The following is a 57671-nucleotide window of genomic DNA, read 5'->3' on the forward strand; positions in this document are numbered from 1 at the left end:
CCATACCGGCTTCTTTTTCGATGTCTTCATATAACTCATGACTAAAAACAGCAATATCTCTGATTACAGGGATGGACCTTTTGACATGTTCCTTCGTACAACTTTTATTAAAAGCCCAGGCCCATCGCAGGAAATCATTATCCAATCTTGGTTTTACATAAAAAGGGCTTGCCGGGTCGAACATCCATTGTATGCCCTTCTTGACAACCCCGGGAGCGGACAAGGGTACGATATGACTGGGAGAAATATATCCTGCATTCACATATGATGCCCCTTCATCCATATTCGATTGGTCGATAACGATTACCTGATGTCCTTCTTTTTGAAGGTAATAAGCAGTGCACAAACCGATAATGCCTCCGCCTATGACAATACATTTTTTCATGATTCCATGGTTACATTTTTACAATACCTGAAACCCATACGCATATGGATCATCTTCTTCATCTATAATAAGGGTATTATATCCGGTTACTTTGGCCCAGCCCTGTATACTGGGTACTATGGCCGGGATACCTTTGATATTTGTTTCTTCTTCTACCTTGCCAATAAAAGTTGAACCAATATAGCTTTCGTGTATAAAGGCTTCTCCTTTTTTGATTTTTCCCTTGGCATGCAGCTGGGCAAGCCTTGCTGAAGTTCCCGTGCCACATGGTGATCTGTCTATAGCTTTATCTCCGTAAAAAACGGCGTTTCTCCCCGATGATTTTGGATCCAAAGGCTTACCTGTCCAAAGCATATGGCTTGCCCCGCTTATTGAATCATTTTCAGGATGTACAAAAAAATCAGGATATTTTTCATTGATCCGCTTTCTCACAACTTGCGAATATTTAATAATCTCCCCAGCGGTAAATTCTTCCAAGCCCCTGTAATTATTTTGAGGATCAACAATGGCATAAAAATTTCCTCCATAAGCCACGTCAAAGACCAACTCCCCCAGATCAGGACAATCTACGGTAAGCCCTTCGGCTGCCAGATAACTTTTTACATTTTTTAACCTCACCCATAACACCTTGCCATCCCTTTCCTTATAATCGATCTCAACCAATCCGGCAGGTGCTTCCATTTTAATTTTTCCCGGTGCCTTTGGGTTGATCAGTCCTTCCTGAATCCCAAAAGTGATGGTACCAATGGTCCCATGTCCGCACATAGGAAGACAGCCGGAGGTTTCAACAAACAAAATGGAAAAATCATTGTCAGGATCATGCGGCTCGTAAATAATACTTCCGCTCATCATATCATGACCTCGCGGTTCGTACATCAATCCTCTTCTGATCCAATCGTATTGCCTCATAAAATGAAGCCTTTTTTCGTTCATATCCTTCCCCACAAGATCAGGTCCTCCGCTTGTAATAAGCCTGACCGGATTACCACACGTATGTCCGTCAATACATTTAAAAATACTCAGTGCCATCTTTATATATCGTCCCTATATTGATTGATTCCATTTTACCAATTCGGCAGGGTCATCATTTTTACCCAAAAACAAGTTGTTTTATGTTTATAAAACTAGAGGGCCTCAGTACTTAGCTGGTTATTGACCAATCTGATGATTCCCAATGGATTTTCATTTTTCAAGGCGTCAGGTAACAAATTATTCGGCCAGTCCTGATAACTAAAAGGCCTTACCCATCTCTTGATCGAATCGATCCCAACTGCAGTAAACCTGCTATCGGTTGAAGCCGGGTATGGGCCTCCATGAACCATAGAAGGGCAAACCTCAACTCCGGTAGGAACCCCATTAAAGATGATCCTTCCCACCCTGTTCCTAAGGGCATCAACTACACCCGAAAACGTATTCACTTCATTTCCTTCTGCAATTAGTGTTCCTGTTAACTGTCCTTCCAATTTTAAAATAATAGCTTCAAGCTGCTCTTTGTCCTTACATTGAACAACCATGGTAAATGGGCCAAATACCTCCTGATGCAAAGCCGGATTCTGTAAAAATGTAGTTCCTTCAACCGTAGTTACGGCTTGTCGCGCAACGTTATGACCTATTGCCTGCTCATACTCAGTAACCAATTTTAAACCTGGTTGTGATAAGGCCTTTTTCTTATTCGCCTCATAATTTCCGATGATATTAGGGTGCAACATACAACCGGGTTCTATCAAAACGATCTCTTCTGAAAGTCTTGAAATAAACTGGTCAAGAGCATCTCCTTTGATTCCGAACAGAAGTCCCGGATTGGTGCAAAACTGACCGGTTCCCAAAGTAACCGAACCTGCATATGTTTTAGCTAATGAATCTCCTCTTTTCATCAATGCTTCAGGCAGAAACACAACGGGATTTACACTTCCCATTTCGGCAAATACCGGAATGGGTTCCTCCCTTTTCGCCGCCAGATCATATAAGGCCCTTCCTCCTCTGATACTTCCTGTAAAACCTACGGCCTTCACCTGAGGATGCTGCACAAGCTGAACGCCAACTTCTATACCACTGCTGTTAAGGTTAGAGAAAACGCCTTGTGGCATACCTGTTTTTCTGGCTGCCTTAATGATTGCTGAGGCCACTAATTCACCGGTACCTGCATGCATGGGGTGCGATTTTACAATTACCGGGCAACCTGCAGCCAAAGCCGCAGCCGTATCGCCTCCTGCAGTAGAATATGCCAAAGGAAAATTGCTCGCTCCAAAAACCACGACCGGTCCAAGGGCGGTCATCATTTTTCTGATATCGGGTTTTGGTATGGGTGCCCGATCCGGAAGGGCGGTATCTATGTGCGCTTCTACCCAATCTCCTTTTTTTATGAGTTCGGCAAAGCTTCTTAACTGGAATACCGTTCGACCTCTTTCACCCATGGCTCTCCCGGCCGGTAAACCGGATTCTGCACAATACATATCAATCAAATCATCTCCCAAAGACTCAATTTCATCCGCTATTGCGTTTAAAAACTCGCTTTTCCGCTCTCCTGAAAAATCCTGATAGTATAAAAAAGCCTCCCAGGCCAGGTCAACTGCCTCCTTGATTTCTTGAGTTGAAGCTTCGTAAAAAGTTTGTTCGTTCTCTTTATTGCTAATTGGGTTAAACGTTTTAAAAATTTTACTTCCGAGGGAGCTTGTCCGGCTTCCTATATAATTCTTTCCTGTAATCATCTAAATTTAATTTTTTTAATGAGCTTCTGTATATACCAAATGAATTTCCCGTTTTTTTTTAAACAGGATGCTTATGAAAAAGGCCGGTAACTGACTTACGAACGCGCCAAAATAAACCGGGCTCTTGTAAAGCGAATTCACAGGCTCCTATAAATTTTTATAATCCGGCAACAATGGCCTGTTTTTTATGGCCTGATCAATAATACCCAACACCTTTTTACGCTCTTCCCCGGCCAAAGGCAATCTGGGTTCCCTAACATTTTCAGTTCCGATTCTTGTCGCTACTTCAGCCAATTTGATATTCTGTACTAATTTAGTGTTTATATCCAATTCCAACAACGGTAAAAACCATCGATAAATATCAATCGCTTCCTTGATTTTTCCTGCTTTAGACAACTCATAAATAGCAACTGTTTCAGCCGGAAATGCACATACCAAACCTGCTACCCACCCGTCGGCTCCTATTAACAGGCTTTCGAGAGCCAAAGTATCCACGCCGCACAATATGGCAAGACGGTCACCAAATCTGTTTCTTATCCGGTTGATATTCGAAATATCTCGTGTAGATTCCTTCACGGCCTGAATATTGGGACAGTCATTTAGCAACTCTTCAAACATATCCAGCGTTACTTCAATGCCATAATCAACAGGATTGTTATAGATCATGATTGGCAGTGGCGTACTTTGTGCCACTTTCCTGAAATAGGTTACCGTTTCCCTGTCATCGGCTTTATAGCGCATAGGAGGTAACATCATCAGGCCACTTGCTCCGTCTTCCTCAGCCATACGGGCCAAGTCAATGGCTGCTTTTGTAGATTGCTCCGCAATGTTTATGATTACGGGAACCGCTCCTTTTACAAAGGATACAGTTTCCCTGACAAGCGTCCTTTTTTCTAATTCTGATAAGGTACTTGCTTCTCCTAAGGTGCCTCCGAGAATGATACCGTGCACACCTGCATCCAGTTGCGCCTGAATATTTACTTTAAACGCCTCCAGATCCAATTCATCCTGGTCGTTAAATTTAGTGGTTACGGCAGGCATAACCCCTTTCCATTGTACTGTCATAATTATGTTTGTTTTTATGCAAAATTATAAGAAGAATCACTTATGCTGTTCATATAAATTAGCTATTTATAGTACTATATTAACTCAATTTATGAATAATTATATATTTTTGATTAATATTTATCTAAGTTACTTATGAAAGTACTTCCTTTTAAAATTCCGAAGCCCGAAAATGCCACTCTTGTTGTACAGGAAGATCTGGTGCCGAAGCTCTATGACAAACTACATCAGCATCAGGAAATTCAGATCAGCCTGATCAAAAAAGGAGAGGGAAGTTTTATCATTGGAGATTGTGTTGGTGAATTCAAAGAGGGAGAAATTTTTATTATTGGAGAGAACCTGCCGCATGTTTTTCGAAACGACCCTTTGGAAGGACCTGTTCATATGGTTTCATTGTTTTTTATGAAATCCACTTATGGGGATCAATTTTTTAACCTGCCTGAATTCAAAGGTATTCAGCATGTTTTTGAATCTTCTTCATCAGGTATAAGACTTGAGGGACATCAAAAAAAATTAATCCATTTGATAGAAATGCTTTCAGGGCAATCAAAACTTCATAGGTTTATTTCATTTTTGGAGATATTGGATACAATCTCAAAAGAGGACTGTACAAACTTATCGTCTGCTATTTACACAAAATCTTATGGAGAAGAAGAAGGAAAAAGAATGAGGGATATCTTCGAATTCACCCTGAATCATTTTGACAGTAACGTCAGCCTGGGTCAAGTGGCAGGTGTCGCCAATATGTCACCCAATGCTTTTTGTCGTTATTTTAAGCAACGAACAAACAAAACCTATATCAATTTCCTGCTGGATATCAGGGTTGGTCATGCCTGCAAATTACTTTCAAAAAAAACAGACCTGAGCATTGCCGAGATCTCCTTTAAATCAGGATTTAACAACCTGACAAATTTTAATCGAAAATTTAAATCCATAAAAGGGATGACTCCTTCTGAGTTTAGAAACAAATCTTAAATAATATTCACCAGGCAAGTGTACCTGCCCGGTGAACAATTACTTAACAAAAACAAATTACTTGGATAATCCTGATATATAGGTATAGATATAATCACCATGTATACCGGTATAATATTTACCCATCTTTTTACCCATTTCTTCACGGGCTGCTTCATCTGGCCAGGCTTCATTGGCAAGTGTTCCCATATTGTCGAGCATTTTATCAAGATCCGTCAGAGAATCTACATAAAAGGCTTCAAGGAATTCAGTTCTGTCTGATCCGTAATAATGTGCATTTGGATAGTATGCCTTGATATACTCATTCTTATGTATAACGTTTTCCAAATATTTTTTATTCAATTCTTCCCATTCCTCATTGGAGCCGTCCTCGGGAAAAGCAAAATGTCTTATCTGTAAATAAAGCGTCATGTCTTTTGTTGGCATTTCCGACATATGCTTCGCCCCATCCATGGTGGCGTAAATTTCATCCGAATGATCTGCTGAATAAAGTTTATTCCTTTTTTGGAAGAAAGCTTTTCTGGCCTCATCATCCGGCCAGGCTTCTTTGGCAAGTTCGGCACTTCTTTGGGCGGCGGCGTGAATGTCATTCCAGTTTTTAAATGTCTGTACGTAGAGTAATTCAGAATTGTCTTCGGTGAATTGATGCATAAAAAATGATGCTCCGACGATCAGTTCATTTTTCATAACGACTTTGTCAAGGTATTCTTTTTCGATAGCCTTAAAGTCATCATAATCGTATTCATCCTGTTCCATGTTCCAATGCATGGTAGTTGCTACAACAAATTCAGGCCTTTCTTCCTCCTGAGCCATAAGGTTTGCCGTGCACATGATAAACACAGCCATTAAAAAGTAATTTTTCATTGTTTTCATAAAAGGGGTTTTTATTATTAATATATGGCTGAAAATAGTCTTATTCCAAGACATGAAAAAACCTGCAAGGACGAATGACCCTTTTTACCTTTCAAACTAGCACTTTTCTTTATCGAAGGAATTCACACAAGAGTGTACAGGCATAAAACTGTAATCCATTTCTTCAGTTTCAGTAATTTTATTCTTGTCAAAGACATGTTTATTCTCTATGAAGTTGCTTTTTCACATAAAGTATGGTCCATGCGATAAGTTGTCATCATAACAACTGATCCCTGAGTTTTTTTGGCAAGCCTTTTACCACCAGGTCATACGAATGATCGATAAGATCCTTAAAAAAGTCATCCGAAAAAGAACCGTCAACCTCTACCGTATTCCAATGTTTTTTATTCATATGAAATCCCGCAGTGATGCTTTTATAGTGTTCTCTTAATGAAATGGCCTTCTCCGGATCACATTTCAAATTCACTTTTAAATCAGGTTCTTCCAGCCCCGTGAGTGCGAACATCTTTCCATAGACTTTAAACACAAGGGTGTTTTCATCAAAGGGAAATTCCTCCGTCACCCTGTTTTTACTTAAACAATATGCTCTGAATTCTTCTATATGCATAAATCATATCAGGTATAACTAGATAAAAACCAAAGCCATTTTGATCTGATCGTAACTTAGCTCTCCTTTGAGGATATCAAATATGGGTTTTAAGCTGATCCTCTCTCCCGGCTCAATTTCTTTCAAAAGCTTGTTTCTGGCCTTTTTTACCTTGTTTATTACCTTGGCTTCCGGTTTAAACCTGCTCAGGTCTGTTTTTGGATATAGTTCGGCAATTCTTATAAGATGGGTAGAAACTGTGCCAAGGGTAAGGTCTCTTTCAATGACAATATCTTCCAATGAATGTCCATTATCTATCATTTGCTTTGTGATAAGGTAAGTAGACTTCTTGCTTACTTTTTTGCCCTTTTCAAGATTCTTACGGTTCTCACTGATTTCATCCTTATCCGAAATCCCACCACTTTTTTTAACAAAATTTCGGGCTTTGACCTCCAGGACTTCTTCTTCAAAAATCTCTTCTACCTCCCTTGATAATTCCTGAAACCTGAGGTCGGCCTTGAGCGCGAGCCCATCAACTTCGAGGGCAGTATTGTTGAAACCGTTTAATTGCAGCCCGTCGAGCCCTTTTACCCTTGACAAGGCCACATATCCCTGACCTTTTTCAAAGGTTTTGCTCAGGTCCATCACTGCACTGTCAAGCGTCATTCCCTGGCTCTTATGCACCGTTATGGCCCAGGCTAGTCTAAGCGGTACCTGGACGTAGCTCACAAGAAGTTTTCCGGTTTCATCCTCAATTCTCCAGTCTTCAGGCTCGGCGGTTATCTCAAACCCATTGGTCAATCGAATCACGGGATATCCCTCATCATTATACCTGATGACTTTACCCAACGAACCATTTAAGTACCCCTTTTCATAGTTGTTCTTAACGAACATTACTTTTGCATCCTTTTTCAGTTCCAGGGTTTCAGGAGCCATTATAGATCTTTTGATCGTTTCGGCTAGTTTTAGATTTCCTTTGACTTTTGCCTTGAATATCTTTTTTCGGCCCTTGATCTCAGCAATATGGGCCGTATTGATTCTGTCGACATCCAAATTATGGGTGTACAGCCTTGTGGGTTCTTCGGTTTCAACAAGGTCTTTTGTTGCCTGCAACAAAGAAACAGATTTATCCGAAACCCTTCCTTGCCTGATTTCATTGAGAATATCATTGAGGGCGCTATCGGTTTGTCTGTATTGATCTGTTAAGTAACAAATGGAGAGATTGGCACTTAGCCAGGACTGAGACATAAAGCAAAATTTATCCCTGTTGGTTTCCCCTGAAACACCAATAGGCGGTAACTGAAAAAAATCCCCGCAGAGCACCACTTGAATGCCACCAAATGGTTTGTCGTTTTCCCTAAAGAATTGCAATACTTCATTGACCAGGTCAAATTGCTTTTTATGCAGCATTGAGATCTCATCGATGATCAGCACTTTTGTTTTTTCTATATGTTTCTTCAGGTATTTTTTCTCCCTTAGATCCCTGAGGTTTCTCAGGCTCAGGGAATCCTTTATTCCAATTCCCGACCAGGCATGTATTGTTGTTCCTTGTAGATGAGTTGCGGCAATACCCGTTGATGCCGTAATGGATACCGGAATTTTTCTCGCTTTAAGGTATTGGATATACTTGTTTAAAACATAGGTTTTCCCGGTTCCTGCCGAACCGGTTAAAAATACATTGTCTCCTGATTTTAATATGGCCAGAGCCTGTTCCTGATTCACGTTTAAATTTTAGTTCTATTGAGGTAAATTAGGCTTCCAATTTCTTTACCAGATTTTCTTTAAGCATTATTCCTTTGTTGTTTTTTGACAGGAGCAGGTCCTCATAATCTAAAGTCCAACCAATAGTCTCTACTATATTTTGAATTAAAAGGACTGCTTCCAAGGCCTCACTTTTTGCAGTATCGAACAAACCACTTTCAGGAATCTTTAACAACACATGTTCTTTGGCTTTCGAATTAACCTCAGTCAGATCGGTTGAATCGAATTTATTGAACAAACCCTCCTTTTTATCATAATACCTTAAATCGGTCTCAAGACTTAAGATCTGGGGGTCGGGAAAATCAGTAAGCCTGATCACTTTTTTATCATTGTTCGCCTCCATCTTTATTTTTGAAAGGTCGTAGCCCACATGAGCCTTGGCATTGATCAGCAATATAGCCTTCTTTTTACTCGAAACCATACTCATAAACCGCTCCTTGGTGTTTTCATAGTGGTAGATCTCTGCGAACTCGCCTTCAACAGTAATCAATTTCCAAACCTTTCTGATCTTTTCCATAATCACCATGGACTGAGAATTGGTAATATCCTTCCTTTTTTGAATTTTAATATATTTTAAAACCCAATAAGTAATGATGGCACCGAGAAATAAACCTAATAATCCTTCCATATAAATGATTGATGATTTAAAATTACTAAATATATCATACTTTCAATAAAAATAAATCGGCAGAGATCCCATCGGCGAGAAAATAACTTTCAGGCCTCAGAAATAAGCGCTCCTGCTTCACATACAGGATTCCGTTTTCGATATATTTTGCCGCCTGCTTAAGTATCTCTTTTTTGTAAGCCTTGCCGTGATTTTGGTCAATAGCTGCAAGAGACACTCCCCATATTGTCCTCAGTCCGGTCATGATCGATTCGTTGATCATATCCTCTGTAGTCAAAAGCTCCGTTTCGCTTGCCAGGCGGTTCTTTTGGATTCCCGCAATATATTTAGCATTATTTGCAATGTTCCAACTGCGGTATCGACCATCATATGAATGCGCTGAAGGACCAATTCCAAGATAGGGTATTCCCTTCCAATAAGAGGTATTGTGCTTTGAAAAAAAACCATCCTTTCCAAAATTTGAAATTTCATACTGCAGATACTGCTGTTTTTTTGTCTCTGCCTGCAGTATATTGAAATGTTTCCCGGTCAAAGAGTCAACAGGAGCCTGGTATTTTCCGCTTTTGATAAAATGATCCAGCGCAGTTCTGGGCTCTACGGTAAGGGCATAACTTGAAATATGCTGTATTCCCATTTCAAACGTATAGTCAAGGTTTTCTTTCCAATCTGATTCAGAGAGATGGGGCAATCCATAAATCAAGTCGATGCTGATATTATCAAAATACCTTGTTGCCTGTTCCAGTGATTTTTTTGCTTCAAAAGCACTATGGGCCCTGTTCATATACTTCAGGTCCTTGTCAAAAAATGACTGAATTCCGATACTCAATCTGTTCACTTCAGAAACAGCAAGTTCCTTTATTTTTATGTTGGAGAGATCATCGGGATTGGTTTCCAGCGTAATCTCAGGATCAGTACCAAGGTCATAATGTTCTTTTATCAGATCGAGTAATCCGTTTATTTCTTCAGTGCTCAATAAGGAAGGTGTTCCTCCTCCAAAATAAACAGTATCTACCTGACCCGCCATTTCATTCTTTCGCAACACCAATTCCATTTCGATAGCTTTCAACATATCATCCCGCCTTTTATCGGAAGTAGAAAAATGAAAATCACAGTAGTAGCAGGCCTGTTTACAAAAGGGTATATGAATATAAATACCAGACATATCAGCTTCAAAATATTTGGAACGCAAGATACAAAGTAAGTGGGAGTATCTATGATTTATTGAACGTTTAGACCGAAGTCAACAATACTTTAAAAAAATTACTTGTTCAGGTAGGTGTAGGTCAGGGTAATTTTCCCTTTACCTGCTCCTCCTTGTCCCGAAATGGATTTGTCGCTTGCTCGCTACCTATAAATTTTAAAGGAAGCTTTGACAACAATACACTTACAAATTCAAAAACCAGATTTTCACTTTTTTATGACGCCTACAAAAATGAACCTCGAGTGCGTTTAGGTGCGGTAAGTATACATTGGATCAATGAATCATGCAATCAATTTCAATCTATTTTTAACAATGTGGGTGCTATTAAAACACTGTCTCTAATATTTTCGGCTGAAGAAGAAGAAGAAGAAGAAGAGATTGTTGACCCAAACGCCCACTTGAAATTTTGCTGTCTAGATATTCGTTATACCTTTTGGAAGTGTTAAAAAATAACATTTCGCACGATTAAAAACACCATTTAAACGCATGAATAAGCTCAGGTTATTGGGTTTTTTCAATACTTCTATATTCTAATGCAAGTCTAATTTTTCCTGTTTTCTGATCGGCTTCCCGAATCTCTTTGCGGTCAATAGAGACATCGCTGCCCGCAAAATTAAGTGGAATCCTGATGCGGTCCATTTCAAATGAAACGTCCAATTTGGTTGGAAGTATAGCCTGGCTATCTGGGTATGTGAGCCTCAGTGTATAAGCACCGTCTTTTTTAGTGTTGATTTCGGCCCAAGTGATGCGTTGCTTCTGGGTATCTATATGCAAATTGGCCACACTAAAATCTGCCTTATTATCTGATGGTAAAATAGAAATTGCCAATAGCGATGTTGACTGTCCTTCTACTTCACCTCTGTCTACTACCATAAATGGATACTCAAACAGCTCACTAAACGACAAGTCTAATCCGCGTTTGGGAATTAGCACAAAATCTTCAGAATTGATGGCCAAATCTTCACCCTTTTTAAAAACTGCCAGTGCTTCCTTATCTGGCATTTTAATGAATGAAATATCCACATGTAACTTTATATCTGCTTGAAAGGTTTCAATACTATCCAGTCTAGATTTAACGAAAAGCACCTGTTCTTCAGCTGTTTGAGAAAAGCCATTAACAGCATATAAAAACAGTAAAAGTATTCCATGTAGTTTCATCCAATGTCTTTTTTCTGAAATAAAAATAGCCCCACAAGCATCGTCACTAAAATATAAAGACCCATTAAGACCGAATTGATTATAATCGTATCCCATTCAATGTCATGGTTAAAAAAATATTGCCAGGTATTGTTCAATTTAAAAAAGGCTATCTGGTTCAATACATCATTACCTAAGTCTATTTTCAATAATAATGTAGAAACGATCAAAAACAACGCAGCCACAATCCAAGTTTTAAAACTTTCTTTCAGCAACACGGCAAGGGTTAAACTTACCACAGAAAAGAATACCAAAGAAAGGGTTCCGAATAAAAAAGCATACACCAACCTGTAGAAGGCATCATCGTGTTCAAAAAAAGTGAGTCCGTTGGTATAGACCACTAAGTCTCCTTTTCCAAAAATTCCGTACGACAATATAAAGGATGTTAAGGCCAATAGTAGCACTAAAAAAATGGTAAATAAACTGGCAACGATATATTTCGCAAATAGATATTTCCACTTCACAACAGGTTGCATAAGCACCGTTTGTAAAGTTTTTTCTTGATATTCGGTTGTTAGCATGCCAGATATAATTATCATGCAGAGTAAGGGTACATGAAACCAAAAGGAGTTGAGTATAAAGTATATGATCAAGTTCCCGTTAAGCAGCTTGCCTTGAAAGTAGAATGTATCCTTCAAATTGGCCAACACAATATCAATAATTCCTGTACCTTGATAATAAGCACTTAACAGTACAACCGCTTCAATAAAAAAGAGGGCCAAAATTGCATAATAGGTGCGGCTTTGACGAAACAATTTATAGGTTTCAATATAAAGTAGTCGCATCATTTCTCCTTCGTATTAAATAGTTGTTGCAAGTCAAGTACAGGCCTACAAGAAGTGATTGCTATTTGCTGCTGTGATAATTTAAATATGATTTCAGAGATTTCGGTAGCCGATGCCGAAATAGTCATGCAATCTCCATTCGAAACCGTATCATAGTCACTTAAAAAAGATGCTTTTTTAATATCGCTTCCACATAAGGTATAACTTTTAGTACAGGCAGAAAGGATTGTGCTCGTCTCGCCGGTTTGAATAATTTCTCCATTATGAATTATTGATAACTTCGTACAAACCGTACTTAAAACATCAATGATATGAGAAGAGATTAATATAGACATTTGAGTTTGCTGTTTAAGGTCAAAAATGAGCTGTTTTAAGGCTTCTATACCCAGAGGATCTAAACCTGAAAAAGGCTCATCCAACAACAAACAAGAAGGATTATTAAGAAGGGCAACAGCAATACCCAAGCGTTGTTTCATTCCCATAGAAAAATTACGAACCGGGTCTGTTCTATTTAAAGGTAAACCAACTTGTTCTAGGGAAGCTTCTATAGCGATTTTTGAGAAGTCTGCCCCTTGCATTTTTGCAAATAATCGCAAGTTTTCATGTGCATTTAAGTAAGGATAAAGTGCTGGCTTTTCGATAATCCCTCCAATCTTTTTTGCGCCGTCGCCAGATATTTCAACTTTACCATGATCAGCAGTTACTAATCCGAGTAAAATTTTGAACAAGGTAGTTTTACCAGCTCCATTGGCACCAACCAAACCTAAAATTTCTCCCTTTCCGCAGGAAATGCTAGTGCTATTAAGGGCTCTTACTTTACCATACTTTTTATGCACTCGTTCGCAGTAAATCATGCTATTTGCGATTTGACGATAGCCCGGTAATCAAATTTAGGTTTGTAGAATTCTTCCAGAAAAGTACGGGACCAAAACATTTTTTTGAACAGAAATAAGGGCTCCTTTACCATAAAATAAGGCAGGTAATGGTACCATTTTACACCAAAATCACGATAACATTGTCGCACCTGATCCTTTATCCCCAATTCTTCTGCAGCTGTTTCTGCAGCCATACGCTGACATTTGGAACCTATATAAATGAGTGAAATTTTCTTATTAAAACCATGGATAAAAAATTGATCCTTTATACGTTTATAATTCTGGTAACGTGACCAGCCATCCATGATAACCAAATATATATGAACAAACGAAAACAGAAAAAATAAGGTCCAAAACATAATCCAAAACACTGATCCAGAACTAATTGATTTCATGAGCTGCACACCATAGATCCATGATTCTATTATAAATAGTATCAGTGAAGCATACAATAACCTACCCACCCTTAAATAGGAAATGATTGGGCTAGGCTGTATGGGTAAAATTATCTTATTCAAGTAAACAAATATATAATTTCATGAATAAAAATTAAAAAAATGCGTTTATAAAAAGAGCGATTAAGTTGCAATGTTATAATAAAACAGGGCAATTCCAAATAAGCCCATGATATGTAAAAAAGCCCCAATCCTTACATAACGAATAAATTGATTATATCTAATGCTCAGGCCTGAATGTGTTGCTAATGACGAAGGGGACTTTAACATACTCAAATATAGAAAAAAAAACTTTTTTAGGGCAACTCTATTCTAAGTAATCACATGAAGAAATCAATCAAAATGGTTGCCTCCGCCAATTTACCCAATCCTTTTCTCATTTTGTTTCACAAACGAGCCCCATCCTGAATAACCTTTATCAGATTGCTCCTTGCCTTCATTATAAAAATGACAAACAGCAGCAGCAAGACCATCAGTAGCGTCAAGATTTTTTGGGATCTCCTTCAACCCAAGGACACTTTGTAACATTTTAGCCACCTGTTCTTTAGAAGCATTTCCATTTCCGGTTATCGCCATTTTTATCTTTTTTGGAGAATATTCGGTTATGGAAACTTCCCTCGACAAACCGGCCGCCATAGCTACCCCCTGAGCACGTCCCAATTTTAACATAGACTGAACATTTTTACCAAAAAATGGTGCCTCAATGGCTATTTCATCGGGATGATAGGTGTCGATTAACTCTATCGTTCTTTCAAAGATCAATTTGAGTTTTGTATAATGATCGCTGTACTTTTTTAACATGAGTTCATTGAGTTGCATAAAGTACATTTTGTTATTGACAACCTTGATCAGTCCATAACCCATGACTGTGGTCCCGGGATCAATTCCCAATATGATTTTCTCTTTTGGCAATTTTTAATTCTTTTGATTGTTGAAGGTTAATATCAGAATGATATTTTGTTTCTTTGCGTAAATGTACAATAACTTGCAAAAATACTTTTCGAGTTTAGTGTTTTTAACTAAAATACTGATCATTGCCGGTGCTTATTATATGATTTCGGATAGGCTGCTCAATGACATCAGTTTTAATCGTTTTTTGTGGCTTGAAGAGATTGAATCAAAGGGCTATATGGGACTTTTACTCATTTTGTTGTTGCTTTTCTTCACTTTGATTAACTGGTTATTTGAGATATTAAAATGGCAATCTCTGGTATTCTCATCTACCGAAATATCCTTCTTCGAAGCCGCCAGGCAAAGCTTAACTTCCCTGACTGCTTCACTGATTACACCCAACAGGATAGGCGAATATGGAGCCAAGGCCTTATATTTTTCCAAACCTCAACGACCAAAAATCATGATGCTTAACTTTGTAGGCAACATAAGTCAAATGCTTGTCACTACATTTTTTGGGCTCTTCGGGTTGTTTATTCTCAAAAATGAATTTTCTTATAAAATAATTGATTCCTCCCCATTCTTTGGAATCGTAATTGTTTTGGTCCTTCTTGTTTTGCTGATCGTCTTTTTTCAAAAAAAATGGCTGGCTCGAATCCGCAATGCGTTCAAAGATCTTTTGAAAATCCCTGTCCCGGTTCTTAAAAGAACTTTTTTATATTCGATCCTCAGGTATCTGGTCTTTTCACATCAGTTCTACCTGATTCTTGTTTTCTTTGGAATTGATCTTGAATACAACATCGCAATGCCTGTTATTTTTTCCATGTATTTAATTTCGTCTGTGATACCTGGATTCGTGCTCTTCGACTGGCTCGTAAAAGGATCTGTTGCAGTAAGCCTGTTTAGCTTATTCGGTGTTGATGAGATGATCGTGCTTAGCATAACGGCCACCATGTGGATTCTCAATTTTGCGCTTCCTGCTGCTATCGGAAGTTTTTATGTATTGACTTTTAAGACTGATTCTTTGGTATTAAGTGAAAGCAAAATTCTAAAATGATATTCGCCTCCCTGTTAATTTTCGTGTCTTATGCCATGCTGATCCTGTATTTTTACAGGGGTATTGAACGTCTGAAAAGCCCTGTAAATGACAATAAAGATCCTGAAGCCAGTTTTTCTATACTGGTTCCCTTTAGAAACGAAGCTTTAAATTTACCAGCACTACTGCAAAGTATAACCGAACTTGATTATCCTGCTCATAAATTCGAGCTTATTTTGATCAATGATGATTCTTCAGATGAATCGGTTTCTATTGTAAGTACCTTCAGGGAAGAACATCCAAAGCTGAAAATCATACAGGCCGACCTTATAAAACAGAGCAACTCACCCAAAAAAGAAGCTATTAACTATGGGGTGGCATTAGCTTCACACCCATGGATTTTAACAACTGACGCTGATTGTATAGTTCCTCAATCCTGGTTAAAAACCTTTGATTTAATGATTCGGCAAGAACCTGTTCATATGGTTGTTGCTCCCGTTGCCTATGCACCCGGACCGGGTTTTTTACACAATTTCCAGGCCCTCGATTTTTTAAGTCTTCAGGGGATTACAATGGGTAGTTTTGGCATGAATGATAAGGGCCTGGGCCAACCTTTTTTGTGCAATGGGGCGAATCTTTGCTATCAAAAAGAAAGTTTTACAAAAGTGAATGGTTTTCGCGGCAATGAGCATCTGGCAAGCGGGGACGATGTGTTTCTCCTTGAAAAAATGAACCGGGCATTTCCTGGCAAAATTAAATTTCTCAAATCAAAGGCAGCCATTGTCCTGACTTCATCCAAAGATTCTCTGCGAGGACTGCTTCGTCAAAGGGTAAGGTGGGCAGCCAAGATCACTGGCTTTGATTCTGTTTTCGCCAAACTCGTGGGGTTATTGGTTTTTGTGACCAATCTACTTGTCATAGTGACAATTATCCTGGGGGTTCTCGGCCAGATGTCCTGGGCACATGTGGGCCTTCTCTATTTAGTTAAATTCAACATAGATTTTATCTTTCTGCACCGGACCTCTCAATTTTTTGAACAGCAGGACGTGATGAAATCATATTTCATTTCCAGCTTGCTTTACCCCTTTTATACTATTTTAATTGTGAGCTTATCCTTCAAAAAAGCATATACCTGGAAAGAAAGGGTTTTACGATAAGACTTCTATTCCTTTGGGGAAATTACTATGGGTAATTTAAACATGGAATTTACGGGAATTCCCCTTTTTAAAGATGGCTGAACCGTTGCCGGAAGTGATGCAATGCTCTTGAACAACAAACTGTCAAGCTCAGGGATCTGACGTTGCGTTTCAGGATTTTGATGAATGTCAACGATCGATATTTTACCTTCAGTATTTACAAGTATATCGACCATAACGGTGTCGCTAACCCGGACCGATGAACCCAGGTGGCTTTTTTTGGCATAAGATTGCAAGCGCCTGAGAAGTTCCATTTCAAAACAAAGATTTTGCTTTTCACTGCTGTCGCAATTATTACAATCCAAAAACAGAGGGTATACATCTACTTCATTATAATCAATAAGGGTGTCAAGAAGTTCAGCGTTTCTTAGAGTCGTCTTTTTAGGTGATATAAAATCACAGGAATACGTAACCACTATAATAGATATGAGGATAACCCGCCTAAAAAACATTGTATTCGCTTATACTACGTGAATGTACAAATATTTTTGAAAATCACTCTGTATTGTACAAAACTTAAACGAATTGTTAATACTATGACCTATCCGTTAAAAACAGGCAGTAATTTCAAGAAATTTTCTATCCCAACTTATAAAAAACTATCCGGAAAATGGTATTCAGCTTATTAAAAAACTTTTGGGAGATCTGTATTCTTGGCTACAAAATTGAGTGTGTCTATTCATTATTCACATCTTTCTCTTACATTCGCTTATGGATTTGTTTTTAGTACTTCTTGGATTTATACTGGTGATCCTTGGGATAGTTGGATCAGTACTTCCTGTTTTACCCGGCCCTATTACAGGTTGGTTAGGGCTGCTGCTGCTCTTTTTGACCAGCACTATACCCATAAACTACTATTTATTGGGGATCACACTTTTTGTAGCCGTGGCTATTTTTATTCTTGACTATCTGATTCCCGGGCTTGGAGCCAGAAAATTTGGTGGTTCAAAAAAAGGAGCGACAGGAGCTACTATAGGGCTGATTATCGGACTTGTGCTTCCCATTCCTCTTGGGTTTGTTATCGGTGCCTTTGCCGGTGCGCTTATAGGTGAACTCATTCATGACCCAAAAGACCTGAAAAGAGCTTTTAAATCGGCTTTAGGCTCATTCGCAGGGTTTCTTGCTTCTACAACCATGAAATTGTTTACCAGCCTTATTTTCCTGGTGATCTTTAGCTATACCTTAATCGAGTACTGGACCGAATTCTTTTGAGTTTTTCGCCCTGTGACTGACTGATTCCCGGCAGTAGTCTATCCATTTTCACAATGCCAAGAATTGTACTAAAAAATTACATCTCATCCATCACTTATGATTTGGTGCAAATCTTTTATTTTCATGCTTAATGAGAGGTGTTTTCTTCATATTTTATATGTAAATTTGATCGTATAAAATCTCCCTCGAATCGTAAATAATTCTTGAATTCAAGCCTGATGTTCCTTATGACTTTTCCTTTTTTTGCCGGTTTGATCGCTTCAATGCTTCATGTAATCATGGGGCCCGACCATGTGGCTGCCGTGCTGCCTTTTGTGATTGAATCCAAACGAAAGGCATGGAAGATTGGCCTTTTCTGGGGGATCGGTCATATTTTTGGCATGTTGATCATAGGAATGTTGTTCCTCCTCTTTAAGGAATTGATCCCTGTTGAACAAATATCTCATTATAGCGAACAGCTTGTGGGAATTGTTTTAGTGTTTATTGGAATCTGGGCATTTGTTAAAATCTTCAAATCAGATCAGCACCATAAGCATCTTCATGTGCACAGTAAAAATCAAGCTATTATCCATAAGCATTCCCATGAACACAGTCACAACACGGGCCATGAACATACTCATCCTCCACAGGATAAACAAGGATTTTTAGCTTCTTTCTGGATAGGGGTGCTCCACGGTCTTGCCGGAGTGGCCCATTTTATATTGTTCCTTCCTGTTCTGGGCTTTGAAAACAATTTTTCGGCAGGAATTTATATTGCCGGCTTTATTCTGGGGATCTTGTTAGCCATGACCACTTTTGCGCTGATCGTTGGAAAGGTTTCAGGTTTTGCCAGGAATGAACACAACCAGAATCTCTACAGGGGTATCCGGCTCACCGGTGGTGTTTTTGCCATCATTATTGGCGTCTATTGGATGCTGGGGCAATAAAATCCTGTGGCGTTTAACAAATTCTTGGCAGCTGTTCCCCAATTAAAGGGCTTACCATTCTGGTTCCTCCAATAAAACTTTGCATGACAACTTTATGCGGATGCTCCTTCGTTATATAGCCCACACATTTTGCATTTTCCCCTTTGGGGTCCTTTTGCATGAAGCTGAGAAAGTCATCGGCTATCTTTTCGTCAACGATACTGATAAAAACACCCTCATTCGCTACATAAAGAGGATCAAGGCCCAATATTTCGCAGGCGGCTGCAACCTGTTTCTCCAAGGGAAAATCCTTTTCAAAGATCTTAATTCCCAATCCGATATCACTGGCTATTTCAGACAGCACACTAGCCATGCCCCCCCGGGTTGGGTCTCTGAAAAGATGTATGTCTTCACCAAAGGTATCGAGCAATTTTGATACCAAATGATTGATATTGGTCGTATCACTTTTAATGGCAGACTCAAATTCCAGCCCTTCTCTTTCAGACATGATGGCCATTCCATGTTGTGCTATATTTCCATTTATAATAATGCGATCGCCGGCTTTGATGTTATCTGCATCTATTTTTGCCCTGGGATGTACTGCTCCAATCCCTGTTGTATTGATAAATATTTTATCTCCTTTTCCTCTTTCCACCACCTTGGTGTCTCCTGTAATGATTTGAACACCGCTTTCATCTGCAGCCCGTTTTACCGAATGTACGATCCTGATAAATTCATCCATTTTAAGCCCTTCTTCAACGATAAAAGCAAGCGACAGGTATTTTGGGACGGCGCCACACATGGCCACATCATTTACAGTACCATTGACAGCCAGTTCTCCTATGTTTCCGCCTTTAAAAAATATTGGAGATACCACAAAACTATCTGTGGAAATCGCGATCTCAGTTTCAAACTTGACGATAGAACCATCGTGCTTCTTGTTCAATAATGGATTGTCAAAAGTTGAAAAAATAACCTTGTCGAGAAGGTCTCTGGTCATAATACCCCCGCTTCCGTGTCCTAAATTAATGGTAAGCTCTTTGCGTTCTTTGTCATCCATATCTTTATCTTATTGAATGTTCTGAAAAATTATAATAGGCGCTGCAGGCACCTTCAGAAGAAACCATTGGCGCTCCCAGAGGGTTGGCAGGGGAGCAAGTTTTCCCGAATTCGGGGCAATCAACCGGTTTCTTTATTCCTTTAAGAACATCACCGGCCATGCAATTGGGATGCTCACTTACTTTGATCCCCTCTATACCAAATTTTCTTTCGGCATCATAAAGGGCAAAATCTTTGGTCAATTTGTAACCACTGTCGGGAATCATTCCAATACCCCTCCATTCCCTGTCGCCTACTTCAAAAACCTGATTAATTATTCTAATCGCATTAAGGTTTCCTTCTTCTTTGACCACCCTGGCATATTGATTCTCAACCTTGTATATTCCGGCTTCCAATTGATTTACTGCCATTTGGATACCTTGAACAAGATCCAAAGGCTCAAAACCTGTAATAATAATTGGGATTTGATATTTGTCGACCAGGGCGTGGTATTCATTATAACCCATGATGGCACAGACATGGCCCGCACCCAAAAAAGCATCTATGTTGCTGAATTCATCATCCAAGATCGCTTCCATTGCGGGAGGCACCAACACATGAGACACCAATATGGAATAATTGCTTAACCCTTCCTTTTGTGCGTGAAGAACAGACAGTGCGTTAGCCGGTGCGGTCGTTTCAAACCCAACGGCAAAGAACACAACTTCTTTATCAGGATTATTTTTGGCAATTTTAACAGCTTCAAGAGGGGAATACAGAATCCGAAGATCACCTCCCTTTGCCTTTGCTTCCAAAAGACTTTGTTTGCTGCCCGGAACCCTGATCATATCCCCAAAGGAACACAGAATCACACCTTGTTCCAACAGCTCAATGGCCTTGTCAATCAGATGAAGGGGCGTGACACAAACCGGACAACCCGGGCCATGAATCATTCTAATCTTTTCGGGTAATAAGTCTAAAATTCCATTCCTGACGAGCCCATGGGTTTGACCTCCACAGATTTCCATGATGTTCCAGGGTTTTGAAACCGTTTTTTTAAGGTTGTCGAGCACCGCTTTTGTAGCTTCAATATTTCTGTATTCGCTTAAATACTTCATCTGTTCTATAAATTGACATCATTTTTTTGACTGGAAAAATCTTTTTTATACTCCCTTTTTGCTCATACAATGAACAAAATACATCAACTGACCGTAGGATATATTTTCATCATTAGGAGCTAAGTTACGGTTAAAAAATAGCTCAAACCTGTTTTTAGATAATTCCTTGAGCATATCGATTAATACAGTATTTTGAAAAACCCCACCGCTCATTGCAATTTTTTGAGATCCACTGAGTACAGCCATTTCTGTGATCACGGTTGCCAGCGTATACAGAAAATTTAGAATGATTTTCTCCTTTTCAACTCCATTGTTAAAATCCTTGTAAAGGTTCTCCCATAAAATATGAGTATGTATTTTACAATCCTCTCCGGCATGAACATATACCTTTAATTGGCTAAGCTCGTAATCATTTACTGCATTCTCCAGCAAAATGGCTCCTTCTCCTTCATACGAATTTACGTCACAATAGTTTAACAAAGACGCCACAGCATCAAATATCCTTCCTACCGAAGACGTTTTCAGGATATTGGATCTCTTTACAGAATCATAGATAGCAAGCTCTTTAGCCGAAAATTTATCCTTGAAAAACGTTGCCTTCTCGTCTTTATGTAAAGAAAACAATGAAAGCCGGGGTTCTTTCGACATTTTATCTCCGGCAAGCCATTCAAAGTAGTCAAAATAAGCTGACCTTTTCATTTCACCTGATCGATACGTAAAGAATTCTCCTCCCCAAATTTGACCATCATCACCATATCCGGTTCCGTCCCAGATGACCCCCAAAATCGCATCTGACGATGCAAACAAATTATTTTCTCCCAAAACCGAGGCAAAATGTGCCCTGTGGTGCTGGATTCTATACAACGGAACCTTGAGATTTTTAGACAATTCCTCTCCATATTGGCTGCTTAGATAACCTGGGTGTTTATCTGTCAGGATACAATGGGGTTCTTCTTGAAAAATCCTCCTAAAAACAGTCGTTGTCTCGGTAAACCTTTTGTATACCTCAAAATGATCCAAATTACCAAGGTATTGACTAATGTATAAATAATCATTTGGAGTGTATGCAATGGTACTTTTCAAATGACCTCCCAGTGCCAGAATCTTCCCCATATTCTTTTTAACATGATCAAAGTAGTTTGGAGCAAATCCTCTTGATCTTCTAAAGGTGATTTTCTGACCATGCTTAAAGCTGTATTTTACAACGGAATCATCCTGAGCATTTACAATGTTGAGGTTGTGGTGTAAAAAATAATCGGCCACGTCTGAAATCAGTGCCATTGACTGTTCCTTGCCGCTAATAATAGGGCTGCCATGTATGTTCCCGCTGGTTGCCACTATGGGCTGTTTTAATCCTTTAGACAATAACACAAGAATACCTGAATAAGGCAACATAACACCTAACTGACTGAGGCCGGGAGCCAAATCATCAACAGCGAGCCCGCTTTTTAAACCCTTACTTGAAAGTATGACTATGGGTCTCTCGGTACTCATTAATTCTTGACTTTGCAAGTCATTAACCACGAGCTGTTCCTTTAACAAATCGAGAGAAGGATACAAAATGGCAAAGGGTTTTTTCGGCCTTCTTTTTAATCGTCTCAATCTTTGAATGACCTCCGGGTTTGCTGCATCACAACAAAGCAAATAACCTCCGGTATTTTTGATGGCAATAATTTTGCCTATGGATATCAAATCGCTTAGTTCCTCAAACAAGAGATCCGTGTCGAGGTTTATCACGGCTCCTTTATTATCGGTCAACTCCAGTTGCACACCGCAATTTGGGCAACTATTGGTCTGAGAATGGAATCTTCTGTCTTTTGGATCCTCATATTCAGATTGACATGCCGGGCACATCAAAAAACCGGCCATACTTGTATGAGCCCGTTCAAATGGAAAGGTATTTGTGAGTGACCATCTCGGGCCACAATTTACACAGGTTGTAAAAGGGTAATTATACCTTCTGTTATCCGGGTTTGAGATTTCTTCACTGCAAGACGGACAGATTCCAAAATCAGGGGTCAGGGCCAGGTTCAATTTACCTTTTGCGGAGCTTGGAACAATATCAAAAGTATCAAATGCAACGCTTTTAACTTTCATTATTTCATGGCCATTAATTCGTGCTGCCGGTGGTGGGTTTTTGACAAGTTTATGATAAAATTCAAGGACCTTATCAGCTACTCCCGAGGCCATTAGAATGACTCCCTCTTCATTGTTGGACACCGTTCCTGTAATGTTCATTTTTCTTGCCAGCTTACTAACATGCGGACGAAATCCTACCCCTTGAACCTGTCCATTAAACAATATCTTATACGTATCTGGCATGTGGAATCTTCTGTAAAGAATACGGCTATACTAAATTACAATTTTTAGTATGTATTTCTTTAGCTATTTGAAGAATAAGATCAACCGCCTTTGGAATCGATTCGGCGACAGGATCGGAAAGGTCCAACGTCATGGGCTTCATTTCCTTTATTGAAATGGTTAATAATCTGATTTCAGGTCGTTTCTCCATCAAATAAACGGCTTCTACCATGTCTTTTAAACCCACGTCATGTACGCTCAAAGCGGAGGGGAAATCAGAGGCATATTTAGGCTTGATCAATGAGATACTCCCTGCTTTCTTGCCATCCATGGTTGCATCAACAAAGATAATATGTCCGTATGCTTCAATGCAACTCAACAGTAAAAACCCTCCGGTGCCGCCATCGAGGATATCCATATAGGTTGGAAGTTCCAAGGTATCCATTCTCTGTATCAGCTGGACCCCAACCCCTTCATCACCCATCAGGTAATTTCCTATTCCCAGAACAAGTATGCTTTCGGATTTGTCCTTTTCAAAAAAATAAGCGTCACTGCTTATGGCTACAGGAGTTCTATTTTTATCTTTCATTTTATCCTTTTTAAATCATTAGGCTTGCCATATCGTTTGCCTTGATACTGTGCTCATACAGGAATCTGGCCCTAAACGCTGTGGCAAGCCTAAAAAACAATTTAATACAACTAAATTTGGATGAACATATTAACTTATGCGTTTTTAAATATGATCACCACTTTCTAAACGCTCTTTTCTCACAAATTTATAACCACTGATCATGGCAGAAGATTCTCCCCTGCCCTCGAGCCAGTCATGGTAAAAAACCAGATATACATGTATCAGTGTAAAAATGATAAACAACCAGGTGGCTGAATGATGCACAAAACGTGTCGTCATTTCATCACCCAGAAAAGTCGGTACCCAGGCAAATAATTTGGGTAACCACCAACCTGAAGTTGGTGCATAAAGCCCAAATCCCGTAAATATTTGCACCAATACCAAAAGGAAGAGCATGACATAAGAAAGTGAGGCTAAATAATTATGCCCTACACTAATATTCTTAAGTACCTCTTTTTCCTCATTTTGCAATAGTACATCAATCTTTAGCACGTGTTTGATATTCTCCCATTGTTTTCTTTTTAAGGGAATAAAGGCCCTCCATGAAGAATAGTAATTCCCCCTAAATGCCCAGTAAATTCTGGCAATGGCATTTAAAAAAAATATGTATGCCGTAATAAAATGAATCACTCTTACCGTTCCAAACCAATAGGAATCTATAGCTTCAGCGGTTGACATTAAGGCTGGCGGGTCAGCAATAATAAAACCTGTTATTGCCAGCACAGTTATACAAAGGGCATTCAACCAATGAAAAATTCTAACAGGAAGCTCCCAAACCCTAACTCGTTTAAAGTCGTTTGTTTTGTTCAAAATAGTGTCCATCATTCTTCATCTTAAAATTATACGTCACAACTACCTACATTCGTCACTCTTGAGATGTGATTGCCATGTTCGTCATACAAATGAACTGCACATGCCAGACAAGGGTCAAATGAATGAACCGTGCGAATGATCTCTAAAGGAAGGTTCGGGTCTGCAACAGGTGTACCCAGGAGCGCTGATTCATAGGGAGAACGCTGCCCTTTCGGATCTCTTGGTGAAGCATTCCATGTTGTTGGTACCACCTGCTGGTAATTCTCCGTTTTTCCATCTTTTATCTTGATCCAATGTGCCAAACCTCCTCTTGGAGCCTCAGTAAAGCCGACTCCTTTTGCCTCAGCGGGCCATTTTGCAGGATCCCACATTTCCATATTGGCCATGCGTGTATCTCCATTTTTAATATTCAGCAATAATTGGTCATAAAATTCCATGGTCCAGTTCGCCACCAGTTGAGATTCGATACCTCTTGCAGCTGTTCTTCCCAAAGTGGAAAATAGTGCCTCTACAGGAACATCTAAATGTTTTAAAGCCCCATTGACTGCATCCTGAATTTCCTTATTACCTCTTCCATAGCCTACCAGCAACCTGGCCAAAGGACCTACTTCCATAGCTTGGCCTTTCCAACGCGGGGTTTTTACAAAGCTGTACTTTTGCTCTACATCCAGATGCTCATACGGCGGTTGTGGGCCAGAATAATTAATATTGGTTTCTCCTTCCCATGGATGTCTTCCGGTTTCTGCACCCTCCTTGTAATTATCATACCATGAATTATTGACAAATTCCTCAATATCTCCATTTCGATGATCCACATCGTGCACTTTCGAAAGGTCTCTGTTGAGAATCACACCCTGCGGAAATTTAAAATTTGACGGATCCCCGTAACCGTTTACCGGGAAGTCTCCGTATGACATGTAATTTCCAACTCCTTTACCAATGCCGCCCCAGTCTTTGTAAAAAGAAGCGATAGCCAATAGATCTGGGATATAAACTTGTTCAATAAAATTCTTTCCTTCTTTTAGTAATTTCCCCACATGTGCAAGTCGTTCTGCGTTCAAACCACCTGTGCTGTTTTCATTAATGGCGCAAGCCATTCCACCAACCAAATAATTAGGATGAGGGTTTTTACCTCCAAGGATGGTATGCACTTTAACAATTTCTTTTTGCCATTCCAATGCTTCCAGATAATGTGCTACTCCTAAAAGATTTACGGCAGCAGGTAATTTCATTTGAGGATGCCCCCAATACCCGTTGGCAAAAATACCCAGCTGACCACTATCAACAAATTTTTGAATTCGTTTTTGGATATCACTGAAATATCCTGGTGAACTTTTAGGCCAATTGGAAATGCTTTGGGCAATTTTAGAAGTTTCATTAGGATCGGCGCTTAAGGCATTGACTACATCCACCCAGTCAAGTGCGTGCAGATGATAAAAATGAACCGCATGATCATGCATGTATAATGCACCTTCCATAATATTTCGCACCATTTCTGCATTTGGCGGTACGGCTATTCCTAAAGCATCTTCAACCGCACGAACCGAACTGATCGCATGCACAGTGGTACATACACCACAGGTCCTTTGAACAAAGGCCCAGACATCTCTGGGGTCCCTGCCTTTAACGATATTCTCAAGTCCGCGTACCATGGTACTGGAACTAAAGGCATCTACTATTTTGCCGTCTTTTATTTCGGCTTCTATTCTTAAATGTCCTTCGATCCGGGTGATGGGATCCACAACTATTCTGTTTGCCATGATCGTTTATTTTTCTTCGTTCTTTTTCAGTTTCTCTTCATTGATTATTCCTCTTGTATACCTACCTTTCAGTTCCTTATATTTGGAAACATTGGCCACAATTGAGTGTAGCGTCAAACCTGCTGCTACTGCCCCGGTGGCAATCATACCAACTTTATCTGCTGAACTTTCTATTCCAAAACCTGGCGTATTGGTCAATCGTTTATAAAATGGTCCGTTATCCCAGAAGTTTTCTTCACTGCAACCAATACAACCATGACCCGATTCAATTGGGAAACTGGTGCCGTTATTCCATTTCATACTTGCGCAGGCATTGTAGGTAGAAGGTCCCTTGCATCCGAGTTTGTATAAACAATATCCTTCCTTGGCATTCACATCATCAAAAGATTCCGCAAAAAGTCCTGCATCGAAATAAGGACGTCGGTAACAGGTATCATGTACACGTTTCCCGTAAAAGGCTTTCGGGCGACCTATTCTATCCAGTTCCGGTAACCTTTCAAAGGTAACATAGTGCACAATCAATGCCGCCATGGCTTCTCCAATCGGTGGACAACCAGGCATTTGTATGATAGGCTTGTTTTTAATAATCTTGTTAATCGGAGTAGCCCCGGTAGGATTGGGATTTGCCCCCTGCACACAACCATTTGTTGCGCAACTACCCCAGGCAATGATGGCTTTTGCCCCTTCTGCAGCTTCCTTTAAATGCTCCAGTGCGGTTTTACCCGCGATGGTGCAGTACACTCCATTAGCCCCGATTGGCACTGAACCTTCAACACATAAAATATACTCGCCGTGGTACTTTTTCATGGTGTCATGCTTAGCGGCTTCGGCTTGATGCCCTGAAGCTGCCATAAGTGTTTCTGTATAGTCTAAAGACACATTATCAAGAATAATATCTGCCACCATCGGGTGATCAGACCTTATAAATGATTCACTGCAGCAGGTGCATTCCTGGTAATGCTCCCAAATGATTGGAAGCCTGGGTTTGGTTTCAAGAGAATTTGCTACCTGCCCTATAAGGGAGTTTTCCAAGCCCATATAGGCCGAAATAAATGCAGCAAATTTCATAAAATCCCGTCGATTGTAACCCTTTCTTATTGCACTTTCATAATAGGTTTCTCGAAACCCGTCTTTTGTAGCCATATCAGTAGTTTTAAGAGAAATTGGTTGGTGTAAACAAAAATCAGGGACTAAAATAGAATATTTAAATACCTGATAATATGATAATTATCATATTATTTGAGTTTATTTATATTACCTTTAGAAGTTGATTTCAAAAAAAAAATGATCAAATGCATGAATTATCCATAGTCATGGGGATCCTGAAAATTGCCGAAACGGAGGCTGCAAAAGCTGGAGCCAAAAAGGTTGATCTTATTGAACTCGAAATTGGCACGCTGGCCGGAATTGAGTTTCAAGCCCTGGATTTTGCCTGGTCCAAAGCCGTTAAGGATACTGTTTTAGAAAGCGCAGTAAAAAAAATTGACAAAATAGAAGCTAAAGGCCAGTGCATGGAATGTGATCATATTTTCACTTTGGAACATATTTATGATCCCTGCCCCAAGTGTCAAAACTATCTGAAAGGAATTCTTCAGGGTAAAGAACTCAGGGTGAAAGCCCTGGAGGTTACATAGTCGTTCTAAAGCACTGATCCAAGTCGTTGATTGCAAACGAATAATTTATTCCATTTAATATCAAAAACAATGATAATTATCATTGTTTTTAGGGTGTTAATTTAATATATTCTCCGATCAGTTTCTAACGATTATGGCTGCTCTACAAACCCCCCCGCCAAAATCCTCTTTGATGAATATCCTGTGGGATATTCAAAGAAAAAGAAGGTACATTGCTCCAGACGATATGACAAAAATTGCCAACGAATTTCGTATTTCCAGAATCGAATTGGAAGGAATTATTTCGTTCTATCATTTTTTTCACCGCTCCCATGCAGGTAATTACACAATCTACCTCAACAATGGCATTATTTCAAAACACGGCAATTATGCCGCTGTCAAAAGAGCCTTTGAAAAGGAGTTGGATATTTCGTGCGGCGAAACCACCACTGATAAAATGTTCGGATTGTTTGAAACCTCGTGCATCGGATTAAGCGATCAGGAAACTTCGGCCCTGATCAATTTTCACGCATTCACTGATCTTACGCCTGCTAAGGTTAAAAATATTCTTGGTCAATTGAGAAAAGGGGAAATGCCTGAAACGCTTACAGGAATCCCGAAAAATAATATTCAGTATACCCCAAAAAAAGACAAGACAGTTTTTTTTAAGCCATATACAGCAGGTGTCGGGCTAAAAAAATTAAAGAAATTATCTCCTGATCAGCTTATCGAGCTTGTTAAAAAGTCGAAATTATCGGGACGGGGAGGAGCCTTCTTTCCAACGGGAATGAAATGGGAATTCTGTAAAAACAATAGTTCTGATCAGAAGTTTATTATTTGCAATGCCGATGAAGGTGAACCCGGAACATTCAAAGACCGTGTTCTTATGAATAAATATCCGGGCTTAATGATAGAGGGGATGGCCATGGCTGCTTATGCCGTTGGTGCAAATTTTGGTTATGTCTATTTAAGGGCCGAATACTACTATCTAAAGGATAAAATTGAAAAAGAGATTAAAAATTTCAGGTCAAAAGGATTACTTGGTAAAAATATTTTGGGCATTGCCGGATTTGATTTTGACATCGTGGTCCACCTGGGGGCCGGAGCTTATGTCTGTGGCGAAGAAACGGCTTTAATAAGTTCTATAGAAGGCAAACGAGGAGAACCTTCCACCAAAGAATATTTTCCTGTAGAAAGAGGGCTCTTTGGAAAACCAACCATAATCAATAACGTAGAAACACTATGCGCGGTTCCCAGAATTCTCAGCATGTCTCTCGCAAAGTATTTAAAAATAGGTACCGAAGCCACAAAGGGAACCAAATTAATTAGTGTGTCAGGAGACTGCAAAAAGCCCGGTATTTATGAGATTGAGTGGGGGATGAAACTCAAGCAATTCCTTAAACTGATTAAAGCAAAAAACCCTTATATGATACTTTTTAACGGTTACGCAGGGGAATGCCTTTCATCGGCAGATTTCGATCGTGAAATCTCGGGAGAAAACCTGCTTGCCGAGCACGTACAATTCAAATGGGATGATCCAATCGAATACGCACGAAAAATGAGTGCGATCGGACTCAGGAGCGGCGGCTCGTTTATGGTTTTCAATGACCAGCGCGACCTCATGCCAATTTTCGAGAACATAACCAATTTCTTCGTTTCAGAATCTTGTGGTATTTGTGCTCCTTGCAGAACAGGAAATTTCCTTCTGTCAAAAAAGTTAAAAAAGATCATGCTTTGCCATGCAGAAAAATCTGATTTGGAAGACCTGGAAAAATGGAGCAGCATTATCAAACAATCAAGCCGATGCGGTTTGGGAAAAACTTCTACAAACTATTTACTTTCTGCCATGCTTAAGTTCCCTCAGGAATTTAACAAATGCCTGTTGGCCAGAAGTGACTTTAACAAATCTTTTGAATTTGAGAAAGTGACCCAAGATTATGATACCATTATCAATGAAATTGAAAAAGTCCATGGATAAAAAGATCAATATCAATATCGACGGTAAGGATTACCAGGTATTGGAAAATAAAAAACTAGTTGATGTCGCCAAGGAAAATGGAATATATATCCCAACGTTATGCCATTTCAGGGAAATCGAACCATCTCTAGGCACCTGCAGAATATGTACCGTCATGGTCAATGGAAAGTTCACCACAAGTTGTACTACCAAGATCAAAGAAGGAATGAACGTTAAGATCAATACACCCGAATTGATCGATACACGAAAAGCCATTATTGAAATGCTCTTTTCAGAAGGTAACCACTTTTGTCCGTCTTGTGAAAAAAGCGGCAACTGTGATTTGCAAAACCTTGCTTATGACATGGGCATCAGCGTTTCTCGCTTTCCACATGTCTTTAGCAACAAACATGTGGACTTTAATCCGAAAAGAATAATCATGGAGGCAAACAGATGTATCCTCTGCCGGCGTTGCGTTGAAGAAATTCAAAACACCGATGGTATGGATATTTTTTCTTTTGTGAATCGGGGCGTAAAAACAAGGGTTCATATTGATTATGAGCAGGAAGAAAAACTTACGGAAGCTGAGGCACTGCATGCCATGAATCTGTGTCCGGTAGGCGCCATTCTTGTAAAGGGAATGATCTACAAGGAACCCTTTGGAGACCGGAAATACGATATCCTTGGAAAAACAAAACAGACGAGTTCCGGTGATTTTTGCAGCCTTACATATGATGATGAAAAATTCATCGTAGCCACAACTTCACTGGCTGGCTGCTTTGGCTGTCATATGTCTCTGCTTGACATTGATACAGAACTGATCGATATATTGGAGATTGTTGAATTCAATAAGTCGCCGCTCACTGATATTAAAAAATTCAGCAAGCGCTGCCATGTTGGATTAATTGAAGGAGGGGTTGCAAATTCAGAAAATGTAGCTGTTCTTAAAGAGTTTAGAAAAAAATGTGACATACTTATCGCTTTTGGAGAATGTTCCGTAATGGGGGGAATTCCTGCTATGAGAAACTTTTTTTCTTTAAAAGAATGCCTCGAAGAGGCCTATATCCATGGTGTTACAAGTGAAATCGGAGCCAATACGATTCCAAATCACGAAGACATACCCAAACTTTTAAACAATGTGTATCCCTGTAATGAAGTAGTCAAAATCGATTACTTTATCCCGGGGTGCCCCCCAAATGCCAATCACATCTGGAAAGTTGTTAAAAGTATTCTGCTGGGGAAAGAATTCCCGGTGATGCATGAAGAATTCAAATATGATTAAATACATGTGTTATGAGTCAAAAAATAGTCATAGATCCTGTAACGCGAGTCGAAGGACACGGAAAGGTAACGATACATCTTGATGAGAATAACAAGGTGAAAGACTCATTCTTTCACATCGTTGAATTTAGAGGATTTGAAAAATTTATTCAGGGCCATCCCTATTGGGAAGCCCCTGTCATGGTGCAGCGGTTATGCGGTATTTGCCCCGTAAGCCATCATTTGGCTGCCGCGAAAGCCATTGATCAAATTGTGGGATTGGAACCCGAAGATCTGTCGATCAGCGCACAAAAAATCAGAAAACTCCTGCATTATGGGCAAATATTTCAATCTCATGCCCTGCATTTTTTTTACCTGGCTTCGCCTGATTTATTATTTGGATCGGATGCAAGCCCCAGCAAAAGAAACGTTGTGGGTGTAGCCATGGAATACCCTGAATTAGCGAAAAAAGGTATCCTGATGCGCAAATTTGGACAAGAAATCATCAAAATGATCGCCGGGAAAAGGATTCATGGAATTTCTGCCACTCCGGGTGGCGTTCACAAAAGAATTAGTCCCCAGGAACGAGACTATTTTCTAAACGGAAAAGAAATACCCTCGATTGATGCCATGATAGAATGGTCAAAGGAGATTCTTGAATTCATAAAGGTTTACCATTCAAAAAATCAAGAATGGTTTAATCAGTTTGCCGCTTTTCCATCCGGTCATTTAGGACTGGTAAACAAAAAAACCGGCGATCTTGAATTATACGACGGTTATCTCAGGGCAATTGACGCATCGGGCAGCATCACTTTGAATGATATCCCTTCTGATACCTATCAAAATTATTTTTACGAGGGTGTTGAAAAATGGTCTTATCTAAAATTTCCATATTTAAAACATCTTGGCAGAGAGCACGGTTGGAACAGGGTGGGACCATTGGCAAGATTGAATGTTTGTGAAGGAATTTCTACTCCCCTTGCTGCGTTTGAAAGATTGTCATTCCTCAATGCCACAGGAGGAAAAACCAATAATGCTTCCATGTACTCCCATTGGGCCAGGTTGATTGAGCTTCTGCATTGTGCTGAACTTATGAAAGAACTATTGGAAGACGATGACCTTTTGAGCTCCGACCTTGTTAGAAGAGGGAATAGACGCAGTGAAGGAATTGGTATTATTGAAGCCCCGAGAGGTACATTGATACACCATTATCAGGTAGACGAAAAAGACCGCATTACCCGATGCAACCTTATCGTCTCCACAACCCATAACAACGAAGCCATGAATCAAGCGGTTAAATGGGTTGCCAATGAGGTCATTGACGGTAATCAAAAGGTGAGCGAAGCCATGTTGAATCAGGTTGAAGTGGCCATAAGGGCCTATGATCCCTGTCTAAGTTGTGCCACACATGCCATGGGTCAGATGCCTCTGGAAATAACATTATACGATCATTTAGGAAATATAGCTGATGTCAAAAGAAGAAACTAGCAATATCCTGATTATTGGTATTGGTAATTCGGGCAGAAAAGATGACGGTTTGGGTTGGTTGATGCTTGACTTTATCAAAAAGAAATTTTTTAATATAGACTGTTTATACAGATATCAGCTACAAATAGAAGATGCCGAAATTCTGTCGCATTATGCTACCGTAGTTTTTGTAGATGCCACCAGGGAAAACACAGAAAATGGATTCTTTTTCAGGTCATGTCATCCAAACCAGGGTTTCGGGCTTAGCTCTCATATACTCGAACCCGAGACCGTACTTTGGTTGGAAAACAAATTATACCACAAGAAACCTGTGGCTTTTGCTTTGGGAATTGAAGGTAAAGAATGGGATCTTTCTCTTGATCCCAGCGAAGTTGGTTTGCATAATTTGAGTAAAGCGCAGGATTTTTTTAAAAATAACATACATCTGATCATAAAAAATAAAGCAAGCTTAATTTTATAAAGACAGTAAAGCTGATAGAAATCATATGCTTAGAAAAGTGAAACTGTTATATTTGAAAAAATTAAAATCAATTTCTTATGTGTGGTACTTGCGGTTGCGGAAGTCCGGACGGACACATTTCCATTCAAAAACCAGGAACTGAAGTTCATCATCATCATCATCATGGTCATGATCATGCACATGATGAACACATTCACCACTCGCATCATGAACACAGCCATGGTGAACATAGTCATTCACATACCCACAGTCATTCACATGATTCGGTCAAAAAAACAGTCATTGAAGTTGAACAGGATATCCTCCAACACAATGACCTCATGGCATCGAGAAACAGAGGGTATTTTGACGCAAAAAACCTCTTTGTCATTAATCTTGTGAGCTCTCCTGGCTCAGGTAAAACCAGTCTTTTGGAAAGGACGCTTAAAGACCTTAAAGAGGACGTTTCTTTTGCGGTGATAGAAGGTGATCAGCAAACCATGCAGGATGCCAATCGGATCGATGCACTCAATGTTCCTGTGATTCAGATTAATACCGGAAAAGGCTGCCATCTTGAGAGTGACATGGTTTATGATGCCGTAAAACAATTGAATCCTCGACAAGATTCGATCCTGATGATCGAAAATGTGGGAAATCTTGTTTGCCCCTCGATGTTTGATCTTGGAGAAAGAAAAAGAGTTGTTATTATCAGTACAACCGAAGGTGAGGATAAACCTTTAAAATATCCGGATATGTTCCTCAGTTCGAACATTTGTCTGATTAATAAAACAGACCTCCTGCCCTATCTGGATTTTGACCTTGAAAAACTGAAATCATATGCCCTACAAGTCAACCCTGAGTTGATATTTTTTGAAGTATCGGCCACTACCGGAAAGGGGATGGAAAAATGGTATGACTGGTTAAAAAAAGAACAAAAAAATAACTTGTGAAATTAATTTCTAAAACATTACACTATGTGTCTTTCAATTCCGGGAAAATTAATTAAAATAACCCATGAACTAGATGAAATATTTAGGGTTGGCAAGGTTTCATTCGACGGAATTATCAAAGAAGTAAGTCTTACACTGGTACCGGAAGCCCAAGTTGGAGACTATGTCATGGTGCATGTTGGAGCGGCCATAAGTATGGTTGATGAGGAAGAGGCTAAAAAAACATTTGATCTTCTTAAACAGCTGGGAGAATTAAATGATCTGGACGATTCCTCCGTAAATTAACAATAAAAACTCCCTTAAAGGGAGTTTTTATTAACTGAATAAGCAGCACTATTCTTTAGATTATTTTTCAATTTTGGCTCCTGTCACTCCTTCAGCGATCCAGGTGGAGTAGATTTGATATCCCAAAGCCAGCACCACGGGTCCTATAAAAAGCCCAAGTATACCCTGCAGCATCATGCCTCCCAGTGCCCCGATCAAAATGACCAACATGGGCGTAGTTAAACCCTTACCCAAAAGCATGGGTTTTAAAAAATTGTCTGCAATAGCCACAAAGACGACATAGACTGTAAATATGATGGCCGGTGTAGTATCTGCATAAGAAAAGACGATAGCAATTGCAGGAATCATGGCGAGCAAGGCCGGAATTTGAATAATGGCAAAAATCAGTACCATAAAAGCAAAAAGGCTGGCTGCTGGTAATCCTATGACGACAAATCCAAGATAAGCCAGTGCGGCCTGTATAATGGCAACCAACAGGATTCCTTTGACAACACTTCGTATCGTGCCTACGCACATAGACATAAACTCCTCTCCTTTGCCTGGTGACAGCCTGTTCACAAAGTTCACTCCAGACTGGTATCCGATATCAGCCGAAGACATAAACACCCCTGCAATGATCAGCGCAAACAATCCGAGTGCAACAGATCCCATCAAACCGGCAAAACTGCTAAAAAGCCAACCCAAAGAATTTGAAATTTCACCTTTATATTTTACGATAAAATTTTCCAGGTCCTGCGAAGCGTTTGACCAGGTGCCGTGAATTTTTTTCCCTATCAAAGGCCATTCCTTTACCTTATCCGCAGGAGGTGGTACCTCAAGTGTCCCTTCATTAAAACTCTGGTATAATTCCCGTCCGGAATCAATAATGGATCCTGTCAGACTTATCGTTGGAAGAATAATCAATGTAACGAGTATCAAAATAAAGACCGTAGTGACAAGCCCCTTTTTCTTTCCTTTTGTCAAATTCATTAATTTCTGATAGAAAGGATAGAGGGCAACAGCTACAATGATTGACCACACAATAAGGGTAACAAAGGGTCGCACAATGTAAAAACTCCAGACCAGAAGCAAGGAGAGCAGGACAATTTTGATGTAAACATCAATCGGATTCTTGGATTCGTTAGTTTTCATATTAAAAGGGTTTTAAATTAGTTCAATTCTTTAATGTCTTCTCTTTCTGCATACCAGCCTCCTCCCAAGGCCTGGTAGAGGCCCACTATAGAGGTTATCTGATTTTTAAAAGCTTCGGAAGCCCTTAATTCTGCATTAAACTGAGAGCTTTGAAGATTCAACACTTCCAGATAACTTGTAAGCCCTCCGTCATAACGAACCCAGGCTAGTTGTGAAGCTGTGGTCGCCATTAACATTTGCTCATTTCGCAGGCTATATTCTCTCTTATAAGTCTGAACCGCAATCATCGCATCCTCTACTTCCTGTAAGGCTAACAAGTAAGAATTCTCATAATCCAAAAGCAATTGTTTAGTTCTGGCTTCCTCTACCTCCACATTTCTTTTCAATTTTCCAGAATTAAAGATAGGGCCCAACAATTGAGCGCCCAAATCAGCAAATAAAAATGAAGGATTTACCAATTGCGCTCCCATATCGAGACTAAGGGTTAGTGAAGGATATTTTAATGCTTCTGCAACACCTATCCTCAGGGTTTGAGCATGAAGCCTTCTTTCTGCCTGAACAATATCAGGCCTCCTGTCTAAAAGTTCAGAAGGCAGGCCTACCGGAATTTCGGGGACAGAAATCTGATCGAATAGTGTCAAACCCCTCGGAATACTTCTGGGTGCAGTTCCCAGCAAGACACTGATGGCATTTTCAATCTGAACTCTTGACCTGTCAAAAATCTCCAGGGCAGTTTTTGCTTCACTCAACTGAATTTTAGCCTGGGAGAGGTCTACTTCACTAATAAACCCGGCATTAAATCTCGCCTGCATTACATCGAGGTTTTCTTGAAAATTTTTTGCCGTTTTTTCAGCAATGATCATTCTGTTATCTATGTCTCTCAGTGATACATAGGTAGTCGCTACTGCCGACACCACACTGATGTTTAATGATTTATAGGCTTCTTCTGTGGCAAAATAATTTTGCAAGGCAATTTTATTCATGGTTTTGATCTTCTGCCAAAGATCTACCGTATAGGATACATTAACACCGCCACCAGCCTGATTCGACAATCCTGAAACCTCCGAATTTGCTAAACCGGAACCATAAGCATTATATCCAATAAACGGATAATAATCAGCCTTGGCGATATCAATTTGCAGCTGAGATTCTTCAATTCTTGAAATAGCGACCTGGATACTTTTGTTATTGACCAAAGCGGTATCAATCAGATCAACCAAAATACTATCATTAAACAACTCCCACCAAGGCAGGTTTGACACACTGCTGTCTTTTGGAAAGTCCTGCGAAAAAACCACAGGGCCCTTCATGTCGTGGCGCTCGTAATCCTGCCCCACCTTGCAGCTTTCCATATACAGCGACAGGACAATAAAAAGGACCAGGAATAAACTATATTTGAGTGTCTTTTTCATACTGATTTCTCCTTTCTTGAATTAAGGATTCGATTTAGAATTCCAAAGGCAAGTACAACATAACTAACAGCTATTGATATCTGAACAACACGGCTCCAAACCTTGCTGCCTGCATCTGCATCCGAAGAAGTGACCGAGCCAAGAATCAACAGAAAAGTTGAAAACCCGCTCCCAAAAATTGCAGCGTACTTATTATCTGAAAAAAGCCTGCTTGCAAAGAAAATACCTATGCTAAGTGCCACCAGGATCATAAAAACAAAATTAGGTACTATGACAAGTAATTTATAGGCCAGAATCCCAAACAATCCTCCCAGGATGTTCGCAACAATCAGTACCAGGCCAACCTTTGGATTTGCCAGGGCAGGACTTATTGACAAAATGGCAATAAAGGTGAGTACAAGCGTACTGGAAGACAACTTGAACATATAAAACAGCAGCAGTACAGGTGTAAGGATCAAGATAATGCTAAGGGCATATTTAAAGCGCTCAGGCTCAGTTTGCTTTTTTACGTCTTGTATTTTTTTCTCAAATGGTAGATCCGCCTCACAAAGTGGAAATACCTTAAAAACCAACTGAGACAAAATTATAGCCATAAAGGCATTAAAAACCAATCGAACCGCAACATAGCTTCCTATGGCTCCCGAATCAATCGAAACAAATGGGATGATCACTAAACTCACCAAAGAAAACAATTTGACCATCATTGGGAGCTTATCCGTATAATACAGCCACAAAAGAGAAAGCAATAGCAGTGGCATAAAAACCAAGGCATAATCTAAAAACAATTCTGTAAATATAACTGTGACACCAGTGATCAGGGTCAATGTAAGAACAAATCCTCCATCCTGCTTAAGCGAAAGCGGTTTGGCTCCCGGCGCCATATAACCCAAGGCAAGTACAGAAGTGAGATAGGCCAGGTCGTAATTCATCAGCGAGGTGACCCCAAGTATAAAACAGGATCCCAATACATACCTCATCATTGGAACAAGTGACTTCCAATCGATTGAAAATGCAGGTATTTTTTGCAGTTTATCTAACATACGACAGAAGTGAAATTATCTTTAGCCTCAAATGTGCAACACTATTTAAGATAAAACTATCTCCGGTATAGACAACAACATCCACCTGGCCTCCAAGCCGATAAAGATCCCTTACATCAGGGTCGTCACTTGTAATGATCACCGGGAATCTCTGAGGATCCTGAAGCCATCCTTTCTTGTCTGAAATTGAAGGAAGTCCGCCTTTGTTGGTTTGATCGGTGGCAACACCAAAACCAAGGCTTCTTACCTTTCCGTTAAATATTTTTCCCGGGGCTATGTCAAGTACAAATTCAACTTCATTGTCAATTCGCATCTTTGATAAATTATTTTCTTTCAAATTTGCCTGTATCCATATGTCTGAGCTGGAAATGAGCGTTGTGATAGGCTGGCCGGCCGAAGCGTAGTATCCGAGATCCACATCAAAACTTTCAATAACACCGTCGGTAGGTGCAATAACTGTTGCAAACTCAAGATCCAGTAGGGCTTTTTCAAGTTTCTGGATCGACCTTCTTATTTTTGGATTATCAGGCCCCGATTCTCCCAGTGATTGCTTTGCTCTTTCAAGACTGGCTTCGGCAGACGCGACCTGCTCTACAGCCTGAAGCAAGGCCGTTTCCGACTGATCTTTATCTGCCTCAGACAAGGCCCCTTCATTTTCTTTCATGACTCTTTGAACCCTGTCCCAGTTTCTTTGTGCCCTGTCTAACTGGGCTTTTGCCACGCCCAGTTTTCCCGCAGATGATTTTACAGATGCCGAACCTGCCGCGACGGATTGTGTTGAGTTGTCAATTTCTGCCTCTGCTATCTCAATCGCGATTTCAAAAGGTCTTTTATCAAGTTGCAAAAGGGTGTCTCCGGCATTTACCCTGGAATGTAAATTGATATTCAGGTCGGTAACAACTCCAGATACTCTTGGACTAACCGGTGTGATCAAACCATGAATCCTTGCCTGATCGGTATAAGGCGTATGCCTGTCTGAAAGGACATACCAAATAAAAAATACCGCCGTGATCAGCAGGACTATCAGGCTTACTTTTTTTATAGAACTCTTGTCTTTTCCCATAAAATTATCAAATTATTAACAAGGTTTGATTTACGGTTATTCACTAATTAACGCGCTTGTTTTTATTCTTTTTCTTCAATAACTCCTGGAAAATGGCAAACATAAACGCTGTTGACCATCCTATAAGGGTGATGCCATTGATCGCCTCCAGACCTGACAGAATCCTGTTTGTTGAGCCTATTGTAATTTCTCCATAACCCAAAGATGTAAAGGTCACCAAAGAAAAATACATAGCCTTTTCAAAAGTCTCAATCTCTGAAATACCTGGAAGAATCATGTATAATAAAGCCCATAAGGCCGATTGAATGAGGTGTAAAAAAATAAGAAAAATAGATGTGGATATTAAAAGTTTTGCACCTTGCTTTCTAAAGGACTCCTCACTAAGGACATTTCTTTTCTTATCGTATTTTTTCATCCAGAATAAAGTACCATAGCCTTGAACATTTACAGTTAAAACAACGACGGCTAATCCCAGGATAATGTTTAGGAGCATGCTTTTTCTTATAGAGGTTTGGATGTCTAAATTAGGATTTTTAAAATTAAATAACAACTTAATCAAGTTTATGTACGACAATATTTATGTTTATATCATTGAATTTCAGTAAATCATACAGAAATGACAATAAATAATCAAATTTCATAAAAACTAATTATCTTCGCAACTCATATTAAACCCATTTAAGGATGTCTGTTAAGAATATAAGAAAGGAAGTGATGTTAACTCTTGAGAAAAATGTTGGAACCTTTCTTAATGACTATTTGATCCCACCGGAAAAGATCTGGCAGCCTACTGATTTTCTGCCTAATCCGCAGTCGGATTCCTTTATGGATGAGGTTGAAGAAATCAGAGAGCTCTCTAAAGACCTTGGCAATGATTTCTGGATTTCCCTTGTTGGTGATATGATCACCGAAGAGGCATTACCTACCTATGAATCTTGGTTAATGGATTTGGAAGGTGTAACACAACACGGTGAGAACGGAGATAACGGATGGGCAAAATGGGTAAGAATGTGGACAGCAGAAGAGAATCGACACGGAGACGTTTTGAATAAGTATATTTACTTGTCAGGAAGGGTGAATATGAGAGAAGTTGAAGTCACGACACAACATTTGATCGCCGACGGTTTTGACATAGGAACAGCTAGAGATCCTTACAAAAACTTTGTTTATACCAGTTTTCAGGAACTTGCTACTTACGTTTCACATAATAATGTTGCCAAAATCGCCAAAAAAGCAGGGATGAAAAATCTCGGAAAAATGTGCAAGATCATCGCAGGAGACGAAATGAGACACCACAAAGCCTATACAGAATTTGTCAGACAAATATTCAGCGTTGATCCAAGTGAGATGATGATCGCCTATTTTGATATGATGAAACTTAAAATAACGATGCCTGCAGTGCATTTAAGAGAATCTTTTGGAGCTCAGGGAACCCTGTTTGAAAAATTTTCTGAGGTAGCGCAAAGAGCTGGTGTTTATACAAGTTTTGATTATGTAGACATCATGAGAAAACTAAACCTCGCCTGGGGTATTGACAAAATTACCGGCTTAAATGCTGAAGCTGAAAAAGCAAGAGCCTATTTGATGAAATTACCGGAAAGAATGGAACGTATTGCAGAAAGAATAGTTGTTCCGGACACCAATCATCAATTCAAATGGATGAATCCCCTTGTCTAAAGCCTGAAACGATTTATGTGTTTTTTACAAGATACAATCCGTCGTTGCGAATTTCGATAAGTTTCTTTTTGTAAAGATGCCCTGCTGCTCTTTTAAAAGCCTTTTTGCTAAGACCTATGGATTTTTTAACCTCTTCAGGTGTACTTTTATCTGTAAGCGGAAGAAACTCACCTGCTTTTTTGATAGCTTTTAGCAAAACATCTGTATTTGATTCCACACTTTTCTTGTACCCCAATGGTTCGAGTAAAAGATCTATTTTACCATCTTCTCTTACCTGCTTTATATATCCTTTTACCTGATCACCAACTTTTACTTCTTTATGGATATCTGATTTGAAGATTAAACCTTGATACAAATTGTTGACTACTGCATTGATTCCAAGGTTGCTCTCCCTGTACAATAAGAGGTCGACTTCATCGCCTCTTTTTACATCTATTTCATCGGCAAACACAAAATCTTCCACTCTTTGAGATCCACGGATGGCACCTGTATCTTCATCTTCAAAAACAAAGAAAAGATATGAGGAATCTTCTTTCAATTCTTCCATTTGCTCTTCCAGAGGAACAAACAATTCCTTTTCAAGCCCCCAGTCAACATAAGCTCCCTGATCTGTGAGAAACTTTACTTTCAGAAAGGCGAATTCATCCACCTGAGCAAAAGGCATCCTTGTACTGATTTTTTGTGAGCGATCTTTGTAGACAAAAACATCTATAGATGTACCTGTCTCCAGATCCTTGCCTATTTCCTCTTTTGAAAGAAAGATCTCCTTTCCTTTTTTATCCTGGAGATAAAAACCCTTTTGGTCCTTTCTCACAATGTCCAGCTTGTTGATTTTTCCATTTTCCATATCCGGGGTAAAGATATCTCTTTTTTAACAAAGCCCTAATAATTAATGACACTATGATTTTGCAATTATTATGAATATATTTACCTGCCGAATTCAGCCGCCTACTATCTTATGAAATCAATTATCTACGCTCTTGTTGTTTGTCTGTTTGCAACGGGAAAACTATATGCTCAGACGCATATTAAATATGAAATATCTTTTAAAAATGCCGTTCACCACGAAGGTGAAATAGCTGTTGAATACAACGGTGTTGACATGGATACCCTGTCGGTTCGTATGAGCCGTACCTCCCCGGGGCGCTATGCCATTCATGAATTTGCCAAAAACGTTTATGCATTTAAAGCGGTTGATGGAGGCGGAAATAAGCTCAAGGTCACACGTCCTAATCCATATCAATGGGATATTACAGGACATAGTGGCATCGTGAAAATCTATTATACCTTATTCGCAAATCATGGAGACGGAACATATGCTCAAATCGATGAGACCCACGCACATCTCAATATTCCTGCGACTTTTATATATGCCCCAAGCCTTGAGAACCGACCCGTTCAAATCAAATTTCACCCCAGGAAAGACCTCAAGTGGAAAATTGCAACGCAGCTAAAGCCCTTGAATGAAAACGAGTATTATGCACCTAATCTGGACTATTTTATGGATAGTCCGGTAGAGATCAGCGATCACCGGATCAGGACTTTTAAAACCCGTTCAGGAAATAAGGAATACGATATTAATTTTGTCTTGCATCAGGCTGACGGATATGAAGGATTTGATGCTTATTTTGAAAAGGTCAAAAAAATAGTGGAGACCGAAATGGAAATATTTGGGGACTTACCAGACTTTGATTACGGCTCATATTATTTTCTGGCCTGTTATATGACCAACGTTGATGGAGATGGCATGGAACACAGAAACTCCACGGTACTGACAAACCAGGCTTCACTGTCAAATGGCGGTGATCGACAAAATATAGGAACAGTGGCACATGAATTCTTTCATGCCTGGAATGTTGAGCGAATAAGGCCTGCATCTCTTGAGCCTTTCGATTATACGGGTGCTGACATGTCGGGAGAATTATGGTTTGCCGAAGGATTTACCAGCTACTACACGTATCTAACCCTTTGCAGAACAGGAATCATGTCAAAAGAATATTACGCTTCGAGTTTGTCTGGGCCACTTGGATCTGTGTGGAACTCACCCGGGAGAAAATATTTCAATCCTGTTGAAATGAGTTATCAGGCGCCCTTTGTAGATGCGGCCACTTCAGTTGACCAGGTCAATAGAGAAAATACCTTTATTTCATATTATACTTATGGAAACGTATTGGGACTGGCTTTGGACCTGAGCTTAAGGAACCTGGAAACCGATAAATCTTTGGACGGGTTTATGCGACTCGTTTGGCATGCCTATGGAAAAAATGAATTGCCTTATACTTTAAAAAACCTTCAAGACGCGCTAACTTCTTATACTGATGAGTCATTTAGCGATGAATTTTTCAATGCCTATATTTATGGGAGTGCCATGCCCGATTACCAATCCCTTTTAGCCTCGGTTGGTATTGGCTTTTCTGAGCTTTATGAAGAGAGACCCGTCCTGGGGGCGCAAATTCAACAAATAGATAATAAATGGCTGATCAGTTCAAATCCTACCCAAGGTGCTTCTCTCTATAATGCAGGCCTTTCAAAAGGGGATAAGATTGTTTCCATTGACGGGAAACTAACCAATAATAAGTTAAAACCAAATGAACTTCTGAATCTGTATAAGGCAGGAGAAACCGTCAAGGTGGTATTTAACCGCTACGGCCGGCAAAAGGAAACCGAACTGACCTTTACCAAAAACCTATCCTTTAAAACCTATTTGATAGAAAATCCTTCAGAAGAATTAAGACAAAGGCAAAACCTGTGGTTGGGTAAAACATCCGGCGAAGGCAAACCATAAATCAATCCCAATACATAGAAATAGCCTAGGAAAGGCTTTGGTCCTTAACTTATGAAAATCCAATTGATATTTTAAGAGGAAAAATTTGATTATTACCTATATTTGGTATAGTAATTCAGACGAATACCTTTTATGACAGAAAAATCAAAAATGCTTTCAGGAGAATTGTACAATCCCAATGATCCGGTTTTAATATCAGAAAGACACCGTGCGAGGATTCTGTTTCAAAAAATCAACCTGTTATCTGATGACAGTAAAAAGGAGCGGAAAAAATTATTGTATGAATTGCTTGAAAATGCAGGTAAAGGTCTATGGGTAGAACCCCCTTTTTATTGTGATTATGGTTATAATATATATACCGGGAAAAATGTGTTCTTTAATTTTAACTGTGTTCTTCTGGATGTTATGAAGATTGACATTGGAGATCATGTACTTGTTGGCCCTGACGTTCAAATTTATACAGCAACGCATCCTCTGGATGCAAAAACAAGAAATTCCTGGCTTGAATTTGGCAAGCCTGTCAGTATAGGCAGCGATGTCTGGATCGGCGGAGGTGCTATTATTTACCCGGGAGTAATTATTGGAGACGGAGCGGTCATTGCCGCAGGAGCAGTTGTTACTAAATCGGTCCCCCCCAACGTGGTTGTGGGAGGGAATCCGGCAAAGATCTTAAAAGAAATAGACAACTCAATTGATTAATCATACACGTGAAGATAGATAACATATCAAAACAGATCATACGGTTCAGGTGGCTTATCATACTGACGGTAATCCTGGGTACAGCGTTTTCGGCTTTCCAATTAAGTAAACTCAGTATTGACGCCGATATTTTAAGCTCACTACCCGATGATGACAAACACGCCTTACTTCTTAAAAAAATAGGTGAAAATTTTGGAGGGAACAGGATGGGTATCGTTATCCTGGAAACTGATAATATCTATGAGACTAAAGTTATTGAACATATAAGAACACTCACGGATACCATAGCAAAAATTGAAGGGATTTCTTCAGTGTCGAGCCTAACTAATATTATCAATATAAAAGGTAGTGATGAAGGGATTGAAATTGGGAGGCTCGTTGATGAATATAAATTACCCGCAACAAAAGAAGCCTTTGATGAACTTCGAAGTAATATAGCTGCCAATGAGATGTATAAAGGTTCCATTGTATCGGAGGATGAAAGTTCCTGTTTGGTCGTTTTTACACTGGAAGATAAAGCTGATGTAAATACCGTGGCACGCGAAGTACTCGATAAAACCGAGGCGCTTCAACTTCCTGAAAAACTTTATTATATAGGCTCTCCCATGCTGATTACTTATATTGCCGCATTGATGAAGAATGACCTCATCACGCTTTTGCCTATTGCATTTCTACTGATTGCTATGATCCTTTTTGTGAGTTTCAGGTCGGTAAAAGGAGTGATACTTCCTTTACTTTCAGCTATTATTGCCATTGTCTGGGCACTGGGAGCCATGTCTTTTATGGGCTACTCCATGTCAATGATCTCCAATAATATTCCCATCATCCTTCTTGCTATTGGAAGTGCCTATACCATACATGTGGTCAACAGGGTGGATCAATTACGCAGTATAGCTGATAAGAATGTCGTTAGATCTGCTTTAAATTATGTTATACTACCGGTAATTCTGGCTGCCATAACCACGATTATAGGATTCGTATCCTTTATTTTTGGGGCCTATCTTGAAATGATTGTCGATTTTGGAATTTTCACCGCTCTGGGAACCTTTATTGCCTGTTTGATGGCAGTCCTTTTTGTACCTGCAATGCTGTCAATATCCCCCGGCCCAACTAAAAGAAAGTTAACACGTAGGGATGAAAATAAATTCATAGAAAAAAGAATCCTGCTTCCTATTAAAAACCTGTTGTTCCGGAGTCCTAAATTGATTTTATGGATGTGGTTGCTGGCAATTGGAATAAGCCTTACCGGAATTATGTCTATTGAACGGAGTGTTGATATTCAGGAATACTTTAAAAAAGGAAATCCAACCAGAGAAGCTGAAAGGATCATGGTTGAAAAGTTTGGAGGAACCAAACCCGTATTTGTTCATTTTAAAGGAAATATGCAGGACCCGGAGGTCTTAAATACCATGATGCAGACCAGTGCTTATATGGAGAAAAGTGAGGATATCTATACTTCGATGTCGGTAGCGAAATTAATTTCTGAGCTTAACCTTGCCATAACAGGAAAACGGGAAGTTCCTGAAGATATAGCCATGGTAGAGCAATTGTGGTTTTTACTGGATGGTAATGAAGTTATGCAACGTTTTGTAAGTGAAGACCTGAGTGAGGGTATAATTATCTCAAAATTCAAGTCGCCCGACAACAAGGCTAAAATGATATTTTCAAAATATATGAATGACTTTATCAAAGAAAACTCCAGAGAGGATTGTCAAATACAAATAACAGGTATGCCCTTTGTCGACATTACCATGGACAGAAGTTTGATCAATAGCCAGCTGGGAAGTATCTCTATCGCTATTGTATTTGTGATTATCATCGTCGGTTTAATCCTGAGGTCGCTGATCAACGGTGTGTATGCCGCTGTTCCGATCATTGCAGCTATTATCATACTTTTTGGCGTTATGGGGCTTACAGGGATTTCACTAAACATTGCAACTGTTTTGGTGGCTAGTGTGGCACTTGGAATAGGGATTGATTACTCAATTCATATTATATCCCATTTTAATGAGATCTATAAAAAGACAGGACAATTGGAAAAATCCATAAACGATACCCTTTTGATCAGTGGAAATGCCATAATCATTAACGTCGTATCGGTTTCGGCAGGATTTTTGGTGCTCGTATTTTCAGAAATGGTTCCTTTGCAGTATTTTGGTATCTTGATTGCGATCAGCATGGTGAGTTCGAGTCTTGGTGCCATGACGCTGTTGCCCGCGATACTCATCATGATTCATAAAAAGAAAACCTAAGCATATTGTACCTATGAAGACATTAAAGATCACCCTTGCGAATTTACTTTTCCTTATTATTGCTATGCCTTTATACAGTCAAAGTGCAGCGTCTTTACTCAGAGGTATGGACGACCTGATGTCGGCTCCAAAAGACAAAGAAGCAATTGTCAAAATGGTTTTAAAAGACGGATCGGGTAAAGAAAAAGTGAGAGAGGCCATTATGAAACAAAAGGGCCAATACCATAAAATATATCGCTATACCTATCCTGAAAAACAAGTTGGCACAGCCACATTGTCACTTCCTGATGACATCATTTGGTTGTATATGCCTGCTTTTAACAAAGCCGTTAAAGTTACCCTTCTCAGTAAAAGTCAAGCTTTTACCGGTACAGATTTTTCTTATGAAGACATGAGTGGAAGTTCTTTCAGCGAGCGATTCACACCAAAAATATTGCCTTCGACCGATGATGATATCTACCAGCTGGAGCTTATGCCTAAATCGATGAGATCGAGATATTCGAAGATTATCGTTTTTCTCGACAAGACCCATCTTTATCCAATTAAAATGGAATATTTTGACGACAATAAAGTATATTTTAAATCTGCCACTTACGAATATAAAAAACAAGGTAACTATTGGTATGCTGAAAGGGTGATCATGAAAAATATCAAGAAGGACCATTCTACCGAAATTCTTATCAACAAAATCAAATTTGACCAGGGGTTGGATGATTCCGAATTTACTGTTGAGAATTTAAAACCAAAAAGTTAAGCCCTAATTTTTTAAAAAATTGTATGTGTTCCCTTTATATTTTTCTTCCTTAATCATCTCTCTCAGGCCCTCCATGGTATAAAAAGGTGAATCTGTGACAAACATATTTGCTAACCAGGCCTTTATGGAGCCTCCTGGATCAACCTGCATTTGAAAAATCACTTCTAACTTGTCTTCTGAAACAACATTAACCTGCCAATAACCAAAACCATCCAACCTCACCAAATCTCTATCAGACCCTTCCTTTCCTTCTATAAGTTCTATCTCTACCGTTAGTGTTTTGCCCTTTTTATCCCAGTCAAAAACATTACTGTAAATTCCATCCCTGTTTTTATAGGGCCAGGGAGCCTTCGCAACTGCATAATAGGTTTGACTCAATTCATCGGGGCGACTGATCAGTTTTGCCTCGGTAAGGTTGTAACCCCATTTGGTAAGGCTTCCCACATCATACAATACAGATAAAAATTCATCAACGCTTGCCCTGATTTCCATAACAGCTTTAAACTCCTTAAATGACATAATTGTATTGGTTCGGGTAAAAACCTTGATACCGTTTTTATCTTTGACCAGTTTCCATTGCTCCTGTCCATGTATTTGAAACATGAAAAACAACAAAATGAAAAAACTGAAAATATTTTTATTTTTGATCATCTTCTTTAACTTCTATATGTTTGGGAATGCCATAGCCCCACTCCATCATGGCAAAGCCCCATTCTGCTTGAATCTTTTTGATAAGTTTTGCAGTTATTTGGTGCTTGTTTTTTTTATAACTCTTTATACGGTCTAAATAAACGTCAAAATGAGGTTCACTTTCTTTATAACCAGGGAGATCAAGACTTTGATACAAATCCCTGATGCAGGCCTTTGGATCAGTTTCCAAGGTCTCAAAAGCTATTTCAACCAATTGCTTTTCAGGAATAAGTTCTCTTTGTTTAAGATAATCGTTCATAAGATCCTTATAAAGTTCAAAAATAAAGTCATCTAATTCCTCTTGGCCAATAGTTTGTAATTGCAGGTGGGGCAACATCTTAAAAAAGAAATTACGAGTGGATAAATAGACTTCAACGGGATTTCTGTGAATATGTATAAACCTTGCCTCTGGGAACATTTCGAGTAACTTTTCTATTCTTGCCGTGTTTGGCGGGTTCTTCGAAAGAAATCGCGTTCCCCCTGTATTTTTAAGGGCTTTTGATATTAATAGTTTATAATCCCTTTCCCAGGATTCCACCCTTGATTGATCAATACCCTTAAATCTGATAAATTGTTCATAAAAGAATTTCAGGGATCTTGGAAACATCCAGAAATAATAAAAACTCAATGGGGTTTTATCGCCTAATGCAAATTCCTCCTCCTGTGGCAAACTTGTACCTAGTATCACATTATCTCCCATTCTTGTTCCGGGTATCAGAATTCTTGCGAACCCCTCAAATATAAACCTTCCTGCCTTATTGAAAAGCGTGTCAGGAAAAACACTTTGGTATGTTGTCGTATAAGACATTTGAGGGTCCTGACTCAGTATATTATGCAAATGTGTGGTTCCGCTTCGCCAATGTCCAATAATAAAAACTGGGGCATTTTTAATTGCTGCCCGACTGTATTTCTTATTGATGAATATCTTTTCATAAGATCTGAATGGCCAGTTGATGATATTGATCAACACCGTCAAAATTGCCCGAATTAAAAACTTTAAGGATATTTTGTAATGACCGAAGAGGTAGAGCAATACATTCAATGAATATCCTACAGCAGGAGGTAAAAGAAACCCTTTTTTCTGACTTTTGGTCATAGTTATTATTTAGAGATTCCTTTAAACATTGAGGTACTGGAAGGCATATGCATTCATTTAAATTAATAATTATAAAATTACGTATAATTGGCCAAAAGAACCATAAATTTAAGAAGGAATAGGACTTGGAACTGACCGGCTGATGTCAATAAGAAGTATGCTATTTTTTGATCAATTTCTTGGTCACAAAGAACTGATTAGAATACACCTTGATCATATAAATACCTGAATTAAGGTCCCTTAAGTCAATTCTTGAAAAATTGTTTCGAACATCCTTGACCTGATCTCCCAGCAAACTGTAAACCATAACCCTTGTAATTGGAAAATTAGATCGAATGGTCAGATAACGCTCGACCGGATTCGGGTACATGCTTACAGCTTCATTTAAAATGAAATTATCGATCGATACAGATGAATCTTCAACACGAATGGAAGGATCAGACTGAGCCGAAACCGTGGCAAGACCAGCTAAAAAAATAAAGAAAAAAAGCAGCGTGTATTTTTTCATCATACATCAATCATTTCTGTAATAGATAACAAAATTACTAATTATTGTGTATTCTAATCAAAATTCTGAGGTAATTTTATCAACCGGTCAAATACCGGCACCCGCCAGGATTGTTCATAAGATTCCAATTCCCTCAGGACAGTATGAATGTATAAATTATTCTTTCAAAATCTCTTTGCTTTTGGTTAAGGTTTATACCTGACAAAAAAAAGAGCCCGAAGACTCTTTTTTGTATATGATGAAATTTGTTAAAAGCTTAGGATGCACATAGTTCCAAACTGTCAACATTGTCACTTGTTCTTTGAAGGATGAATTTTTCGTCATCAACCAATACTCCGTCTTCATAGCTATCCAGCTCGACTCTCAGGACATCCCCAGAAATTGTCATTGTCAGAATACCGTAATCGCCTGTTTTATCCCCGATTCTAATCTCTACCTTATTCTCTCTGTTCTCAAGGACTTCAGGAGCGCCTTCATCTGTGATGCTCTCATAGATATAGCAATCACCTGATTCATTATAGATCCAAATTTCAAATGGATTGGATACAGTGCTGTTGATCTGGGCATAAACACTAAAACCATCTTCAGGTTCACCAAGTTTCCATACCGATCCACCATGAGTTTCTAAAAATGACTTGTCTTCACCCTCATCATCTTCACTGCAAGCAATAAAAGAGAAGGTTATTAATGCCACTAAAGCAAAGGCTTTTAATTTTAAGATGTGTGATTTCATAAGATGAATTTTGATTTATTCAGGAGTTTACCTAACGAAATATATGAATTTAAATTGTTTTTTAAATGTAGATATTCATGACAAACTAACAATATTTACAAAAGGAACCATTTTTTTTATGATCCAGCAATACTTTCTGATTCATTCTGTATAGTAAAATCAGCAGTTGACACTGACCAAAAAAAAGCCCCTTGGGGCTTCTTAACTTTAAAATGTGATTATTTTATTTTTCACAAACCGAAAGTTGCTCAATTTTATCGTTACTTCTGTTAAGTGTAAATTGTTCCTCTTTAAAAAGTTTTCCGTTTATAAAAGAGTCCAGTTCAACTTTCAATTCATTTCCTTCAATAGTCAATGTAAAAATTCCATATTCTGCTGAACTTTCCACTATTTTGATCTTAACCCTGTTTTTTCTATTCTCAAGAACCTTTGTTGATCCTGATTTGGAGAATCTTTCGTACAAATAACAATCATCAATCACATCGTACAACCAGATCTCAAAAGGATCAGACTCTGACAAGTTGATTTGTGCGTATATGGTAAGTCCATCTTTAGGCTCTCCATATTTCCATAAGGTACCTTTATACGTTTCAAGAAACGATTTATCTCTTTTTTCCTTCAGGTTAAACGCACTGAAGAAAATTGCAATGATTACGAGTAAAGCAAATGCTTTTATTCTTAAAATTGGTGTTTTCATAATTTTTAATTTGATTCAATTAGGCTGTCTATAAAACGCATAAAAGACAATTAAATTGTTTTAAAACTCTTTTTTGCAAGATTTTGAAGTGCTCATCTATGCATAAAAAAACGGGGCTCAAAAGCCCTGTTTTTTTAATGTATTTATTAGCCTGATAAAGGCAACTAGTTTATCTCACATAATTCCAAGTCATCAACATTATCAGATGTTTTTTGTAAAATAAAGAAATCGTCTTCTTCAAGAACGCCGTCTTCATAATACTCACTCTGAATGGTAAGTGCATCTCCAGTCACAGATAAAGTTAACAGGCTATATTCTGAGGGCTCTTCATCTATTCTTATCACTACCTTGTTTTCCTTGTTTTCTAATACTTCAATATTTCCCGTATCGGAGATACTATCATAAATATAACATGCATCGAACAGGGAAACCCATATTTCAAAAGGATTTGATTCACTGCTGTTTATCTGGGCATAAATGGTTCCCCCGTCCACAGAAAACTTCCATGTCGTACCTCCATGTTTTTCCAAAAAAGATGTTCCGTCATCACCGTCATCACTACACGAGACAAGAAAGAGAGTCAACATGGCCAACAATCCAAATACCCTTAAACTTAACATTTTTGTTTTCATGATCTATAACTTGATTAAAATTAATAAACTTATATAACGTCAAAAAATCAATTAAATTGGTTGCGTCTAAAAAAATAAAAATAAATTTAACTGACTTCTTGTCACCTATTCTGTATTTGGCTTGATATTAGAAACCTCCACCACATGAGCAAAAGTAACGTTTCCTTCGCCTGGGCCTTTAAGGAGTTTATCTGGCCACGTAAAAAAATTGTTTTGATCGGACTTGTACTGATCATCCTTAGAAGTTTGGCCGGACTGGTCTTACCCTATGCAACAAAGAACCTCATCGATGACATTATCCCTTCACAGGATATCAAGTCACTCACGATTTTACTCGTTGTAGTTGTTGTTTCAATTATTATTCAGGCTGTGAGCTCTTTTTCATTGACAAGATTGCTGAGTGTAGAAGCACAACACCTGATTTCATTACTAAGGGCTAAAGTGCAACAAAAATTGTTAACGCTCCCTATCAGTTTTTTTGACAATAACAAATCCGGTGCCCTGGTTTCAAGAGTGATGACCGATGTGGAGGGAGTGCGGAACCTGGTAGGTACTGGTTTGGTCCAGTTGATTGGAGGCTCCCTCACGGCAATAATTTCTTTGGTTATTTTGATAAAAATCAACGCCACCATGACTTTGTTTGTTTTGCTTCCGGTAGCCATTTTTGCAATTATTGCCTTAAAGGCTTTCGGCTATATTCGCCCCATTTTTAGGGCCAGAGGAAAAATCAATGCTGAAGTAACCGGGAGATTAACAGAAACACTCAACGGGATCAGGGTGATCAAAGGTTTTAATGCTGAAGCTCAGGAACAAAAGACATTTGAAGAAGGCGTGGAACGCTTGTTTCTCAATGTAAAAAAGAGTCTTACCGCCACTGCCCTGATGACCAGTTCATCTGCTTTGTTATTAGGGCTTGCCTCTGCCGGAATTATGGGGATAGGCGGTTATTTTATAATGAAAGGAGATATGACTTATGGAGAATTCGTTTCTTTTACCTTGTTCCTGGGGTTTATGATTGCACCAATTGTTCAGATGAGCAATATAGGCAGTCAGCTCACCGAAGCCATGGCAGGGTTAGACAGAACCCAGGAACTGATGAACATGCCGGAGGAAAATGACCCTGAAAAAAGGACACTTATGGTTGAAAAAGTTAAAGGAGATATTATTTTCGATAAAGTTTTCTTTAGCTACGAAAAAGGGAAAGAAGTACTGCACGACATTTCCTTTTCGGCTCCTGCCGGAAGTGTTACGGCGCTTGTTGGTTCTTCAGGATCAGGAAAGTCAACTATTGCAGGTCTTGCCGCTACTTTTTTAAACCCGAATAAAGGTGTCGTGTCTTTGGATGGAATCGACCTTTCTCAGGTAAACCTGAGTAGCTACAGGTCACATCTTGGCGTGGTACTTCAGGATGATTTTCTCTATGAGGGAACCATCAGAGAAAATATACTATTCCCAAGACCCGATGCCAGCGAAGAAGAGTTGATTGAAGCGGTTAAGGGTGCATATGTCCATGAATTCACCGATCGTTTTGAGGATGGGCTCGAAACCGTAATAGGTGAGCGAGGAGTTAAGCTTTCAGGTGGTCAACGGCAAAGAATCTCGATTGCAAGGGCGCTTTTGGCAAACCCCAAAGTAATTATTCTGGATGAAGCCACTTCAAACCTGGATACTGAAAGTGAAACTTTTATTCAAAAGAGTTTACAGTCGCTGATGAATGAAAGAACTACCTTTGTTATTGCTCACAGATTAAGTACTATTCAACAAGCGGATCAGATTCTGGTAATTGAAGAAGGACATATTGTAGAAAGAGGAAAACATCAGGAATTACTTGACCAGAAAGGCCGCTATTTTGATCTTTACACCTATCAAAGCAGGATATAATTCCAATAAGGGTATCAGCTTTACGATCATGAAATCATGTTATCCAGGCTTCGCTTTTGGAGGTGGTTATTTTTCAGGAATTTGCAGCGGCCGGATGTGAATAAGACTTCTGTATGACATGAAGCAAAACACCAGTTTGAATGTCATATGAGCCTGTTTTACAATAACCACTCACAACCCAATTTTCACGTAAACGTTATAAAATTCCGAGACTCGATAGAATATTATATTAAGAAATTGTTAATAATTTACAAGCCATCCTATCTTTAATATTTCCTCAGAATCTGGCCGTATATTTACATCATAAAATTTCATAATACCCCCTAAACTGAAAACAAAATGATACGCAAACACGTCACAACAGCCGAGATGGTTAAAAAACTTCTTAACGTTATAGAAGTCAGAGTTGAGAAAAGTAAAGATAAAAAACTTCTCAGGAGCAGAAATGTAGAGACCACCCTATAGATAGAAATCGATTTTCTATACTTGATAAATCAGCTCCCAAAATATGCCTGAATTATAGGCATAAAAAAAGCCCCGATTAACCGGAACTTTTTCTATTAGACTAATTCTTTTTCAATTAATCTTTTTCATTATTTTCTTTCTAATTTTATATTAGGGCATCACTACTGTATCAAGTGCATGAATTACACCATTGCTTGCAGCAACATCTGTTAAAATAATCGTTGAATTATTTCCCTTTGCATCCTTGAGCATGACCTTACCATCCATAATATGGGCAGTTAATTTCTCGCCATTGACAGTGGTAATCTCAAATTTACCATCGTTATCTTTAATTGCTTTTACCACATCTGCTGCCATAAACTTCCCGGCAACGACATGATAGGTCAAAATTGACGATAAAGTAGCTTTGTTTTCAGCTTTTAACAGACTTTCAACTGTTCCCTCGGGTAATTTTGCAAAAGCTTCATTGGTAGGTGCAAAAACTGTAAAAGGCCCTTCAGAATTCAAAGTACCCACTAAATCAGCTGCCTTTACAGCAGCAACCAAGGTGCTGAAATTTTCATTTGCAGCAGCAACACCAACAATGGTGGCTTTTTCCTCGCTTTTCAATTCGGTGTTTGTTTCGTTTTGGTTCTTTTTAATAGGATCATTATTATTGGCAAATGCAATTGCAGAGGTCATTAATAATACTCCAAGCGTTAACGTCATTAATTTTTTAGTTGTTTTCATGGGATAATGTTTTTTAGTTTAGTCAAAGATACATACGAATAACAGTAAAATACGGTTTTTTTGTTTAAAGTTTTGTTAATTTTCTTAAACAATAATATGAGCTTCATATAAGGCGCATATTTTCACAGGAATCAGTACTAAAAAAAAACTCCTGATCGAAATCAGGAGGCTTTTATTGTTAATTAAATTTGAACAAAAAGGGAATTATATCATTATGCATTTACTCTGATTCTTTTCTTTTTGTTTCCATTCATAATTGTCACTTCATAAGTTTTTTTCTCAACAGAACCTTCCTTGTAAGACAAACTAAGTTTGTTTTCCACGATCGTCCAGTCTTGGTATCTTTTATATATCACTTTTGTGATCTGAGATGGAAGAACCACATTAGTTAGCCTCTTTTCTACCTTATTAACACGACCTTGACTGTCATATGTAACTTCAGCAAATCCCTTGTTAGATTTAAAAACTGTTTTAAAAGGTTCTCTTTTTGCCTGAAATTTTGAAGAGTTTCTAACATCCCATTTAGCTATAATACCTGACAAGAATTTTACTTCTTCCTGAGAGGCGTTTTCATGTACTACGGTCAAATATTCTTCATTTAACTCCATAGGGCTTTCAGACGATGACATCTCTGTTTTGTCTTTTTCGTTTTCTTTGTTAATGGGATCATTGTTATTTGCAAATGCCATTGCAGTTGATAATAATAATATTCCCAAAGTAATTTTTAAGCTGTATTTATTAGTTTTCATGGTTTATATATTTTAAGTTTCAACAAATATACAGCCACTTAAGGAGTATTTCGAATATTTTTGTTTAATGTTTTGTTAATTTTATTAAACAAAACTAAAGTGTTTAATAAATACTCGTATTTATTAAATAAAAGCTAGACAATATGGCGATGCCCTTCTCTTTTACGTCTTGAGTACTCTCAAATTGTGAAATTTCAAAGCTTGGATTTCGCAATAAGGACAGAAAATCAATTAATCTTCCATTCAATTACCACCGATTTAGACAAGGAAGTGAGAGGAGGGCTCAAATTCAGTTCATTTGAACCTGCTTCCGATACTTGGCTACTTAAAGCCCGTTCTGAGATAAAAGGCCCGGACCTGAAAGAATCCATACCATATGTTATCTTTACAATAGTTCCCAATTGAACCTCAGAAGCCTTTGATATTATCAAAGCCTTCTGTTTTGCATCTTCTACCGCATCGACTATTACAGTCTTGGTCAATACCTCCTTCTGTTCTTCGGACATAGAAAAGCTAATTGAATACAACAATTTCAAATTACCCAATGACTCCAGAACATTTTGAATAAATTCATGATTGTAATGATCAGATACCATGACGTTGACACTCCCTTTATAACCTCTTTGTATCCTTTTACCTTCTTCGTAGACCATATTTTCAGTAATACTGTAACTGGAAGTACGAATAGATTCTTCAGCGACGCCTTTCTTATCCAGATCTTTTTGTAATTTATCTAAGGAGCGGGTCATCCTATTACTGCATCCCAGATAAGTTGAATCAATGATCTGCAGCGGAACCCTGAATTCAATTTCTTCGGGTATCGCTTTTATTGTAGCTTTCCCAACAACTGTTAAGGTACTTTGATCAATCTGAGCTACCGCAGAAGTTCCTAACATAATAAGGAGTACGAAATAAATTATTTTTACCATAAGACATTTAATTTATTATCTAACGAGCCAAAGACTGTGCCAAACAATACTCCCGGGTATTTCATTTTTTCCCTCCTAATTTTAACCACTCCTAATATATGGATTAAAATATTGCAATAATGTCTATGCCTTGCTTTTTAAAACAATTTCCTTAACAATTATTTAACTGTATTCTTTGTTTTGAGACATCCAATGTCGTAAATCAACAGATAAATCAGATGTACATTCGACATGTAATTAAAATCAAGACAACATGAAAAATTCAGATTTACAGGCAGTACTTGCTATAGGAATATTAAAATTTACAGATATTAACGAAGCATTTTTATGCAAAATAGAAGCCGGAAAAATCAAAACCGAGGTTGAAAATGCCATTACAAATCTTAAAAGCGGCATCATAAACCAGTTGGAATTCCAAAAAATCATTTTTAGGAATCAACAAAAATTAGACGATGTACTGGTCGAATGGGCATAAATTAAAAAAATTAACCCCTACTAAAAAAAGAAAAATTTATAATTGAGATTAGGTTTTAGATTAGGTTGAGAACCGGCATGACTTTCATGTCGGTTTTTTTTATAAAATAATAGGCAATGATATATGCCTTTTGGACTTAAAGATCAACGCAAAGGCAAGATAGTAGCGGAAACAAAAAAACCAGCATTCAAAAAAAGCTGGCAAATCATAAACCTATGTATAATCATCATGAGTACATGGTTTCTATGGCAAATATAGTTTATTTGTACCACATTATTTTAGGATCAAATTGTCTTTTGGTTAAGAATATTTCAATTTAATGTTAACTTTTTATTCAAATCCGGATTAATGGTCAACAATAATAATTTCCTGGTATTTAATACTAAGAATTTATGCAAAGGGGCCGTTTCATTTATGAAACGGCCTTCATTTTTGATCAAAGTCAACAATATGATTGACTGAGGTCAATGAAATTTTTCTGTACAATACCTACATTGAAAAACAATCACTTATTCTAATCTTATGGGCCTCATTACAAAATATTCAGCAACCCTGTACGCAGGAGGATCAGAAAGTAATTTACAATGTAATGCCATTGTCAATTGTTTTAACGACAGTCAAATTACGCCGGTGATGACCGCGTATTTTTATCATAAGGGTTATTTTATCCCTCCGAATTCAAAACATATTGACAAGGTAAACCTTCGTTACTCCATTTCGGAATATTCGCATTTTCTTGACCTGTTGCGCAACGAAAAACCAGTTTTTTATTATTATAATGAGCATACTAAAGTCGGGTATATCCGAACCGGACAGGAACCTGTATGTGAAGAAAGCCTTGAAAAAGGAGCAATGGAAAAAGTCCTTACATAAAATTAAAGAGGCTC

At 38.8% G+C, this 57671-nt stretch carries 57 protein-coding genes (1 of these 57 cut by a window edge); 20 read left to right on the forward strand and 37 right to left on the reverse strand.

What is annotated here, in order from left to right:
• The 4 genes from AABB81_RS10245 to AABB81_RS10260 form a co-directional block, all read right to left on the reverse strand.
• On the reverse strand, window positions 1–385 hold the 5' end (the start) of the coding sequence (locus tag AABB81_RS10245) for an NAD(P)/FAD-dependent oxidoreductase (RefSeq protein ID WP_342160364.1). The gene continues 860 nt to the left of window position 1, outside the view; 385 of the gene's 1245 nt are visible here — the first part of the coding sequence; it begins with the start codon at window positions 383–385; its stop codon lies beyond the left edge, outside the window.
• 18 nt (window positions 386–403) lie between these two features.
• A complete protein-coding gene (locus AABB81_RS10250) occupies window positions 404–1414 on the reverse strand; it encodes a 4-hydroxyproline epimerase (RefSeq protein ID WP_342160365.1) in 1011 nt (336 codons plus the stop codon).
• Between the two features lie 95 nt (window positions 1415–1509).
• Complete coding sequence (locus AABB81_RS10255; protein WP_342160366.1) at window positions 1510–3093, reverse strand: aldehyde dehydrogenase (NADP(+)); 1584 nt, start codon at window positions 3091–3093, stop codon at window positions 1510–1512.
• A 147-nt stretch (window positions 3094–3240) separates the two neighbouring features.
• Window positions 3241–4158, reverse strand: a complete 918-nt coding sequence (locus tag AABB81_RS10260; protein ID WP_342160368.1) for a dihydrodipicolinate synthase family protein — start codon at window positions 4156–4158, stop codon at window positions 3241–3243.
• A gap of 135 nt (window positions 4159–4293) precedes the next feature.
• Between AABB81_RS10260 and AABB81_RS10265 the strand changes: the two genes are divergently transcribed.
• Window positions 4294–5133, forward strand: a complete 840-nt coding sequence (locus AABB81_RS10265) for an AraC family transcriptional regulator (protein WP_342160369.1) — start codon at window positions 4294–4296, stop codon at window positions 5131–5133.
• A 57-nt stretch (window positions 5134–5190) separates the two neighbouring features.
• Here the strand turns inward: AABB81_RS10265 and AABB81_RS10270 are convergent, their stop codons facing one another.
• From AABB81_RS10270 to ruvC, 10 genes are all read right to left on the reverse strand, one after another.
• Complete coding sequence (locus AABB81_RS10270; protein ID WP_342160370.1) at window positions 5191–6006, reverse strand: hypothetical protein; 816 nt, start codon at window positions 6004–6006, stop codon at window positions 5191–5193.
• 256 nt (window positions 6007–6262) lie between these two features.
• Window positions 6263–6613, reverse strand: coding sequence for an MmcQ/YjbR family DNA-binding protein (locus AABB81_RS10275; RefSeq protein WP_342160371.1), 351 nt, complete (start codon window positions 6611–6613; stop codon window positions 6263–6265).
• Window positions 6614–6631: 18 nt separating this feature from the next.
• The gene (locus tag AABB81_RS10280; RefSeq protein ID WP_342160373.1) at window positions 6632–8314 is read right to left on the reverse strand and encodes an AAA family ATPase; all 1683 of its coding nucleotides are present in this window, start codon (window positions 8312–8314) and stop codon (window positions 6632–6634) included.
• Window positions 8315–8342: 28 nt separating this feature from the next.
• Window positions 8343–8981, reverse strand: a complete 639-nt coding sequence (locus AABB81_RS10285) for a DUF4230 domain-containing protein (RefSeq protein WP_342160375.1) — start codon at window positions 8979–8981, stop codon at window positions 8343–8345.
• Between the two features lie 34 nt (window positions 8982–9015).
• Entirely contained in the window at window positions 9016–10143 is a 1128-nt protein-coding gene (gene hemW / locus AABB81_RS10290) for a radical SAM family heme chaperone HemW (RefSeq protein WP_342160377.1), read from the reverse strand.
• A gap of 540 nt (window positions 10144–10683) precedes the next feature.
• Window positions 10684–11340: a hypothetical protein gene (locus AABB81_RS10295; RefSeq protein ID WP_342160379.1), complete on the reverse strand. Its 657-nt coding sequence runs from the start codon at window positions 11338–11340 to the stop codon at window positions 10684–10686.
• Window positions 11337–12167 (reverse strand): ABC transporter permease, encoded by an 831-nt coding sequence (locus tag AABB81_RS10300; RefSeq protein WP_342160380.1) that lies wholly within the window; start codon window positions 12165–12167, stop codon window positions 11337–11339. Before AABB81_RS10300 ends, AABB81_RS10295 begins: the two co-directional genes overlap by 4 nt.
• Window positions 12164–13018: an ABC transporter ATP-binding protein gene (locus AABB81_RS10305; RefSeq protein WP_342160381.1), complete on the reverse strand. Its 855-nt coding sequence runs from the start codon at window positions 13016–13018 to the stop codon at window positions 12164–12166. Before AABB81_RS10305 ends, AABB81_RS10300 begins: the two co-directional genes overlap by 4 nt.
• Window positions 13015–13557 (reverse strand): hypothetical protein, encoded by a 543-nt coding sequence (locus tag AABB81_RS10310; protein WP_342160382.1) that lies wholly within the window; start codon window positions 13555–13557, stop codon window positions 13015–13017. Before AABB81_RS10310 ends, AABB81_RS10305 begins: the two co-directional genes overlap by 4 nt.
• 297 nt (window positions 13558–13854) lie before the next feature.
• Window positions 13855–14406, reverse strand: coding sequence for a crossover junction endodeoxyribonuclease RuvC (gene ruvC / locus AABB81_RS10315; RefSeq protein WP_342160383.1), 552 nt, complete (start codon window positions 14404–14406; stop codon window positions 13855–13857).
• 73 nt (window positions 14407–14479) lie between these two features.
• Between ruvC and AABB81_RS10320 the strand changes: the two genes are divergently transcribed.
• A complete protein-coding gene (locus AABB81_RS10320) occupies window positions 14480–15442 on the forward strand; it encodes a lysylphosphatidylglycerol synthase domain-containing protein (RefSeq protein WP_342160385.1) in 963 nt (320 codons plus the stop codon).
• Complete coding sequence (locus AABB81_RS10325; RefSeq protein WP_342160387.1) at window positions 15439–16578, forward strand: glycosyltransferase family 2 protein; 1140 nt, start codon at window positions 15439–15441, stop codon at window positions 16576–16578. The genes AABB81_RS10320 and AABB81_RS10325 overlap by 4 nt, the downstream gene beginning before the upstream one ends.
• A gap of 5 nt (window positions 16579–16583) precedes the next feature.
• On the opposite strand, the gene AABB81_RS10330 is transcribed toward AABB81_RS10325, so the two are convergent.
• Entirely contained in the window at window positions 16584–17069 is a 486-nt protein-coding gene (locus AABB81_RS10330; RefSeq protein ID WP_342160388.1) for a hypothetical protein, read from the reverse strand.
• 259 nt (window positions 17070–17328) lie between these two features.
• On the opposite strand from AABB81_RS10330, the gene AABB81_RS10335 reads away from it, so the two are divergent.
• Window positions 17329–17829, forward strand: coding sequence for a DUF456 domain-containing protein (locus AABB81_RS10335; protein ID WP_342160389.1), 501 nt, complete (start codon window positions 17329–17331; stop codon window positions 17827–17829).
• Between the two features lie 218 nt (window positions 17830–18047).
• Entirely contained in the window at window positions 18048–18755 is a 708-nt protein-coding gene (locus AABB81_RS10340; protein ID WP_342160391.1) for an urease accessory protein UreH domain-containing protein, read from the forward strand.
• 13 nt (window positions 18756–18768) lie between these two features.
• Here the strand turns inward: AABB81_RS10340 and hypE are convergent, their stop codons facing one another.
• From hypE to AABB81_RS10375, 7 genes are all read right to left on the reverse strand, one after another.
• Window positions 18769–19794, reverse strand: coding sequence for a hydrogenase expression/formation protein HypE (gene hypE / locus AABB81_RS10345; protein ID WP_342160392.1), 1026 nt, complete (start codon window positions 19792–19794; stop codon window positions 18769–18771).
• A gap of 4 nt (window positions 19795–19798) precedes the next feature.
• A complete protein-coding gene (gene hypD / locus AABB81_RS10350; RefSeq protein ID WP_342160393.1) occupies window positions 19799–20890 on the reverse strand; it encodes a hydrogenase formation protein HypD in 1092 nt (363 codons plus the stop codon).
• 45 nt (window positions 20891–20935) lie between these two features.
• Window positions 20936–23212 carry a carbamoyltransferase HypF gene (hypF, locus tag AABB81_RS10355; RefSeq protein ID WP_342160394.1) on the reverse strand — a complete coding sequence of 759 codons (2277 nt, stop codon included), beginning with the start codon at window positions 23210–23212 and terminating at the stop codon, window positions 20936–20938.
• Window positions 23213–23237: 25 nt separating this feature from the next.
• On the reverse strand, window positions 23238–23780 hold the full coding sequence (locus tag AABB81_RS10360) for a hydrogenase maturation protease (protein WP_342160395.1): 543 nt from the start codon (window positions 23778–23780) through the stop codon (window positions 23238–23240).
• A 144-nt stretch (window positions 23781–23924) separates the two neighbouring features.
• Window positions 23925–24647 carry a Ni/Fe-hydrogenase, b-type cytochrome subunit gene (gene cybH / locus AABB81_RS10365; RefSeq protein WP_342160396.1) on the reverse strand — a complete coding sequence of 241 codons (723 nt, stop codon included), beginning with the start codon at window positions 24645–24647 and terminating at the stop codon, window positions 23925–23927.
• Window positions 24648–24661: 14 nt separating this feature from the next.
• Entirely contained in the window at window positions 24662–26395 is a 1734-nt protein-coding gene (locus AABB81_RS10370; protein WP_342160398.1) for a nickel-dependent hydrogenase large subunit, read from the reverse strand.
• A 6-nt stretch (window positions 26396–26401) separates the two neighbouring features.
• Window positions 26402–27538: a hydrogenase small subunit gene (locus tag AABB81_RS10375; RefSeq protein ID WP_342160399.1), complete on the reverse strand. Its 1137-nt coding sequence runs from the start codon at window positions 27536–27538 to the stop codon at window positions 26402–26404.
• Between the two features lie 149 nt (window positions 27539–27687).
• Between AABB81_RS10375 and AABB81_RS10380 the strand changes: the two genes are divergently transcribed.
• The 7 genes from AABB81_RS10380 to AABB81_RS10410 all read left to right on the forward strand — a co-directional run bounded on the left by AABB81_RS10380 (window position 27688) and on the right by AABB81_RS10410 (window position 34387).
• Window positions 27688–28029 (forward strand): hydrogenase maturation nickel metallochaperone HypA/HybF, encoded by a 342-nt coding sequence (locus AABB81_RS10380; protein ID WP_342160400.1) that lies wholly within the window; start codon window positions 27688–27690, stop codon window positions 28027–28029.
• Between the two features lie 133 nt (window positions 28030–28162).
• Window positions 28163–29986 (forward strand): NAD(P)H-dependent oxidoreductase subunit E, encoded by a 1824-nt coding sequence (locus tag AABB81_RS10385; RefSeq protein WP_342160402.1) that lies wholly within the window; start codon window positions 28163–28165, stop codon window positions 29984–29986.
• Window positions 29961–31247 (forward strand): NADH-quinone oxidoreductase subunit B family protein, encoded by a 1287-nt coding sequence (locus AABB81_RS10390; protein ID WP_342160404.1) that lies wholly within the window; start codon window positions 29961–29963, stop codon window positions 31245–31247. The genes AABB81_RS10385 and AABB81_RS10390 overlap by 26 nt, the downstream gene beginning before the upstream one ends.
• An 11-nt stretch (window positions 31248–31258) precedes the next feature.
• Window positions 31259–32713 (forward strand): Ni/Fe hydrogenase subunit alpha, encoded by a 1455-nt coding sequence (locus tag AABB81_RS10395; RefSeq protein ID WP_342160406.1) that lies wholly within the window; start codon window positions 31259–31261, stop codon window positions 32711–32713.
• Window positions 32694–33173 carry a hypothetical protein gene (locus tag AABB81_RS10400; RefSeq protein WP_342160407.1) on the forward strand — a complete coding sequence of 160 codons (480 nt, stop codon included), beginning with the start codon at window positions 32694–32696 and terminating at the stop codon, window positions 33171–33173. The genes AABB81_RS10395 and AABB81_RS10400 overlap by 20 nt, the downstream gene beginning before the upstream one ends.
• A gap of 77 nt (window positions 33174–33250) precedes the next feature.
• Window positions 33251–34102, forward strand: coding sequence for a hydrogenase nickel incorporation protein HypB (hypB, locus tag AABB81_RS10405; RefSeq protein ID WP_342160409.1), 852 nt, complete (start codon window positions 33251–33253; stop codon window positions 34100–34102).
• A gap of 24 nt (window positions 34103–34126) precedes the next feature.
• Window positions 34127–34387, forward strand: coding sequence for a HypC/HybG/HupF family hydrogenase formation chaperone (locus AABB81_RS10410; RefSeq protein ID WP_342160410.1), 261 nt, complete (start codon window positions 34127–34129; stop codon window positions 34385–34387).
• A 60-nt stretch (window positions 34388–34447) separates the two neighbouring features.
• On the opposite strand, the gene AABB81_RS10415 is transcribed toward AABB81_RS10410, so the two are convergent.
• The 5 genes from AABB81_RS10415 to AABB81_RS10435 are packed head-to-tail and all read right to left on the reverse strand — an operon-like array spanning window position 34448 to window position 39526.
• Complete coding sequence (locus tag AABB81_RS10415; RefSeq protein WP_342160411.1) at window positions 34448–35518, reverse strand: AI-2E family transporter; 1071 nt, start codon at window positions 35516–35518, stop codon at window positions 34448–34450.
• Window positions 35519–35535: 17 nt separating this feature from the next.
• Window positions 35536–36930, reverse strand: coding sequence for an efflux transporter outer membrane subunit (locus AABB81_RS10420; RefSeq protein ID WP_342160413.1), 1395 nt, complete (start codon window positions 36928–36930; stop codon window positions 35536–35538).
• Window positions 36927–37970, reverse strand: a complete 1044-nt coding sequence (locus tag AABB81_RS10425) for a hypothetical protein (protein ID WP_342160415.1) — start codon at window positions 37968–37970, stop codon at window positions 36927–36929. Before AABB81_RS10425 ends, AABB81_RS10420 begins: the two co-directional genes overlap by 4 nt.
• Window positions 37960–39033 carry an HlyD family secretion protein gene (locus tag AABB81_RS10430; protein ID WP_342160416.1) on the reverse strand — a complete coding sequence of 358 codons (1074 nt, stop codon included), beginning with the start codon at window positions 39031–39033 and terminating at the stop codon, window positions 37960–37962. The genes AABB81_RS10425 and AABB81_RS10430 overlap by 11 nt, the downstream gene beginning before the upstream one ends.
• A gap of 43 nt (window positions 39034–39076) precedes the next feature.
• Window positions 39077–39526 (reverse strand): ion channel, encoded by a 450-nt coding sequence (locus AABB81_RS10435; protein ID WP_342160417.1) that lies wholly within the window; start codon window positions 39524–39526, stop codon window positions 39077–39079.
• 191 nt (window positions 39527–39717) lie between these two features.
• On the opposite strand from AABB81_RS10435, the gene AABB81_RS10440 reads away from it, so the two are divergent.
• Window positions 39718–40710 carry an acyl-ACP desaturase gene (locus AABB81_RS10440; RefSeq protein WP_342160418.1) on the forward strand — a complete coding sequence of 331 codons (993 nt, stop codon included), beginning with the start codon at window positions 39718–39720 and terminating at the stop codon, window positions 40708–40710.
• Window positions 40711–40723: 13 nt separating this feature from the next.
• On the opposite strand, the gene AABB81_RS10445 is transcribed toward AABB81_RS10440, so the two are convergent.
• Complete coding sequence (locus AABB81_RS10445) at window positions 40724–41557, reverse strand: CvfB family protein (protein WP_342160420.1); 834 nt, start codon at window positions 41555–41557, stop codon at window positions 40724–40726.
• Between the two features lie 111 nt (window positions 41558–41668).
• Between AABB81_RS10445 and AABB81_RS10450 the strand changes: the two genes are divergently transcribed.
• From AABB81_RS10450 to AABB81_RS10465, 4 genes are all read left to right on the forward strand, one after another.
• Window positions 41669–43495 (forward strand): M61 family metallopeptidase, encoded by a 1827-nt coding sequence (locus tag AABB81_RS10450; protein WP_342160422.1) that lies wholly within the window; start codon window positions 41669–41671, stop codon window positions 43493–43495.
• A gap of 132 nt (window positions 43496–43627) precedes the next feature.
• Window positions 43628–44194: a sugar O-acetyltransferase gene (locus tag AABB81_RS10455; protein WP_342160424.1), complete on the forward strand. Its 567-nt coding sequence runs from the start codon at window positions 43628–43630 to the stop codon at window positions 44192–44194.
• A gap of 8 nt (window positions 44195–44202) precedes the next feature.
• Window positions 44203–46446 carry an efflux RND transporter permease subunit gene (locus AABB81_RS10460; protein ID WP_342160426.1) on the forward strand — a complete coding sequence of 748 codons (2244 nt, stop codon included), beginning with the start codon at window positions 44203–44205 and terminating at the stop codon, window positions 46444–46446.
• 13 nt (window positions 46447–46459) lie between these two features.
• A complete protein-coding gene (locus AABB81_RS10465; RefSeq protein ID WP_342160428.1) occupies window positions 46460–47200 on the forward strand; it encodes an outer membrane lipoprotein-sorting protein in 741 nt (246 codons plus the stop codon).
• 3 nt (window positions 47201–47203) lie between these two features.
• On the opposite strand, the gene AABB81_RS10470 is transcribed toward AABB81_RS10465, so the two are convergent.
• The 6 genes from AABB81_RS10470 to AABB81_RS10495 all read right to left on the reverse strand — a co-directional run bounded on the left by AABB81_RS10470 (window position 47204) and on the right by AABB81_RS10495 (window position 51556).
• The gene (locus AABB81_RS10470; RefSeq protein ID WP_342160430.1) at window positions 47204–47803 is read right to left on the reverse strand and encodes an SRPBCC family protein; all 600 of its coding nucleotides are present in this window, start codon (window positions 47801–47803) and stop codon (window positions 47204–47206) included.
• A 34-nt stretch (window positions 47804–47837) separates the two neighbouring features.
• Window positions 47838–48986 carry a sulfotransferase family protein gene (locus tag AABB81_RS10475; protein ID WP_342160432.1) on the reverse strand — a complete coding sequence of 383 codons (1149 nt, stop codon included), beginning with the start codon at window positions 48984–48986 and terminating at the stop codon, window positions 47838–47840.
• 160 nt (window positions 48987–49146) lie between these two features.
• Entirely contained in the window at window positions 49147–49497 is a 351-nt protein-coding gene (locus tag AABB81_RS10480; protein WP_342160433.1) for a T9SS type A sorting domain-containing protein, read from the reverse strand.
• A gap of 253 nt (window positions 49498–49750) precedes the next feature.
• Window positions 49751–50227: a hypothetical protein gene (locus tag AABB81_RS10485; RefSeq protein WP_342160434.1), complete on the reverse strand. Its 477-nt coding sequence runs from the start codon at window positions 50225–50227 to the stop codon at window positions 49751–49753.
• A 223-nt stretch (window positions 50228–50450) separates the two neighbouring features.
• The gene (locus AABB81_RS10490) at window positions 50451–50924 is read right to left on the reverse strand and encodes a hypothetical protein (protein WP_342160435.1); all 474 of its coding nucleotides are present in this window, start codon (window positions 50922–50924) and stop codon (window positions 50451–50453) included.
• Between the two features lie 164 nt (window positions 50925–51088).
• Window positions 51089–51556 carry a hypothetical protein gene (locus tag AABB81_RS10495; protein WP_342160436.1) on the reverse strand — a complete coding sequence of 156 codons (468 nt, stop codon included), beginning with the start codon at window positions 51554–51556 and terminating at the stop codon, window positions 51089–51091.
• Window positions 51557–51700: 144 nt separating this feature from the next.
• Between AABB81_RS10495 and AABB81_RS10500 the strand changes: the two genes are divergently transcribed.
• Window positions 51701–53437: an ABC transporter ATP-binding protein gene (locus AABB81_RS10500; RefSeq protein ID WP_342160437.1), complete on the forward strand. Its 1737-nt coding sequence runs from the start codon at window positions 51701–51703 to the stop codon at window positions 53435–53437.
• A gap of 615 nt (window positions 53438–54052) precedes the next feature.
• On the opposite strand, the gene AABB81_RS10505 is transcribed toward AABB81_RS10500, so the two are convergent.
• The 3 genes from AABB81_RS10505 to AABB81_RS10515 all read right to left on the reverse strand — a co-directional run bounded on the left by AABB81_RS10505 (window position 54053) and on the right by AABB81_RS10515 (window position 56309).
• The gene (locus tag AABB81_RS10505; RefSeq protein ID WP_342160438.1) at window positions 54053–54631 is read right to left on the reverse strand and encodes a fasciclin domain-containing protein; all 579 of its coding nucleotides are present in this window, start codon (window positions 54629–54631) and stop codon (window positions 54053–54055) included.
• A gap of 212 nt (window positions 54632–54843) precedes the next feature.
• Window positions 54844–55380, reverse strand: coding sequence for a hypothetical protein (locus tag AABB81_RS10510; protein WP_342160440.1), 537 nt, complete (start codon window positions 55378–55380; stop codon window positions 54844–54846).
• A gap of 227 nt (window positions 55381–55607) precedes the next feature.
• Window positions 55608–56309, reverse strand: coding sequence for an SIMPL domain-containing protein (locus AABB81_RS10515; RefSeq protein ID WP_342160442.1), 702 nt, complete (start codon window positions 56307–56309; stop codon window positions 55608–55610).
• 253 nt (window positions 56310–56562) lie between these two features.
• Between AABB81_RS10515 and AABB81_RS10520 the strand changes: the two genes are divergently transcribed.
• Window positions 56563–56784 (forward strand): hypothetical protein, encoded by a 222-nt coding sequence (locus tag AABB81_RS10520; protein ID WP_342160443.1) that lies wholly within the window; start codon window positions 56563–56565, stop codon window positions 56782–56784.
• A 522-nt stretch (window positions 56785–57306) separates the two neighbouring features.
• The gene (locus AABB81_RS10525) at window positions 57307–57657 is read left to right on the forward strand and encodes a hypothetical protein (RefSeq protein ID WP_342160444.1); all 351 of its coding nucleotides are present in this window, start codon (window positions 57307–57309) and stop codon (window positions 57655–57657) included.
• Window positions 57658–57671 lie beyond the last annotated feature (14 nt).

The organism is Lutimonas vermicola (assembly GCF_038433205.1).
Taxonomy (GTDB): Bacteria; Bacteroidota; Bacteroidia; order Flavobacteriales; family Flavobacteriaceae; genus Lutimonas; species Lutimonas vermicola.

What these genes read in the sequence shown, in the direction of transcription:
- AABB81_RS10505 (WP_342160438.1), bottom strand. Translation starts at nt 54,631, where the DNA reads ATGAAAACAACTAAAAAATTAATGACGTTAACGCTTGGAGTATTATTA.
- AABB81_RS10385 (WP_342160402.1), top strand. Translation starts at nt 28,163, where the DNA reads ATGGCTGCTCTACAAACCCCCCCGCCAAAATCCTCTTTGATGAATATC.
- AABB81_RS10475 (WP_342160432.1), bottom strand. Translation starts at nt 48,986, where the DNA reads ATGACCAAAAGTCAGAAAAAAGGGTTTCTTTTACCTCCTGCTGTAGGA.
- AABB81_RS10335 (WP_342160389.1), top strand. Translation starts at nt 17,329, where the DNA reads ATGGATTTGTTTTTAGTACTTCTTGGATTTATACTGGTGATCCTTGGG.
- hypF (WP_342160394.1), bottom strand. Translation starts at nt 23,212, where the DNA reads ATGCCAGATACGTATAAGATATTGTTTAATGGACAGGTTCAAGGGGTA.
- AABB81_RS10450 (WP_342160422.1), top strand. Translation starts at nt 41,669, where the DNA reads ATGAAATCAATTATCTACGCTCTTGTTGTTTGTCTGTTTGCAACGGGA.
- AABB81_RS10300 (WP_342160380.1), bottom strand. Translation starts at nt 12,167, where the DNA reads ATGATGCGACTACTTTATATTGAAACCTATAAATTGTTTCGTCAAAGC.
- AABB81_RS10520 (WP_342160443.1), top strand. Translation starts at nt 56,563, where the DNA reads ATGAAAAATTCAGATTTACAGGCAGTACTTGCTATAGGAATATTAAAA.
- AABB81_RS10510 (WP_342160440.1), bottom strand. Translation starts at nt 55,380, where the DNA reads ATGAAAACTAATAAATACAGCTTAAAAATTACTTTGGGAATATTATTA.
- AABB81_RS10375 (WP_342160399.1), bottom strand. Translation starts at nt 27,538, where the DNA reads ATGGCTACAAAAGACGGGTTTCGAGAAACCTATTATGAAAGTGCAATA.
- AABB81_RS10465 (WP_342160428.1), top strand. Translation starts at nt 46,460, where the DNA reads ATGAAGACATTAAAGATCACCCTTGCGAATTTACTTTTCCTTATTATT.
- AABB81_RS10395 (WP_342160406.1), top strand. Translation starts at nt 31,259, where the DNA reads ATGAGTCAAAAAATAGTCATAGATCCTGTAACGCGAGTCGAAGGACAC.
- AABB81_RS10265 (WP_342160369.1), top strand. Translation starts at nt 4,294, where the DNA reads ATGAAAGTACTTCCTTTTAAAATTCCGAAGCCCGAAAATGCCACTCTT.
- hypE (WP_342160392.1), bottom strand. Translation starts at nt 19,794, where the DNA reads ATGGATGACAAAGAACGCAAAGAGCTTACCATTAATTTAGGACACGGA.
- AABB81_RS10360 (WP_342160395.1), bottom strand. Translation starts at nt 23,780, where the DNA reads ATGAAAGATAAAAATAGAACTCCTGTAGCCATAAGCAGTGACGCTTAT.
- AABB81_RS10480 (WP_342160433.1), bottom strand. Translation starts at nt 49,497, where the DNA reads ATGATGAAAAAATACACGCTGCTTTTTTTCTTTATTTTTTTAGCTGGT.
- AABB81_RS10445 (WP_342160420.1), bottom strand. Translation starts at nt 41,557, where the DNA reads ATGGAAAATGGAAAAATCAACAAGCTGGACATTGTGAGAAAGGACCAA.
- AABB81_RS10525 (WP_342160444.1), top strand. Translation starts at nt 57,307, where the DNA reads ATGGGCCTCATTACAAAATATTCAGCAACCCTGTACGCAGGAGGATCA.
- AABB81_RS10470 (WP_342160430.1), bottom strand. Translation starts at nt 47,803, where the DNA reads ATGTTTCAAATACATGGACAGGAGCAATGGAAACTGGTCAAAGATAAA.
- hypD (WP_342160393.1), bottom strand. Translation starts at nt 20,890, where the DNA reads ATGAAGTATTTAAGCGAATACAGAAATATTGAAGCTACAAAAGCGGTG.
- AABB81_RS10430 (WP_342160416.1), bottom strand. Translation starts at nt 39,033, where the DNA reads ATGGGAAAAGACAAGAGTTCTATAAAAAAAGTAAGCCTGATAGTCCTG.
- AABB81_RS10415 (WP_342160411.1), bottom strand. Translation starts at nt 35,518, where the DNA reads ATGAAAACTAACGAATCCAAGAATCCGATTGATGTTTACATCAAAATT.
- AABB81_RS10340 (WP_342160391.1), top strand. Translation starts at nt 18,048, where the DNA reads ATGTTCCTTATGACTTTTCCTTTTTTTGCCGGTTTGATCGCTTCAATG.
- hypB (WP_342160409.1), top strand. Translation starts at nt 33,251, where the DNA reads ATGTGTGGTACTTGCGGTTGCGGAAGTCCGGACGGACACATTTCCATT.
- AABB81_RS10455 (WP_342160424.1), top strand. Translation starts at nt 43,628, where the DNA reads ATGACAGAAAAATCAAAAATGCTTTCAGGAGAATTGTACAATCCCAAT.
- AABB81_RS10250 (WP_342160365.1), bottom strand. Translation starts at nt 1,414, where the DNA reads ATGGCACTGAGTATTTTTAAATGTATTGACGGACATACGTGTGGTAAT.
- AABB81_RS10330 (WP_342160388.1), bottom strand. Translation starts at nt 17,069, where the DNA reads ATGTTTTTTAGGCGGGTTATCCTCATATCTATTATAGTGGTTACGTAT.
- AABB81_RS10305 (WP_342160381.1), bottom strand. Translation starts at nt 13,018, where the DNA reads ATGATTTACTGCGAACGAGTGCATAAAAAGTATGGTAAAGTAAGAGCC.
- AABB81_RS10515 (WP_342160442.1), bottom strand. Translation starts at nt 56,309, where the DNA reads ATGGTAAAAATAATTTATTTCGTACTCCTTATTATGTTAGGAACTTCT.
- AABB81_RS10255 (WP_342160366.1), bottom strand. Translation starts at nt 3,093, where the DNA reads ATGATTACAGGAAAGAATTATATAGGAAGCCGGACAAGCTCCCTCGGA.
- AABB81_RS10260 (WP_342160368.1), bottom strand. Translation starts at nt 4,158, where the DNA reads ATGACAGTACAATGGAAAGGGGTTATGCCTGCCGTAACCACTAAATTT.
- AABB81_RS10400 (WP_342160407.1), top strand. Translation starts at nt 32,694, where the DNA reads ATGTCAAAAGAAGAAACTAGCAATATCCTGATTATTGGTATTGGTAAT.
- AABB81_RS10425 (WP_342160415.1), bottom strand. Translation starts at nt 37,970, where the DNA reads ATGTTAGATAAACTGCAAAAAATACCTGCATTTTCAATCGATTGGAAG.
- hemW (WP_342160377.1), bottom strand. Translation starts at nt 10,143, where the DNA reads ATGTCTGGTATTTATATTCATATACCCTTTTGTAAACAGGCCTGCTAC.
- AABB81_RS10490 (WP_342160435.1), bottom strand. Translation starts at nt 50,924, where the DNA reads ATGAAAACACCAATTTTAAGAATAAAAGCATTTGCTTTACTCGTAATC.
- cybH (WP_342160396.1), bottom strand. Translation starts at nt 24,647, where the DNA reads ATGATGGACACTATTTTGAACAAAACAAACGACTTTAAACGAGTTAGG.
- AABB81_RS10495 (WP_342160436.1), bottom strand. Translation starts at nt 51,556, where the DNA reads ATGAAAACAAAAATGTTAAGTTTAAGGGTATTTGGATTGTTGGCCATG.
- AABB81_RS10500 (WP_342160437.1), top strand. Translation starts at nt 51,701, where the DNA reads ATGAGCAAAAGTAACGTTTCCTTCGCCTGGGCCTTTAAGGAGTTTATC.
- AABB81_RS10275 (WP_342160371.1), bottom strand. Translation starts at nt 6,613, where the DNA reads ATGCATATAGAAGAATTCAGAGCATATTGTTTAAGTAAAAACAGGGTG.
- AABB81_RS10380 (WP_342160400.1), top strand. Translation starts at nt 27,688, where the DNA reads ATGCATGAATTATCCATAGTCATGGGGATCCTGAAAATTGCCGAAACG.
- AABB81_RS10270 (WP_342160370.1), bottom strand. Translation starts at nt 6,006, where the DNA reads ATGAAAACAATGAAAAATTACTTTTTAATGGCTGTGTTTATCATGTGC.
- AABB81_RS10420 (WP_342160413.1), bottom strand. Translation starts at nt 36,930, where the DNA reads ATGAAAAAGACACTCAAATATAGTTTATTCCTGGTCCTTTTTATTGTC.
- AABB81_RS10285 (WP_342160375.1), bottom strand. Translation starts at nt 8,981, where the DNA reads ATGGAAGGATTATTAGGTTTATTTCTCGGTGCCATCATTACTTATTGG.
- AABB81_RS10485 (WP_342160434.1), bottom strand. Translation starts at nt 50,227, where the DNA reads ATGAAATCACACATCTTAAAATTAAAAGCCTTTGCTTTAGTGGCATTA.
- AABB81_RS10370 (WP_342160398.1), bottom strand. Translation starts at nt 26,395, where the DNA reads ATGGCAAACAGAATAGTTGTGGATCCCATCACCCGGATCGAAGGACAT.
- AABB81_RS10325 (WP_342160387.1), top strand. Translation starts at nt 15,439, where the DNA reads ATGATATTCGCCTCCCTGTTAATTTTCGTGTCTTATGCCATGCTGATC.
- AABB81_RS10410 (WP_342160410.1), top strand. Translation starts at nt 34,127, where the DNA reads ATGTGTCTTTCAATTCCGGGAAAATTAATTAAAATAACCCATGAACTA.
- AABB81_RS10435 (WP_342160417.1), bottom strand. Translation starts at nt 39,526, where the DNA reads ATGCTCCTAAACATTATCCTGGGATTAGCCGTCGTTGTTTTAACTGTA.
- AABB81_RS10295 (WP_342160379.1), bottom strand. Translation starts at nt 11,340, where the DNA reads ATGAAACTACATGGAATACTTTTACTGTTTTTATATGCTGTTAATGGC.
- AABB81_RS10440 (WP_342160418.1), top strand. Translation starts at nt 39,718, where the DNA reads ATGTCTGTTAAGAATATAAGAAAGGAAGTGATGTTAACTCTTGAGAAA.
- AABB81_RS10390 (WP_342160404.1), top strand. Translation starts at nt 29,961, where the DNA reads ATGAAATTGAAAAAGTCCATGGATAAAAAGATCAATATCAATATCGAC.